This is a genomic window from Spirosoma sp. KUDC1026 (genome assembly GCF_013375035.1).
Taxonomy (GTDB): Bacteria; Bacteroidota; Bacteroidia; order Cytophagales; family Spirosomataceae; genus Spirosoma.
Genome location: NZ_CP056032.1, coordinates 3,770,343 through 3,828,013, shown reverse-complemented (window position 1 = coordinate 3,828,013; position 57,671 = coordinate 3,770,343). Strand labels below are relative to the sequence as shown.

Annotated in this window: 50 protein-coding genes (1 of these 50 only partly in view); 21 read left to right on the top strand and 29 right to left on the bottom strand. The window is 53.2% G+C overall.

Going from position 1 to position 57,671, the window contains the following annotated elements; genetic code table 11:
- From HU175_RS16055 to HU175_RS16035, 5 genes are all read left to right on the top strand, one after another.
- Positions 1-263 carry the 3' end of a TonB-dependent receptor gene (locus HU175_RS16055; RefSeq protein WP_176567558.1) on the top strand. The gene continues 1,972 nt to the left of window position 1, outside the view, so only the last 263 of its 2,235 coding nucleotides appear in the window; the start codon falls outside the window, past its left edge; the stop codon is at positions 261-263.
- On the top strand, positions 263-829 hold the full coding sequence (locus HU175_RS16050) for an AraC family transcriptional regulator (protein ID WP_176567557.1): 567 nt from the start codon (positions 263-265) through the stop codon (positions 827-829). Before HU175_RS16055 ends, HU175_RS16050 begins: the two co-directional genes overlap by 1 nt.
- A gap of 92 nt (positions 830-921) precedes the next feature.
- Complete coding sequence (locus HU175_RS16045) at positions 922-1,269, top strand: four-helix bundle copper-binding protein (protein WP_176567556.1); 348 nt, start codon at positions 922-924, stop codon at positions 1,267-1,269.
- A 67-nt stretch (positions 1,270-1,336) separates the two neighbouring features.
- Positions 1,337-2,824, top strand: a complete 1,488-nt coding sequence (locus HU175_RS16040) for a hypothetical protein (protein ID WP_176567555.1) — start codon at positions 1,337-1,339, stop codon at positions 2,822-2,824.
- Positions 2,825-2,866: 42 nt separating this feature from the next.
- Positions 2,867-3,229, top strand: coding sequence for a heavy-metal-associated domain-containing protein (locus HU175_RS16035; RefSeq protein WP_176567554.1), 363 nt, complete (start codon positions 2,867-2,869; stop codon positions 3,227-3,229).
- Between the two features lie 124 nt (positions 3,230-3,353).
- On the opposite strand, the gene HU175_RS16030 is transcribed toward HU175_RS16035, so the two are convergent.
- The 3 genes from HU175_RS16030 to HU175_RS16020 form a co-directional block, all read right to left on the bottom strand.
- Complete coding sequence (locus tag HU175_RS16030; protein WP_176567553.1) at positions 3,354-3,920, bottom strand: hypothetical protein; 567 nt, start codon at positions 3,918-3,920, stop codon at positions 3,354-3,356.
- Positions 3,920-4,135 carry a hypothetical protein gene (locus HU175_RS16025; RefSeq protein WP_176567552.1) on the bottom strand — a complete coding sequence of 72 codons (216 nt, stop codon included), beginning with the start codon at positions 4,133-4,135 and terminating at the stop codon, positions 3,920-3,922. Before HU175_RS16025 ends, HU175_RS16030 begins: the two co-directional genes overlap by 1 nt.
- Before the next feature lie 277 nt (positions 4,136-4,412).
- The gene (locus HU175_RS16020; RefSeq protein ID WP_176567551.1) at positions 4,413-5,666 is read right to left on the bottom strand and encodes a dipeptidase; all 1,254 of its coding nucleotides are present in this window, start codon (positions 5,664-5,666) and stop codon (positions 4,413-4,415) included.
- A gap of 279 nt (positions 5,667-5,945) precedes the next feature.
- Between HU175_RS16020 and HU175_RS16015 the strand changes: the two genes are divergently transcribed.
- The gene (locus HU175_RS16015; protein WP_176567550.1) at positions 5,946-6,242 is read left to right on the top strand and encodes an antibiotic biosynthesis monooxygenase family protein; all 297 of its coding nucleotides are present in this window, start codon (positions 5,946-5,948) and stop codon (positions 6,240-6,242) included.
- A 122-nt stretch (positions 6,243-6,364) separates the two neighbouring features.
- Positions 6,365-7,636 carry a kynureninase gene (gene kynU / locus HU175_RS16010; RefSeq protein WP_176567549.1) on the top strand — a complete coding sequence of 424 codons (1,272 nt, stop codon included), beginning with the start codon at positions 6,365-6,367 and terminating at the stop codon, positions 7,634-7,636.
- A gap of 8 nt (positions 7,637-7,644) precedes the next feature.
- Here kynU and HU175_RS16005 read toward each other — a convergent pair whose 3' ends face one another.
- Both HU175_RS16005 and queG read right to left on the bottom strand, forming a co-directional pair.
- Positions 7,645-8,271, bottom strand: coding sequence for a TetR/AcrR family transcriptional regulator (locus tag HU175_RS16005; protein WP_176567548.1), 627 nt, complete (start codon positions 8,269-8,271; stop codon positions 7,645-7,647).
- Positions 8,272-8,387: 116 nt separating this feature from the next.
- Complete coding sequence (queG, locus tag HU175_RS16000) at positions 8,388-9,332, bottom strand: tRNA epoxyqueuosine(34) reductase QueG (protein ID WP_176567547.1); 945 nt, start codon at positions 9,330-9,332, stop codon at positions 8,388-8,390.
- Positions 9,333-9,516: 184 nt separating this feature from the next.
- On the opposite strand from queG, the gene HU175_RS15995 reads away from it, so the two are divergent.
- The 3 genes from HU175_RS15995 to HU175_RS15985 all read left to right on the top strand — a co-directional run bounded on the left by HU175_RS15995 (position 9,517) and on the right by HU175_RS15985 (position 12,529).
- Positions 9,517-10,101 carry a nucleotide exchange factor GrpE gene (locus tag HU175_RS15995; RefSeq protein ID WP_176567546.1) on the top strand — a complete coding sequence of 195 codons (585 nt, stop codon included), beginning with the start codon at positions 9,517-9,519 and terminating at the stop codon, positions 10,099-10,101.
- A gap of 97 nt (positions 10,102-10,198) precedes the next feature.
- Positions 10,199-11,365 (top strand): molecular chaperone DnaJ, encoded by a 1,167-nt coding sequence (gene dnaJ, locus HU175_RS15990; protein WP_176567545.1) that lies wholly within the window; start codon positions 10,199-10,201, stop codon positions 11,363-11,365.
- 147 nt (positions 11,366-11,512) lie between these two features.
- Positions 11,513-12,529 (top strand): zinc-binding alcohol dehydrogenase family protein, encoded by a 1,017-nt coding sequence (locus HU175_RS15985; protein WP_176567544.1) that lies wholly within the window; start codon positions 11,513-11,515, stop codon positions 12,527-12,529.
- A 108-nt stretch (positions 12,530-12,637) separates the two neighbouring features.
- Here HU175_RS15985 and HU175_RS15980 read toward each other — a convergent pair whose 3' ends face one another.
- The 3 genes from HU175_RS15980 to HU175_RS15970 all read right to left on the bottom strand — a co-directional run bounded on the left by HU175_RS15980 (position 12,638) and on the right by HU175_RS15970 (position 17,462).
- A complete protein-coding gene (locus tag HU175_RS15980; protein ID WP_176567543.1) occupies positions 12,638-15,604 on the bottom strand; it encodes a DUF2723 domain-containing protein in 2,967 nt (988 codons plus the stop codon).
- Between the two features lie 239 nt (positions 15,605-15,843).
- On the bottom strand, positions 15,844-16,728 hold the full coding sequence (locus tag HU175_RS15975; protein ID WP_176567542.1) for a bifunctional 5,10-methylenetetrahydrofolate dehydrogenase/5,10-methenyltetrahydrofolate cyclohydrolase: 885 nt from the start codon (positions 16,726-16,728) through the stop codon (positions 15,844-15,846).
- Between the two features lie 242 nt (positions 16,729-16,970).
- Positions 16,971-17,462, bottom strand: coding sequence for a DUF4385 domain-containing protein (locus HU175_RS15970; RefSeq protein ID WP_176567541.1), 492 nt, complete (start codon positions 17,460-17,462; stop codon positions 16,971-16,973).
- Positions 17,463-17,586: 124 nt separating this feature from the next.
- Here HU175_RS15970 and HU175_RS15965 point away from each other — a divergent pair, with 124 nt between their 5' ends.
- Positions 17,587-18,297 (top strand): hypothetical protein, encoded by a 711-nt coding sequence (locus HU175_RS15965; protein WP_176567540.1) that lies wholly within the window; start codon positions 17,587-17,589, stop codon positions 18,295-18,297.
- Between the two features lie 24 nt (positions 18,298-18,321).
- Here HU175_RS15965 and HU175_RS15960 read toward each other — a convergent pair whose 3' ends face one another.
- A complete protein-coding gene (locus tag HU175_RS15960) occupies positions 18,322-18,951 on the bottom strand; it encodes a pyridoxamine 5'-phosphate oxidase family protein (RefSeq protein WP_176567539.1) in 630 nt (209 codons plus the stop codon).
- A 16-nt stretch (positions 18,952-18,967) separates the two neighbouring features.
- On the opposite strand from HU175_RS15960, the gene HU175_RS15955 reads away from it, so the two are divergent.
- On the top strand, positions 18,968-19,795 hold the full coding sequence (locus HU175_RS15955) for an SOS response-associated peptidase (protein ID WP_317167749.1): 828 nt from the start codon (positions 18,968-18,970) through the stop codon (positions 19,793-19,795).
- Positions 19,796-19,881: 86 nt separating this feature from the next.
- On the opposite strand, the gene HU175_RS15950 is transcribed toward HU175_RS15955, so the two are convergent.
- Complete coding sequence (locus tag HU175_RS15950; RefSeq protein WP_176567538.1) at positions 19,882-20,817, bottom strand: ROK family protein; 936 nt, start codon at positions 20,815-20,817, stop codon at positions 19,882-19,884.
- Between the two features lie 130 nt (positions 20,818-20,947).
- Here HU175_RS15950 and HU175_RS15945 point away from each other — a divergent pair, with 130 nt between their 5' ends.
- The 3 genes from HU175_RS15945 (at position 20,948) to HU175_RS15935 (ending at position 23,103) form a co-directional block, all read left to right on the top strand.
- Positions 20,948-21,415: a redoxin domain-containing protein gene (locus HU175_RS15945; protein WP_176567537.1), complete on the top strand. Its 468-nt coding sequence runs from the start codon at positions 20,948-20,950 to the stop codon at positions 21,413-21,415.
- 138 nt (positions 21,416-21,553) lie between these two features.
- The gene (locus HU175_RS15940; protein WP_176567536.1) at positions 21,554-22,321 is read left to right on the top strand and encodes an SAM-dependent methyltransferase; all 768 of its coding nucleotides are present in this window, start codon (positions 21,554-21,556) and stop codon (positions 22,319-22,321) included.
- A 188-nt stretch (positions 22,322-22,509) separates the two neighbouring features.
- Positions 22,510-23,103 (top strand): TetR/AcrR family transcriptional regulator, encoded by a 594-nt coding sequence (locus HU175_RS15935; RefSeq protein ID WP_176567535.1) that lies wholly within the window; start codon positions 22,510-22,512, stop codon positions 23,101-23,103.
- Between the two features lie 58 nt (positions 23,104-23,161).
- Here the strand turns inward: HU175_RS15935 and cysK are convergent, their stop codons facing one another.
- Together cysK and HU175_RS15925 are read right to left on the bottom strand one after the other, a co-directional pair.
- Entirely contained in the window at positions 23,162-24,070 is a 909-nt protein-coding gene (gene cysK / locus HU175_RS15930; RefSeq protein WP_176567534.1) for a cysteine synthase A, read from the bottom strand.
- Positions 24,070-24,915, bottom strand: a complete 846-nt coding sequence (locus HU175_RS15925; protein ID WP_176567533.1) for a serine O-acetyltransferase — start codon at positions 24,913-24,915, stop codon at positions 24,070-24,072. The genes cysK and HU175_RS15925 overlap by 1 nt, the downstream gene beginning before the upstream one ends.
- 237 nt (positions 24,916-25,152) lie before the next feature.
- Between HU175_RS15925 and HU175_RS15920 the strand changes: the two genes are divergently transcribed.
- Entirely contained in the window at positions 25,153-26,409 is a 1,257-nt protein-coding gene (locus tag HU175_RS15920) for a PQQ-dependent sugar dehydrogenase (RefSeq protein WP_176567532.1), read from the top strand.
- Positions 26,410-26,472: 63 nt separating this feature from the next.
- On the opposite strand, the gene HU175_RS15915 is transcribed toward HU175_RS15920, so the two are convergent.
- Positions 26,473-26,943 (bottom strand): hypothetical protein, encoded by a 471-nt coding sequence (locus HU175_RS15915; protein ID WP_176567531.1) that lies wholly within the window; start codon positions 26,941-26,943, stop codon positions 26,473-26,475.
- A gap of 144 nt (positions 26,944-27,087) precedes the next feature.
- Between HU175_RS15915 and HU175_RS15910 the strand changes: the two genes are divergently transcribed.
- On the top strand, positions 27,088-28,158 hold the full coding sequence (locus tag HU175_RS15910; protein WP_176567530.1) for a DUF3500 domain-containing protein: 1,071 nt from the start codon (positions 27,088-27,090) through the stop codon (positions 28,156-28,158).
- 15 nt (positions 28,159-28,173) lie between these two features.
- On the opposite strand, the gene HU175_RS15905 is transcribed toward HU175_RS15910, so the two are convergent.
- A complete protein-coding gene (locus tag HU175_RS15905) occupies positions 28,174-29,091 on the bottom strand; it encodes a serine hydrolase (RefSeq protein WP_176567529.1) in 918 nt (305 codons plus the stop codon).
- 420 nt (positions 29,092-29,511) lie between these two features.
- Here HU175_RS15905 and HU175_RS15900 point away from each other — a divergent pair, with 420 nt between their 5' ends.
- Both HU175_RS15900 and HU175_RS15895 read left to right on the top strand, forming a co-directional pair.
- Positions 29,512-29,898 (top strand): YtxH domain-containing protein, encoded by a 387-nt coding sequence (locus HU175_RS15900; RefSeq protein WP_176567528.1) that lies wholly within the window; start codon positions 29,512-29,514, stop codon positions 29,896-29,898.
- Positions 29,899-30,057: 159 nt separating this feature from the next.
- Positions 30,058-31,095: a YrzE family protein gene (locus tag HU175_RS15895; protein ID WP_176567527.1), complete on the top strand. Its 1,038-nt coding sequence runs from the start codon at positions 30,058-30,060 to the stop codon at positions 31,093-31,095.
- A gap of 54 nt (positions 31,096-31,149) precedes the next feature.
- On the opposite strand, the gene HU175_RS15890 is transcribed toward HU175_RS15895, so the two are convergent.
- Positions 31,150-32,562 (bottom strand): tetratricopeptide repeat protein, encoded by a 1,413-nt coding sequence (locus HU175_RS15890; protein WP_176567526.1) that lies wholly within the window; start codon positions 32,560-32,562, stop codon positions 31,150-31,152.
- Positions 32,563-32,766: 204 nt separating this feature from the next.
- Here HU175_RS15890 and HU175_RS15885 point away from each other — a divergent pair, with 204 nt between their 5' ends.
- The gene (locus tag HU175_RS15885) at positions 32,767-33,669 is read left to right on the top strand and encodes a cyanophycinase (protein WP_176567525.1); all 903 of its coding nucleotides are present in this window, start codon (positions 32,767-32,769) and stop codon (positions 33,667-33,669) included.
- Positions 33,670-33,697: 28 nt separating this feature from the next.
- Here HU175_RS15885 and HU175_RS15880 read toward each other — a convergent pair whose 3' ends face one another.
- The 14 genes from HU175_RS15880 to HU175_RS15815 form a co-directional block, all read right to left on the bottom strand.
- Entirely contained in the window at positions 33,698-35,032 is a 1,335-nt protein-coding gene (locus HU175_RS15880; protein ID WP_176567524.1) for an MFS transporter, read from the bottom strand.
- Between the two features lie 49 nt (positions 35,033-35,081).
- Positions 35,082-35,729: a bifunctional 4-hydroxy-2-oxoglutarate aldolase/2-dehydro-3-deoxy-phosphogluconate aldolase gene (locus HU175_RS15875; protein WP_176567523.1), complete on the bottom strand. Its 648-nt coding sequence runs from the start codon at positions 35,727-35,729 to the stop codon at positions 35,082-35,084.
- Positions 35,730-35,731: 2 nt separating this feature from the next.
- Positions 35,732-36,742, bottom strand: a complete 1,011-nt coding sequence (locus HU175_RS15870) for a 2-dehydro-3-deoxygalactonokinase (protein ID WP_176567522.1) — start codon at positions 36,740-36,742, stop codon at positions 35,732-35,734.
- 21 nt (positions 36,743-36,763) lie between these two features.
- Positions 36,764-38,992 (bottom strand): PQQ-binding-like beta-propeller repeat protein, encoded by a 2,229-nt coding sequence (locus tag HU175_RS15865; protein ID WP_176567521.1) that lies wholly within the window; start codon positions 38,990-38,992, stop codon positions 36,764-36,766.
- Between the two features lie 332 nt (positions 38,993-39,324).
- Positions 39,325-40,299 carry a hypothetical protein gene (locus HU175_RS15860; RefSeq protein WP_228724179.1) on the bottom strand — a complete coding sequence of 325 codons (975 nt, stop codon included), beginning with the start codon at positions 40,297-40,299 and terminating at the stop codon, positions 39,325-39,327.
- 72 nt (positions 40,300-40,371) lie between these two features.
- Positions 40,372-41,850, bottom strand: a complete 1,479-nt coding sequence (locus HU175_RS15855) for a RagB/SusD family nutrient uptake outer membrane protein (RefSeq protein WP_176567520.1) — start codon at positions 41,848-41,850, stop codon at positions 40,372-40,374.
- A 20-nt stretch (positions 41,851-41,870) separates the two neighbouring features.
- Positions 41,871-44,861, bottom strand: coding sequence for a SusC/RagA family TonB-linked outer membrane protein (locus HU175_RS15850; RefSeq protein WP_176567519.1), 2,991 nt, complete (start codon positions 44,859-44,861; stop codon positions 41,871-41,873).
- Positions 44,862-44,929: 68 nt separating this feature from the next.
- The gene (gene dgoD / locus HU175_RS15845; RefSeq protein ID WP_176567518.1) at positions 44,930-46,177 is read right to left on the bottom strand and encodes a galactonate dehydratase; all 1,248 of its coding nucleotides are present in this window, start codon (positions 46,175-46,177) and stop codon (positions 44,930-44,932) included.
- A 461-nt stretch (positions 46,178-46,638) separates the two neighbouring features.
- Positions 46,639-47,994 (bottom strand): enolase C-terminal domain-like protein, encoded by a 1,356-nt coding sequence (locus HU175_RS15840; RefSeq protein WP_176567517.1) that lies wholly within the window; start codon positions 47,992-47,994, stop codon positions 46,639-46,641.
- A gap of 109 nt (positions 47,995-48,103) precedes the next feature.
- On the bottom strand, positions 48,104-49,639 hold the full coding sequence (locus HU175_RS15835; RefSeq protein WP_176567516.1) for a SusD/RagB family nutrient-binding outer membrane lipoprotein: 1,536 nt from the start codon (positions 49,637-49,639) through the stop codon (positions 48,104-48,106).
- A 70-nt stretch (positions 49,640-49,709) separates the two neighbouring features.
- Positions 49,710-52,844, bottom strand: a complete 3,135-nt coding sequence (locus tag HU175_RS15830) for a SusC/RagA family TonB-linked outer membrane protein (RefSeq protein ID WP_176567515.1) — start codon at positions 52,842-52,844, stop codon at positions 49,710-49,712.
- A gap of 114 nt (positions 52,845-52,958) precedes the next feature.
- Positions 52,959-54,200 (bottom strand): mandelate racemase/muconate lactonizing enzyme family protein, encoded by a 1,242-nt coding sequence (locus tag HU175_RS15825; protein ID WP_176567514.1) that lies wholly within the window; start codon positions 54,198-54,200, stop codon positions 52,959-52,961.
- Between the two features lie 72 nt (positions 54,201-54,272).
- Positions 54,273-55,298, bottom strand: coding sequence for a LacI family DNA-binding transcriptional regulator (locus HU175_RS15820; protein ID WP_176567513.1), 1,026 nt, complete (start codon positions 55,296-55,298; stop codon positions 54,273-54,275).
- A 164-nt stretch (positions 55,299-55,462) separates the two neighbouring features.
- A complete protein-coding gene (locus HU175_RS15815; protein WP_176567512.1) occupies positions 55,463-56,419 on the bottom strand; it encodes a DUF6438 domain-containing protein in 957 nt (318 codons plus the stop codon).
- Between the two features lie 121 nt (positions 56,420-56,540).
- Here HU175_RS15815 and HU175_RS15810 point away from each other — a divergent pair, with 121 nt between their 5' ends.
- A complete protein-coding gene (locus HU175_RS15810; RefSeq protein ID WP_176567511.1) occupies positions 56,541-56,996 on the top strand; it encodes a GNAT family N-acetyltransferase in 456 nt (151 codons plus the stop codon).
- Positions 56,997-57,671 lie beyond the last annotated feature (675 nt).

Below are 57,671 nucleotides of genomic sequence, written 5' to 3'. Positions count from 1 at the left end.
ACTACGTGCATACGAGCTATGGCAACATGCCTACCGACTACTCGCCTGGATTTTATAACCTGAACGCGCAGGTGAGCCGGGCCTTTCGGAGCGGCTGGGAAATTTACCTGGGTGGCGAAAACCTGACGGGATTCCGGCAACTGAACCCTATCGTGGCCGCCAACGATCCCTTCGGGGTCAACTTTGACGCCGGTAGCCGGGCGTGGGGACCCGTTACGGGCCGTATGGTGTATCTGGGATTTCGCTTTAAACCTGTTTTATAATGAAGCTGATCGTAAAAAATATGGTGTGCGATCGCTGCAAGCGGGTTGTGCGCGAGGAACTGATAAAAGTCGGGCTGATACCTAGTCGGGTTGAGCTGGGAGAAGTCGAAGTTGATGAGCTGCCCGCTACGGTTACGCTCGATGATGTGCGCCAGTTGTTGCAGGAAAACGGCTTCGACCTGGTTGATGACCGGCGGCAGTCGCTGGTGGAGCACATGAAAGTGCTGCTCATTAACGAAGTGCAGCACCTGAAAGGCGAGCGGCAGGCCAATGAAAATTACTCAACTTTTCTGGAGCGAAAGCTGGGTTACGAATACTCGTATCTCAGCGGTCTGTTTTCGGCCAGTGAGGGGCAAACTGTAGAAAAATATAGTATCGCCCTGAAGATCGAAAAGGTAAAGGAATGGCTCCGGTACGACGAGCTGACGCTGAGTGAGATCGCCTGGCGGTTGAACTACAGCAGCGTGCAGCATTTATCCAATCAGTTCCGGCAAGTGACGGGGCAAACACCGGGTCAGTTTCGCAAAGCCGCTCAGGCCGAACGCCGACCGTTGGATATGCTTTAAAGCAGACCGGAATTATGTAAAAACTGAATAGGCTGCAGCGAGTTATTTTGTTGATCAATGGTGGTCGAAGAACCAATAACTCAACAAGACTCATGGAAAACATGACCTCAACCCAACACGTCGATACCTGTTTTAGCTGCGCCGAAGCCTGTGAAGCCTGCGCTACCGCCTGCCTGGAGATGGGCGATGAAGACAGCAAAGGCCACGACATGACGGCCTGCATCAAACTGTGCCGCGACTGCGCCGACCTATGCACCCTCTGCGGCCGGCTGACGGCCCGGGGCTCGCAGTTTATGGCCTCGTTCATGAAAGTCTGCGCGGAAGCCTGCGAAGCCTGTGCGGCCGAGTGCGAAAAACACGCCGATCACAATGCTCACTGCAAAGCCTGCGCTGAAGCCTGCCGGAAATGCGCTGAAGAATGCCGGAGCATGGCCGCCTAATTCAACAGAATAACTGGTGGTACTGCCCACGGGTGGTACCACCAGTTTTATTTTACTCGACAGCCTAATGAACAAAGCATATACACTCATTTTACTGCTTCTGAGTTTTGGCGCAATGGCACAGCACCAGCATCACGAAGGCATGCCGATGCCCGGCCAGGAGGGGCCCGGCCAGGAAAGGTCCAGCAAGACTAAGCCAGCACAAGGCGACTCTGCCAGATTGAGTTCTTCGTCGATGAACGGTATGGGCATGATGCAGAATGACGGGATGACGATGGACACAATGGGCATGACCCATTCGCTGTCACGCCACCTGCCCATGAACCGCAACGGCTCTGGTACGTCCTGGCACCCGGATAACACGCCCATGTATGCTTACATGAGCCAGCCGTCGAGCAGTCCGTGGAGCTATATGCTGCACTACGCGGTTTATCTGCGGTATACCAGCCAGAACAGTAATAACCCCGGGGGGCGGGGACGCGCGCAGCAACTGGGAGCCCCAAACTGGTTTATGGGGATGGCTCAGCGTAAAGTTGGGCAGAAAGGCTTGTTTCAGGTGCGGGCAATGGTTTCGCTCGACCCGCTGACGGTTAGTAACGGCGGTTATCCATTGCTGTTTCAGACGGGCGAAACGTACAAAGATCAGCCACTTATCGACAAACAGCACCCGCACGATCTCGTTTCGGAACTGTCGGTGAGCTACAGCCATTCGTTCAATAAAGACATAGATCTATATGGTTACGTAGGCTACCCCGGTGAGCCCGCCCTGGGCCCTCCGGCCTTTATGCACCGTATTTCCTCGTTCAACAATCCGGATGCGCCCCTGAGCCACCACTGGCAGGATGCGACGCATATTCTGTTTGGCGTGGCCACGGTCGGGTTCCGCTACAAGTGGGCTAAATTGGAAGCCTCGTCGTTTACGGGGCGTGAACCCAACGAGAATCGGTATGATTTTGATCGGCCGCGCTTCGATAGTTACTCATACCGTTTGTCGGTTAATCCCTCACCATCGCTGGCCTTTCAGTTCTCGCAGGGATACCTGCACAGCCCGGAAGTGGCCCATCCTGAACAAAACATTACTCGAACAACGGCGTCGGTGCTGCACAGCAAAGGGTTAGGCGCCCCCGGTCGCTACGTAACGTCGGCCCTCACCTGGGGTATGAACAGCCACGGCGGGGAAAACGAAAATGCGTTCCTGGCCGAAAGCAGTCTGCAGATCGATAAAGTTGCGGTTTACGGACGTTACGAAAACGTGGGCAAATCGGCCGAGGAACTGTCGTTAGTCGCTCAGGCGGAGCGAATGGGTTACGACGACCACGCCGTCTTTACAATCAATAATCTGACGTTGGGCATGAATTACCGACTGGCGCAGCAGTGGAACACAGACCTGGTTTTAGGCGCGCAGGTGACGGGCGGTTTAACGGATCAGTTTTTGCGAACCGTTTACGGAAAAACACCCGTGTCCGGCCAAATCTACCTGCGTCTGTCGCCCAGTCTGATGACTATGGGCAGCATGAAACGCATGCATAAAGGAATGAATGGAATGCACCATTAGGGTATAATTTACGTTATCAATTCACATAAACACCTGTAAACCATGTTACGTAACCTTCTTTTAACAGCGCTGACGGCGTTGACACTAACGAGCTATGCCGCTACTGCCAGATCGGTTGGCGATGATAAGGAAAAGGAAGTCAAGATAAAAACATCGGCCGTTTGCGGTATGTGCAAAGCCCGGATCGAACGGAATCTGGCGTTCGAGAAAGGCGTGAAAGAAGCCAACCTAGACGTGAAGTCGAAGGTAGTAACGATCAAATATAATCCGGGTAAAACGGACGTAACGAAATTGAAATCCAATATCAGCAAAACCGGCTATGATGCTGAAGAAGTAATGGCCGATGCGGCTGGTTACGAAAAACTGCCAAGCTGCTGCAAAAAAGGCGGCATGGACAATCAGTAAGCTAACCATAAAATACAACAAAAACGGCCTCCAGAATTCTGGAGGCCGTTTTTGCTGATGCTGATCAGTTTCTAAAAGCGATACCCAACGGTTAGACCAGCCACTGAGCTGATGCCAGCCATGTCTAAATTGGCCACCATGAATCGACCGCTGGCCGTAATTCGATTGGTAAAAGGTATTCGTACTCGGCGGTTGCGTGCCAGCCGACGTTCAGGGCTGTAACGTTTTCCCGTTGAACCGATGCCGATATAAGCACGTCAGTGGCTTCGCTGTTGGAAAAGGACGACCGACTGCGGGCTATAATGATATCGTCCTGGCGTGCCCATCCTGACAGGCCACCCCCAGCGCGTAAAGCATGCCGGCTGCTTTTGAGAAAATCAAACAGAATGGTCAGGTCGCCGGTCAGACGCTGCCGTTTGTTGCCAGCTGCCGTAATGTCGTCAGGACTGGTGCTGCGGTTATCGGTCAGGAGGTACCCAGCCGTGGCCGCCAGAACAAGGCGATCATTGGCCAGATGCCGGGCGTAGCGAAGGGCATAGCGATACCCCAGATCGTCAGGAAAATCAAGGCTCATGTAATCGACACCGGCCTGAATCGAATTTTTGGGAGCTGGCGGTTGGGCCAGTGCCAGCGTATTGAACAGGAAACCGAGCACGGTGATGATATAGAGTTTTTTTATGGTGGTATGCATTAGTATAACTCCCAGAAGATGGTCAGGTTGCCCGTCGTGCTTTTAGAGGGCGTAACAGTCAGGCTTAAATCCTCGGACTGATAGTGATCGAACTGGAAGCCGCGCCCTGCATACGTACCCGTCTCCAAATCAATGCTCTGCAACGGAATGGGTTTGCCCGACGCATCAAATCGGAAGATGGTCAGGTTGACGTCCGTCCTCGCTGATAGTACCATCGATACGTATCGACAATCTACTGGTGAATGACGGCCGGCCAGGGGACAGCATGAACGTGGCTGGTCGGGCGAAGTCGTTTATGACGATTTCCTGCGTGGTAGACCGGCTAATTTCACGTTCCTGGCAGGCCGTCAGAACGATCAGGCAAAACAGGAAAGCAATTACTGGGCTGGAGATTTTCATACGTATCAGTAAAGAGATGCGCGCAAAAATAATCCCGGTTCATCTATCAACGAACTGGGATTATAAACTTATCAAAAAAGAATAAGGACGGAATTACTTCTGCGCGAGTACTTTGGTCTTCCCTTTATCAACGGTGCGCATAACCCGGAAGAAGTTGCCGCTCCAAATCTTCTCGATGTCTTTCTTCGAATAACCCCGCTTTACCAGCTCAACCGTCAGGTTTTCGTATTGGCTCACGTCCATCAGGTTGGCCAGGGCACCACCCCCATCAAAATCAGCGCCGATGCCCACGTAATCAATACCAATCAGCTTGACAATGTGATCAATATGGTCAACGGCATCTTTTACGTTAGCTAGCTGAACAGGGTATTTCTGGTTGATCTCCATGAAATCGGCCCGGGCTTTCTGCTGATCTTCGGATTTCAGCGTGCTCATCGCCCGGCGATTTTCAAGTCCATATTTCTTCAGGAAATCGGCTAGTGCCTGTTCGCGCTCCGCCGAGGGTTTGATCGTTTTTACGTAATCACTCAGCAGGTTCAGTTGGATGACGCCCCCATTTCTGGCCAGCGTCTTCAGCATATCGTCGGTCAGGTTGCGGGGATGATCGCAGATGGCTTTGGCTCCCGAATGCGACGCGATGACCGGCACTTTTGAAAGCCGGACAACATCATAAAAAGTTGAATCCGATACGTGCGATACGTCGATCATCATCCCTAGTCGGTTCATTTCAGTTACCACCTGTTCACCCAGGGGACTTAGCCCCTGGTATTCAGCTCCTTTTGGGTCGGTCGATGAGTCGCAGATGTCGTTGTTCGCCGAGTGGCAAAGGGTCATGTAACGAGCGCCCCTGTCGTAAAATTTCTGCAGATTGGTCAGGTCGTGCCCAATGGTATAGCCATTTTCGACGCCAATAAAAACGACCCGTTTGCCCGTCTTTCCGATACGGAGTGCATCGTCGGGCGTAGTTGCCAGTTCAGCCTGTTCTGGACTCTTCGTCAGCACCTGGGCGATGTTGTCGAAAATGCTATACGCTTTCTTTACCGCCTGCTCGTGTCCTTCGTCAGTACGGGGACCCTGCCCCAGATAAACAGCCCAGAAGATGCCGTCCAGACCACCTCTGCGCATCCGCGGGAAGTCAACTTTGCTGGTTTTAGGATCATTCTCTTTTGTTATGTCAAAGCCGTTCCGCGTGAGCAGCATGGGTGTATCGGCGTGAGTGTCGACCGTAAAGGCGCGTTCGTGAATTTTCTTTGCTTTCTGAACCAGCGCCGGGTCTTCAGATGTCTGGGCAAAGCTGGCAGCAGAAACCAGGCTGGCCAAGACAGTTAGTTGAAGCGAATTGATCATGCGAAAAGAGGAAATAGCTGGAAGTTACACTTGTACTAGATTGTAATATTAAATTATTATTCTAAGTAAATAAAAAAATAGCAAATAAGTATTGGTAAATGGTGTTATTTAGGTATATATTCAATTAATGGTGGGAAATGGCTCAAGCATTACGTTGTTTCTGGTGGCGAACGTGAATAAGTACCTTTCGCTAAACTTGTACGTAACAGCAGGATTTTCGAGGGTAAAAGAATGGTCGTCAACTGCTTATTTAGCTTTACTAACTATACTCTTACCCATATGTACGCACGTATCATTCAAGTTCCGCTGCAGGGCGACGCTATTGCAGAAGCAACCGACTACTTCCGGGATTCGGTTGGCCCCGCCCTTAAATCCCAGACTGGGTTTTTAAACAGCCGCTTTCTGGTAAGTGCCGAAACAAACAAATGCCTGATGGTGACGCTCTGGGAATCGCCGGATGCCCGGACGGAAGCCGAAAGCAACGGCTTTTTGCAGGACGTTTTATCAAATATGAAGCAGTATTTCGCCGGGCCACCCGTCATCGATTATTACGACGTGTCTGTTCAGGTAGCCTAACCGAACTAACTACGGTCCGGCGGGTAGCTCGCCGGACCGTAGCAAAAGAATATGGTCGGTTTACGAGCCCGGCTAGCAGTAGATTAAGCAGGAAAAGGGGAGATCCGCTAGTTTTGTATTGTATGATGTACGAAAACTCGCTCGCCTTTGCGCGGCAACTCGACCAGCAGGATCCGCTCCGCCACACCCGCAATTCTTTCCACATTCCACAGCGGGACGGGGTCGACCTGACGTATCTGTGCGGAAACTCGCTGGGACTGCAACCCAAGATGGCCCGGCAGGCGCTGGAAAAGGAACTGTCGGTCTGGCAGAACCTGGGGGTTGAGGGTTGGTTCGAGCCGGGTGATGCGTCCGGGCAGGTCTGGCTGAACTACCACGAGCGGTGCAAACCAGCGCTGGCGCAGATTGTAGGAGCCGCTTCCGAAACTGAAGTTTGCCCGATGAATGCGCTGACGGTAAATATTCACCTATTGCTGACGTCATTCTTTCAACCCGCGGCCCGGAAGCGGAAAATTCTGACCATTAAAGGCGATTTCCCGTCCGATCAGTACGCGCTGGAAACGCACGTCCGCCAGCGGGGGCTCGATCCTGCCGACGTACTAATTGAAGTGGCGCCCCGCCCAGACGATCTTCTGATTCATACCACCGACATTCAGCGCGCCATTGCTGAAAACGCCGATGAACTGGCGGTCATCTGGATGAGCGGGTTGAATTATTATACCGGTCAGGTCTATAACATGGCGGTTATTGCCGAAACAGCCGCGCGTCACTGCATCCCGGTCGGGTTCGATCTGGCCCACGCCATCGGAAATATTCCGCTCCGCCTACACGAATGGGGCGTTGATTTTGCAACCTGGTGTTCCTACAAATACCTGAATGGTGGACCGGGTGCTGTTTCAGGAATTTTCGTGCACGAGAAACATCATAACCAGAACCTGCCCCGACTGGCGGGCTGGTGGGGGTACCGGGAAGATCGGCGGTTTGCCATGACCCCCGGTTTTTTACCGGCTGTAGGAGCCGATGGCTGGCAACTGAGTACGCCAAACATTCCGGCACTGGCGCTGCACCAGGCTTCGTTGGCTATCACGGCTGAGGTTGGCATGAGCGCCCTGCGGCAAAAAAGTGAGCAGCTGACGGGCTATCTGGAATACCTTCTGGCCCCTTATGACGAGGTCATGCTGCTGACGCCCGACGACCCAAACCAACGCGGCAGTCAGCTGTCATTACTGGTCCGCAAGCGGGGAAAGGAATTGTTCAGGCACCTGACCGAAGCTGGCATCATTGGCGACTGGCGCGAACCTGACTGCATTCGGCTGGCCCCCGCTCCGTTGTACAATACGTTCGAGGACGTTTGGCAGGTTGGCGAAGTGCTGCGCCAGTTCTATACGACGTGACAGGAGTGCTAGGACCGTTCCTGGCTGTCAAGCTTGTTTTGCGTATAGAGATACATTCCCCGGTAAATAAGCCGAAATGCCGCTTCGATCTGCTTTACCCCCTCGTCGGTGTGCAGATCGATACCCAGTACCGGTTGTGATTGCTGTTCTCTAATCGTCAATACGGCCAGGGCGCTGGAGAGTATAGCGACAATAGCGCGTCCGTTTTCAATCTGCACTATAGCGGATAGCTCATCCAGAACCTGGCGCAGCTGCTGTTCGCGCTCGCTGGGTATCGGATTGGTATCAGTGGCCGACAGAAGTCCGGCTTTCAGAAACTCCTGTGCTTCCACATCATGCCGAAATCGCCGGTACATATCGATCAGGTAATCACAGCTTTTTTCGAAAAACTGCTCCAGCGAAAGGTGCCGAAAATCGTCGAGATTAATGGGTGGAATAATCGTGGAGCGGGTCTGCTGATAATAGGCCTGCAAAAGCCCATCCAGCCCGCCGAAATAACGATAAATCAGAATTTTATTAATCCCGGATCGACTGGCAATCCGATTGATACCAATTTTATCAAAGCCACTTTCGGTAATGATTTGCCAAACTGCCTCAATCAGTCGCTTCTCCGTTTGCGCCCGGTCGCGTTGCATAATGGATGGTGGAGGGGTGGTTAGTGAAAAATGTAACCATTTCGTTACAAAGTAACGAATTAAAGGAGGTATTTAATAAGTCGGTAGCAGTAAGATGAATAGAGGAGGGGGGCTATTTAGGCAGCGGGAAAAGGTTGACTGAACGCAATATTTCGCTTAAGTCCTTCTAATTTAGTACGTTTTACGGCCGATCGGCGGAAAATCTCCCGAAATACGTCGTCGGTAATTTCTTCCCAATCGGACTTTGAAAACGTCGTCAGTGCGGGGTGAGGCTGAAAAGCAGCAGTCTGATTCGGGCGCGCGAAGCGGTTCCAGGGGCAGACGTCCTGGCAAATGTCACAGCCGAAAATCCAGTTGTCGAATTGCCCACGAACGTCGTCAGGAATGGCTTCTTTCAGTTCGATCGTGAAATACGAAATGCACTTGCTGCCATCAACAACGTAAGGGCCGACAATAGCGTCGGTGGGGCAGGCGTCTATGCAGCGGGTACACGTACCGCAGTAGTCGGTTATAGGCCCGTCGGGTTCGAGTTCGAGGTCAAGAATGAGTTCACCGATGAAGAAAAAGGAACCCATGGTCCGGTTGATGAGGTTGGTATGTTTTCCGACCCAGCCCAGACCGCCCCGCTTCGCCCACGCCTTGTCCATTACCGGCGCCGAGTCCACAAAGGCGCGCCCGCCCACCTCGCCAATTTCCTCGTGGATATAAGCCAGCAATGATTTCAGCTTGTCTTTGATAACAAAGTGATAGTCTTCGCCGTACGCGTACTTCGAGAGTTTGTAATCGTCGTCCTCCTGAGGCAGCGTTTGGTCAGGATAGTAGTTTAGCAGAACGGTCAACACCGACTTGGCATCATCGACCAGTAGCCTCGGGTCGAGCCGTTTATCAAAGTGATTGGCCATGTAGTTCATCTGGCCATGCATTCCATTTTTGAGCCAGGTCTCCAGCCGGGGCGCTTCGTCGTCCAGAAAATCAGCTTTGGCCACCCCGCAGAAGTCGAACCCCAGCGACTGAGCTTTGGCTTTGATTAACTGCGTGTATCGGCTGGCGGCTGCGTGCATTAAACGGAATAAAACGGATGTATCGCCATAACATATTTCAAACGGAATAATTCGCTAAAAATGAAGAGATTTTGCGCCCTGTCAGTCAACGTTTTTCGTGTCAACTTGGCAGAAAAACGGGAATTGGCCGGCCTTTTGCCCATCTTTGCCTATGTATTTCTGGAAGAGAAATAAAGACTCAGTAATGGAAAATAAAGAAAACCTGGACGAAAATCCGGCTTCTGCCGCACAACAACCTGACAACCTGGCAACTGACGAACTGACAACCGACGAAGCTGTGGTTGTGGGTGAAGCAGACGAAACGGCGGCAGGGGAAACGAAAACTTCCGACGCAACCAGCCGTGAGCTTGCTGAATTGAAAGATAAATACCTGCGTTTGTATGCCGACTTCGAGAACTTCCGTCGGCGTACGGCGAAAGAAAAGCTGGAGCTGATCAGCAACGCCAACGAAGGCTTGTTGCAGGCGCTGATTCCGGTTGTTGACGATTTTGAGCGGGCTATGCAGTCGATCGACAAAACCGACGACGTTACCGCTGTGAAAGAAGGCGTATCTCTGATTTACAACAAATTATTCAAAACGCTGGAAACCAAAGGGCTCAAGCCAATGGTCTCGAAGGGCGAACCGTTCAACGCTGATCTGCATGAATCTGTAACGCAGTTCCCGGCACCCAGCGAGGATATGAAAGGCAAAGTGATCGACGAAGTCGAAAAAGGCTACTACCTCAACGACAAAGTGATCCGGTTTGCAAAAGTTATTGTAGGAAGTTAATCAATGGTGAATGAGTGAATGAGCGAATGAGTGAATAAAAAAGCCTGCGGCAGCCTATTCGCTCATTCGCTCATTCACTCATTCACTCATTCAAGATATGGCAACAAAGCGCGACTATTACGAAATACTGGGGGTAGATAAGAACGTATCGCCGGATGATCTGAAGAAGGCTTATCGGAAGATGGCGATCAAATATCACCCGGATAAAAACCCCGATGATCCAACCGCCGAAGAGAAATTTAAGGAAGCGGCCGAGGCTTACGATGTTCTGAACGATCCCCAGAAGAAAGCGCGTTACGACCAGTTTGGTCATGCGGGTGTTGGGGGAGCTGCCAGTGGCGGTTACGGAGCCGGTGGCCCATCGATGGAAGATATTTTCAGTCAGTTTGGCGACGTCTTTGGCGATGATTCGCCGTTTGGCAGTTTCTTCCGGGGCGCTCAGGGGGGCGGTGGTCAGCGGCAGCGCGTTCGTCGCGGTTCCGACCTGCGGATCAAACTGAAGCTGAATCTGCAGGAAGTGGCCAACGGGGTCGAGAAAAAGATCAAAGTAAAACGCCACGTTACGTGCAACACCTGTGGCGGGAACGGCTCCAAGAACGGTACGGCCGTGCAAACCTGTTCGACCTGTAACGGTACCGGCCAGACCCGCAAAGTAGTCAATACGATGCTGGGCCAGATGGTATCGACCAGCACTTGCCCAACCTGTAACGGCGAAGGAAAACTCGTGACCGATCGCTGCGACGTTTGCTTTGGGGAGGGACGCGTGCTGCAGGAAGACGTTATCCCACTCAAAATTCCGGCTGGTGTTGCCGAAGGTATCCAGCTGTCGGTTGGCGGGAAAGGAAACGTACCCCCGCGCGGTGGCGTAGCGGGCGATCTGCTGATCGTTATCGAAGAGGAGGAAGATGCTGATCTGAAGCGTGACGGTAACAACGTCGTGTTCGATCTGTACGTCAATTTCGTTGATGCCGCTATTGGTACCAGCGTTGAAGTGCCTACCATCGACGGGAAAGCGCGTATTACGCTTGATCCGGGCACGCAGAGCGGAAAAATCCTGCGCCTGAAAAATAAAGGCATCAAAGAACTGAACGGCTACGGCCGGGGTGATCAGCTCGTGCACGTTAACGTCTGGACGCCAAAAATCCTGTCGGCAGAAGAACGGTCATTGCTGGAAAAACTGCGCAACTCACCCAACTTTCAGCCTCGCCCGAATAAAAATGAGAAAGGCTTCTTCGACAAAATGAAGGATTTTTTTCACGGTTGATTGACCCGGAAATCGATAGCTATAGAGTACAGAAACCCCGCCAATGGTGGGGTTTTTATGTTTACATGCGCCAAACGCAATGGGTAAGTTTGACGGGAAATAAAAAAGCAAAACTGGGAATAGCTCCTGGTTACGTAGTATTGCAGAATGAAAAGCTTAGTTTGTACCACTCCCGGCCAGTTCGATTATCAAACTGGTGAGCAGCCAACCTTACAACCTGGTCACGCTATTATCCGAATCCGACGCGTTGGTATCTGTGGTACCGACCTGCATGCCTTTGAAGGGACGCAGCCGTATTTTAACTATCCGCGGATACTGGGGCATGAACTGGCTGGCGAATTGGTTGCCATTGACGGCGATACCGATTTTGAGGTAGGAGAGACTGTCACAATCATTCCGTATTTCCACTGCGGTCACTGCATTGCCTGTCGATCAGGGAAAACTAACTGCTGTGAACGGTTACAGGTTGGTGGAGTGCACATCGACGGCGGCATGACCGAGTTTCTGTCGGTGCCAGCCTATTCGCTGGTGCACAGCAACGGACTGGGCTTCGATGAACTGGCACTGGTAGAACCACTGGCGATTGGGGCACATGGTGTCCGACGGGCGGCTGTGCAAGCGGGCGAGCATGTACTGGTAATGGGAGCTGGCCCTATTGGCCTGGGCGTAATGGCATTTGCTAAACTAGCCGGGGCTACTGTCACGGCGCTCGACCTGAACGATAATCGACTGCAATTCTGCCGGGAGCAACTCGGCATTGACCATACCGTTAATGCCAGACAGGAGGATGCGCTGGTACAGATCCGACGTATCACTAAGGGGGATATGCCAACCGTAATTATCGACGCAACTGGCAGTCTGAAGGCTATCGAACAGGGATTTTCGTACCTGGCTCATGGCGGACGTTACGTGCTGGTGGGTCTGCAGAAAGGCAACATCAGCTTCAGTCATCCAGAGTTTCACAAGCGGGAAGCCACGTTGATGAGCAGTCGGAACGCGACCCGGGCCGATTTTGATCAGGTGATGAACGCGCTGAAAAATAAAGACATTGATCCGACCACTTACATCACTCACCGTGTTGCGTTTGATCAGGTAGCCACCGAGTTCGCATCCTGGCTCAACCCAGAATTGAGTGTTATCAAAGCGATGGTTAGTATTCCCTGAACGTACTGAAATCGATACCTGCCCATAATATCAGCCATTTCGTAAATAAAAAAGCGGTGCCAGATTGATCTGGTACCGCTTTTTTATTTACGAAATCACCGTTCTGGATCAACCAAAGGCGTTGATATGCTTCTGGAAGATGGCTTCGTATTTGGTAGCCGCTCCCGTTTGTTTAGCTTCCCGACAGGCATCGACGATGGTTTGCAGGATGTACAGATCAGCGTCGGGATTACCGAAACGATTGCCGGTTTTGTCATACGTCAGGTTCTGATCGGCACGGCTGGCCATCGTATCGGCAATTTCGAGCGCCTTTTTGTTGTCACCCACCGCAAACAGGAAGCGGACGTAGTTCGACGAAATCTGGTCGTATGGAATGCTCTTGTCCGGAATCACCTTCAGTGAGTAATTCAGCACCTCGCGGGCTTTGTCTTCCTTACCTTCCCGCAGAAGCTGATCGGCCAGACGGAAGAACGCAATCCGGGCTGAGATAACCGGTGGTCCTTTGTACGTATCATCGTAGTAAACATTTGGGTTGTCGAACTCGCGCCAGAAAGTTTTCTTAGTCATGTTGTTATACATGATGTCGGTGTTGACGTAGCCATCCGATGCGCCCGGTACCGCTACCGGCATCAGGCGGTAGGCATATCCTTCCAGTTGCAGGTAGTTTTTCAGGTTCAGGTAGCTATCCCCGCCCAGCGTGCTGGAGAAATAGATAGGCCGCTGCCAGTTGTTGGTCGCGATCATGTCGAGCATGATCAGGTCCGGCTTATACAGATCTTTCTTGCCAATAGTCCACTGCAGCGTGTCCTTCATAAACGGTTTCAGCGAAGTCGGTACGAAGTTGGCCTTATCAACAGCGGCTTTATCAATCGGCAGGAACAGCACCGACGAAGGTAGTACGCTCGTCATGTCGCCGTTCGTGAGTGGCACCTGAATGGCAGGGTTGCTGGTCCGGATCAGGTTGATGTACTGCTTCAGATCAATGCCGTTCTTTACACCCGGTACCTCGTAGAACGGTACGATGTCGTTCTTTCCTTTGTTGAACTGATCGAACTCCAGCGAGATCGGCAGGGCTTCTGATTCGTAGGTTTTCCGCTTCATCTGCTGGATGTACCATTCCGTACCCAGCAGACTCAGGTTACAGACCCGCACGTCGCGCCGGAATCCTTCGACCTCCTGGACGTACCAGAGCGGGAACGTATCGTTGTCACCACCGGTGAACAGAATCGCATTTGGCGCGCAGGAGTTCAGTAAGTTTTTAGCAAAGTCAACCGACTGGTAGCGGTTGTCGCGGTTGTGGTTGTCCCAGCTCTTGGCCCCCATCATGACCGGTATCAGTAGACACAGACCCGCTACGAGGCCGTTCCGCATAACATCCGATTTCAGGACGGTACGCAGACCTTCAGCAATGGACATAACGCCCAGACCCAGCCAGATAGCGAAGAAATAGAACGATCCGACGTAGATATAATCCCGTTCCCGGGGTTCAGACGGCGGGGAGTTCAGAAAGACCTGGAGGGCAATACCCGTGAACAAAAACAGCAGCCCAACGATCAGGAAATCCCGCCGACGACGGAAGTACTGGAACGCGATACCGAACAGGCCGAGCATGAACGGCAGCATGTAGAAGTTGTCGCGGGCTTTGTTTTCTTTCAATAAGTCCGGAGCATTCTGATCCGATGACCAGGGCAACAGATAGCCGGCACCTTCTTCATCGCTTTCCCGACCGGCGAAGTTCCACATCAGGTAGCGCCACCACATATGGCCTAGCTGGTAGCTGAACAAAAACTTGATGTTGTCGCCCATCGTGGGTTTCTGCCCTTCGGCAAGACCCAGCATCTGGCGGTACAGTTGCGGATGATTCTGCTGCGAACTGTACACCCGTGGGAACAGCATCTCGTCGCCGGGCGCATAAACGTACTCGGGCTGGTGATCGAAAATGACGTACTTGCTGCCTTCTTTTTTCCAGACCGGAGCACCCTGTTTCTGGTCAATTGGGCGTGACGTAAAGACCGGACCGTAGAGCAGCGACCGGCTACCGTACTGCTCCCGTTTCAGATACGACAGAAAGTTCAGCGCATCGTCGGGGTTGTTTTCGTTGATGGGTGGGTTAAAGTCAGCCCGGACCAGCACCTGCATATACGACGCGTAGCCGATCAGAACAAAAGCCAGCGCCAGCAGCGACGTGTTCAGGATGACGCGCTTCTGCCGCGCCGACCAGATGATTCCATACACAATGGCACCCAGGAAAACGACGACAAAGAAGATCGTGCCGGAGTTAAACGGCAGCCCGAATGTATTCACGAATAACCGCTCAACGGCAAATGCCATGGAAGGCAGCCCTGGAATAATACCTGAGTTGATGACGCCCAAGACGACCAGACCAATGCCGAAGGCGATGGCTCCGCCCCAGAACGTTGGTTTTGGTTGTTTCTTGAAGTAATAGATCAAGGCCAGCGCGGGCAGGGTAACCAGGTTCAGCAAGTGGACACCGATGGATAGCCCCGTCAGGTAGGCAATGAAAATCAGCCAGCGGTTGGCGGCAGCTTCATCATCGATCCGCTCCCATTTGAAGGCCGCCCAAACGACGATAGCCGTAAAGAACGACGACATGCCGTACACCTCGGCTTCAACGGCCGAGAACCAGAACGTATCGGAGAAGGTGTAGGCCAGCGCGCCAACGGCACTGCTTCCCAGCACCAGCAACGTATCGCCAGTGGTGTATTCGGCTTCGGACGTTGCGTCGCTTCGGCGGTCGAGGAGTTTCTGCGCCAGCATCGTAATGGTCCAGAACAGAAACAGGATGGTAAAGGCACTGGCCAGTACCGAGGCCATGTTGATCCAGTAGGCAACGCTGGTGAGGTTGCCAAAGGACATCATGGAAAAAAGGCGACCTAAGAGAAGAAAGAACGGAGCGCCGGGTGGGTGGGGAACCTGTAGTTTAAACGAACAGGCAATGAATTCGCCACAGTCCCAGAAACTGGCGGTTCGTTCGACGGTCATTGCGTACGTAACGAGCGCAACGGCGAAAACGAGCCAGCCTGTCAGGGTGTTCAGGCGTTTGAATGACTGCATACTAGTGAAATTAACGGACCTTTTGTGTAAGTGAGTCTGTCCAGACCGGAATCCTTCCAGACCAGACCGGGTCAAAAATACGTAAAAAGAAGCCCGTCCGTGGTAGGGCGGGCTGTTAAAGTTTGTTAAGCCAGGGATTGACAGGCCTAGGCAGCATGACTCCAGTCGTATACGTTGACCTGGATAGTGCGGGTTGGCTCTTATAAGCGAGAGTTTACGCTATATAGTCTACCGTAATTCTACCGAGCGTAGACTTCCCCCCGCGCGGCTTTCAGCGTGTTTTGCATCAGCGAGCAGATGGTCATCAGGCCGACGCCACCGGGAACGGGGGTGATGAAACTGGTTTTGGGGGCTACTTCGTCGAACTTCACATCGCCTTTCAGCGCAAAGCCGCTTTTTTTGCTGGCATCGGGAACGCGTTCCAGGCCCACGTCAATCACCACGGCTCCCTCTTTCACCATATCGGCCGTAACGAACTCTGGCTTACCCAGTGCAGCAACCAGAATGTCGGCCGTCCGGCAGATTTCGGCCAGATTCTGCGTCCGGCTGTGGGTTAACGTAACAGTGCAGTTGCCAGGATAGGTGTTACGCTGCATCAGAATCGACATCGGCAGCCCAACAATCTGGCTGCGACCAACGACGACGCAGTGTTTCCCCGACGTTTCGATGTTATACCGTTTCAGCATTTCCAGCACGCCCTGGGGGGTAGCCGATACGTAGGCAGGAAGGCCTTTTGCCATCCGGCCAATGTTGATCGGGTGGAAGCCGTCTACATCCTTGGCCGGGCTGATGGTTTCCATCACGCGGTCGGGGTTGATATGATCGGGGAGGGGGAGCTGTACGATCAGACCGTCCATATCGGGGTTGTCGTTCACTTCCCGAACAGCGTCTAGTAATTCGTCTTCTGTAACCGACGGTTCGAACCGAATGAGGGTGGATTTCATGCCGATCTCCTCGCAGTTTTTCATTTTTGAGGCTACGTATGTTTCCGAAGCGCCATTCGTACCAACGAGTATGGCGACGAGGTGAGGGATCTTACCGCCCTCTTCGCGAATCTGCGCGACTTCGGCCGCTATTTCCTGTTTGATTTGTGCCGAAAGCACTTTGCCGTCTAGAAGTTGCATAAAGGACTTTACTGATTTGGACATTGCCGAACTGGCTGGCAGGTCACTTTACCGATACGTTTAGGGCTGTGTCCGATGAAGCCGCAAATCTACGCAAGTTTCTTCGTTCTGTCTGTTCAGATAAACACCTGCAACTACTTCAGAGGGAAGGGGCAGAAAAATGAAGCACCCCAGCAAGTTGCCGGGGTGCGGGTGATTTATAGTACGTAGATAACCTCAGTAAATGGAAGTACGGGGCTACCTCAGCCGTACTTTTCCTGCCAGGATTTTTTCTGCTGTTTGTAGTCCGGGTCTTCGCGTGCTTCCAGATACTTACCGTAGAAGATCCGGGCCGATTCAGCTTTGACAGGATCTTCGTCGCGGGGAAGCTGGTCGCGTCCGTGGGCACCAGAGCGACCTTTCTGATCGTCAGGAACGGGCCCGTCGTATTTCTGTCCTGTCCGGTGATTGGCGTAGCGTCGGGAACGGGTGTAGCCCATTTGGAGAAACTTGCGTGCCATATCCATACCGATGAAATCACCTTTAGTTTTATAATCTAGAAAAAGCTGATAGATCTTCTCCGACGATTCTTTGGCAATCTCGGGCGTCCGAAAACGCCAGTACGGTACAATTTCGGACTTGTAGGGTTGCACCAGCAAAACGCCCTGTTCGCCTTTCCCAACCCGGTACAATTCCGGATGCTGGCGAAAGTCGATTGTCTGGAAATCGAGGGTATAGTCAAATGGTTTGCCCATTGGTATGTCCTGATAAGAGCTTCGGATAGTGGTTGCCTGACCGGATGAATAATGAACTGTTATAACACTCAACGAGCGTCAGAGGTTATTCTACGTATCGTTCATTTAGCAGTACCAGTCCCGCATGCCCAACTATTTACCTATTCTGCTTTTGTGGTTAATTGGTAGTGCCGCTGCCGGACAGGTGATCAAGAAGGATAGCTCGGCGGCTGACAAAAACGAACGACCCAGCAAACCGCGCTTTATTGCTGAACTGGACCAGCGTTTCTTCTATTTCAAAGACCGGCGGCAGCCCCTGTTTTCCAACTCTACCAACGTGTGGGGTGCCCGGGCGGGGCTGTTGTGGCCGAGTAACATAAAAACGGGCATTGGTTTCTACTACGCCAGCCACGCTGTTGATGGAATCTGGGGGGGCTATCAGGCCATTGGTCGACGGCTTACTTATGCAACTGTCTATGTTGAACCATACTTTTACCGACGCCGGTATTGGGAATTAAGTGCGCCCATCGAAGTGGGAGCGGGGCGTGTACAGTATAGTTTCACCCACGCGGACCAGGCTCAGTCACGTTCCAGTCGGAGTCTTATCGTGCCGTTGACGGTAGGTTTATCCGTGTCGCTCAAATTTCCTATGCTCTGGGGATTTAAACCGCTACGGTGGTTTGGCGTCAACCTGATTACAGGCTATCGATACACGCTGCGCGATGAGGTTGTGTCCCCACAGATTACCCTGAATGGCCTGTATTATTCGATCAGTCCCGCCATCTTCCTGGACCGGATTTACGCCGATTATGAAATCTGGCGAAAAAAGCACCGGCAGCGTAAAGGGAAAAGGTAAGCGAGTAACACAAGAAGACGAGCCCTAGGGTGCCAGCCAGCTAAGCTTAACGACGGGTTCGTACTGAAACATGGCCCGGGTTTGTCCCTGGCGGCTCAGGTGCAGGTACTCCATGTTCAGCACCCGGCACTCGATCACGGCAAAATTGTTACGTCCGGCTTCGCTGGCTGATTCCGAAGGTAATTCATTCGTAAACTGTTCGGGGAAGCCGGGGTAGGGAGCCGGAAGTTCTATACCGGGTTTTTTCTCTGACAGGTACAGCTTGCGGCTACTGGGTGATAATTCCGCCCATTGATCGTCGGCGACAAAATCGTCGGTATGCAGTCGGGTTTCAACAGTCAGACGAAGCTGAACCTGTTTTTCGGCGTCCCAGAACAGCAGTCCCGCGTTCGGGAATGTTTCAAGCTGAATAACTTTTTCGGCGCGGGCGTCGGTGTGAAACCAGACGTATTTTCGTTTCGGATCAACCTTGCGCAGGACGGTGATACGGGCATCGGCACCGTTGTGAGTACAGGTCGCAACGGTCATCGTTTTAAAACTGTTTTTCTCAGCTTCCGGCGCTTCAGCCAGTTGCTGCCAGCAGGATTGATCTAATTCGGTAAGCGTATAGGTTTTGCCGTCCAGCGTAACAGTTGAGTCGGTGAGTTGCTCCATTCGGGTTTATGCAATTATGGCTGTTCAGTGTAACCGGGCGGCACTTTACTTTGTTTATAGACTAGTCGGGTTTTACCAGCCCCGGCTAGTCTATGCCATGTGTTACCACAAATCGCTGAATGCCACCGAGGCCGAGCTGGAAAAGCGTTACAAAGCGCCCCTGCCCCCCGACGCATCGTATCAACCGGTTTATCACGCAAACGCGTATCAGTTTCCTAAGTGGCCGATTCTGGCGCGCTGGGATCAGGATTCGGACGAGAAACAGTTTCGGATGATTCAGTGGGGGCTGATTCCGCACTGGACAAAATCAGCAGACGATATCCGGACGAAGACCCTGAATGCCCGCGCCGAAACGATTTACGATAAGCCCTCATTCCGGGCGTCGGCCCAGTCGGGGAAACGTTGTTTGATCCCGGTAACGGGTTTCTACGAATGGTATACGCAGGGAAGCAAGAAATTTCCGTTTTATATCAACACCAGTGATCAGAAAATTGCGTCTATTGCTGGTTTGTGGGATGAGTGGGCCGACCCGGAAACGGGTGAACTGGTATCTACCTACACCCTCCTGACTACGGACGCTAACTCACTACTAGCAGCTATTCACAACGCCAAAAAACGGATGCCCTGCGTACTGACACCTGCTGCCGAAGAAGCCTGGCTGCAGGAAAGTTTATCAAAGGAAGACGCCCTGGCGTTGCTGGAACACACCTACCCGGTGAAGAACATGCACAGCTACAGCATCAGCAAACGCATTACGTCCCGCAGCGAACCCAGCGACGTACCCGAAGTTCTGGAACCGTCCAGCTACCCTGAGCTAACGACCCATAAGGAGTTGTTTAGTTGAAAACTGGAACAAGGATAGAATGGAGAAAGGAACAAGGATTTATGTAATCATTTCCTTGTTCCTTTCTCCATTCTATCCTTGTTCCTCTACAACAGTGCTGCCCCGAAAACGCCGGCGCTGTCGCCAAGCTTGGGTTTAAGGAAGCGGGTGTTCAGCTCGCCGGAATTGAAGATATATTTCCGGGCCCGGTCAACGCCTTCCGTATAGAGGAGATCGACATTGCCGACGCCACCACCCAGCACGATGGCCTGGGGATCAAGGATGTTAATAATGACGGAGATGGCCAGGCCGAAGTTCTCCAGCATCCGGTTGACGGTCTGACTGGCCACCAGGTCGTTGCCCAGGTTGTAGCGCTCCATGATCTCCTTCATGTTCCGCTCTTCGCCACTTACCTCGTGGTAATACCGTTGCAGGGCCGGGCCTGAAATAACCTGTTCCACACAGCCCCGTTTACCGCAGAAGCAGAGATGGCCGTTTTCTTCGAGCAGGTTGTGGCCCCATTCACCACCAATGCCCTGCAGGCCATTTACGACAAACGGCACCCCATCGCGGCCCCGGAAGACAACACCCCCACCAACGCCAGTGCCCATGATGACGCCAAATACCGTCTGAAAATCAGGAACAACGTCCGGAACAATACCCATCGTCGCTTCGGCCAGGGCAAAGCAATTGGCATCGTTGGCTACTTCGACCGGTACGCCCAGCAGCCGGGACAAGTCCTGCTTCATGGGTTTGCCATTCATGGCGGTCGTGTTGCAGTTCTTCATGATCAGCCGGGTCGGGTCGAACGAACCCGGCGTACCGAAGCCAATACGCTCGGGTGTGAGGTTCGTTTCGGCTTTGATCTGATCGATCAGCTTGACAACCTGACCCATGATGTGATCATAGCCCAGATGGGCCTCGGTATCGATCCGTTTACGAATAATAACGTTGTCTAACGAAGGAAGCTGGCCCTTTTCGGCTGAGAGAACAACCCCTTCGATTTTTGTGCCGCCTAAATCGACGCCCCAGTAGGTTTGCATTTATCTAGAGAAGGATTACTGAGTTAAACCAGATTCGGCTTGTATTGACTGACCTTTTTCAGAATTTTGTCCTCGCAAAGCCGATTCGGGTTCAAAGCAACATCCATAATTCCAAAATCAAAAATTTACCATGCCGACAGTTGGTCAAAAAGCACCAGAATTTACGCTGTTTAACAGCGAGCGTCAGGAAATAGCGTTGTCCGATTTTGCGGGAAAGAATGTCGTTATTCTGTTCTTTCCGATGGCGTTCACCAGCGTCTGCACAACCGAACTCTGCGAGATGCGCGACAACATCGCGACCTATACAAACCTGAATGCGGAGGTACTGGCTATCTCGGTAGATTCGCCGTTTACGCTGGCCAAATTCAAGGAAGACCAGCAACTGCCGTTCAATTTGCTGTCTGATTTTAACAAGGAAGTGTCGCAGGCTTACGATACGTATTACGAAACGTTTGTCATGAACCTGAAGGGCGTCAGTAAGCGGTCGGCTTTCGTGATTGACGGCAATGGTATCGTGCAGTATGCCGAGTTACTGGAAAGCGCGGGCGACGTACCCAGCTTCTCCGCCATCCAGCAAACCCTCGCCACCCTTCAGTAGGACTGGTTTTTTGGACAGGATTACAGGATTAATAAGATTTTTATCTAATCAGGACTTTCACCTGTTAATCCTGTAATCCTGTCAATGATCTTCCGGCTGTGTAGAATTCGCTCATTCACTCTTTCACTCTTTCGCCCATTGGCCTGGTATCATAATTTTTTTCATGGGCTGCCTCAAACGGCCTGGAAAGCGGCTCAGACTGCCGAACAGACCCAACTGGATCTGGAATTACTCGTCGAAACTCTGGAGTTTGGTCCCGGCGACCGGATTCTGGATATCTTCTGTGGGTATGGTCGGCATGCGCTGTCCCTGGCACGCATGGGCGCCCACGTAACGGGCGTCGATATTTCGGAGGAATACATTGCGGAGCTACAGGCTGCGGCTAAAGCAGACAAGCTGGTGCTGAACGCCCTGGCGGGTGATTTCCTGACGCTGAACCCGGATGAGATCGGAGCAGGGCGTCCGTTTGCTGCGGCCTACTGTCTGGGTAATAGTTTCAGCTTCTTTCCTCGGGCGGAAATGTTGACGTTCCTGGCCCGTATCGCCGATTTGCTGGTGCCCGGTGGCCGCTTTCTTGCCCATACCGAAATGATTGCCGAATCGGTGCTGCCTGACTACCAGGCCCGGAACTGGCAGCCAATTGAGGGGGCCGACGGGGACCCGATTCTATTCATGGTAGAGAATGAATACGACCCGCTCGAAAGCCGGATCGACTCGCACCTGACCTACGTCTACCAGGGGAAAACGCAAACCCGACTGGCGCAGCATTACGTCTATACACTGGCCGAATTGACCTATCTATTCGCCGAAGCGGGCATGTCGGTAGTGGCCTGTTACGGAACGATTGAGGGGGACACATTCAGTCTTGGCGACGAGGCCGTCTGGGTGCTGGCTGAGCGGACTTGAGCCTGATGATCAGAAGATTATGTTTGACTTGTCGGATAAAACGGCGATGAGGACGAATTTATTAGTATTTGTAAAGATAAATGTTGACTATTTTGTGAAATTATAACTTATCTGTGGCCTAAATGCTTATAAAGCTGTAGTTTTCAGGGTATTTAACACCGTTAACTAACTAAAGACAGCTGGGGAAAATGGAAACAATCGAACGCAAACCACGAAGCCACGAACAGACCCGTTCGGGCATCGTACTAACGGCAAAAACTATTGCCCGACGGGAAGGCTGGCAGGCTGTTTCAATCCGGAAAATTGCTGACGCGATCAACTACAGTGCACCGATCATTTACGAATATTTCGATAGCAAGGACGTCCTCCTGAGCGAAATACGAAACGAAGGATTTCGGTTTCTCAAGCAGGAATACGAGCGTATCCAGAACCTGTACCGCGATCCCGAAAAGCAACTGTTTGAGGTTTCCGTGATTCAGTGGAGCTTCGCGATGCAGCACCCGGAAATCTACCAGGTTATGTACAACCTGAATGGGGCCAACTGCACAACATCGGTGTGTCAGTCCAACGCCATGCAGGACGTGAGCGACATTGTGCGGAAAATCATTTTCTCGTTTATTCCAAAGTCGAAGGAAAGTATTCAGCGACTATACTTTGAGTGGTGGTCGGCGTCGCACGGCATGATCGTGCTGGCCATGATGCTGCAGAATGAGCAGTCGCTTGAGCAGTCCGAAACCGTTTACCGCGAAACCATACGTCGATTCGTGCGGAATCTTCGCTAAGCAGATACGAGTAGGAAATACCGCGCTGATACGTTGGTGTCAGCGCGGTACCTGTTGGTCAATATAAACCGTCAACCGAAAGATAGCGCTCGCCGGTGTCGTAGCAGAACGTTACTATCCGGCTGCCGGCTGGAATCTGGGGCAATTGCTGGTTAATAGCGGCCAGCGAAGCACCGGACGAAATTCCGACAAAAATACCTTCCTCGCGGGCTGCCCGACCCGCCATGGCATAGGCGTCTTCTTTGCTGATCGGGATGACACCGTCCAGCACAGCCGTGTGCAGATTCTGGGGGACGAAGCCCGCGCCAATACCCTGAATAGGATGTGGACCCGCCGGACCTCCGCTGATAACCGGTGATGCCGCTGGTTCAACGGCATATACTTTTAAGTCAGGAAACTTCTCTTTTAGCACTTCGGCTACGCCCGTAATGTGTCCACCGGTACCCACGCCGGTAATCAGTACGTCGATTCCGTCAGGGAAATCAGTCAGAATTTCCTGGGCCGTTGTGCGCTTATGAATGGCAATATTGGCCGGGTTGTCGAACTGCTGAGGCATCCAGGCATTGGGCGTTTCGGCAACCAGCTGAGCCGCCCGTTCGATAGCTCCCCGCATTCCTTTATCACGGGGGGTGAGATCAAATTCCGCGCCGTAGGCAGCCATGATCTTGCGTCGTTCAACGCTCATGGATTCGGGCATGACCAGAATGATCCGGTATCCCTTAACGGCGGCTACCATCGCCAGACCGATACCTGTATTCCCCGAGGTAGGTTCGATAATCGTACTGCCCGACCGGAGTAGACCGTTTGCTTCGGCGTCTTCGATCATGGCCAGGGCGATTCGGTCTTTGATACTCGCGCCGGGATTGGCTTTTTCGAGTTTCATCCAGACCTCGTAGCCTGGAAATAATCGATTCAGCCGGACGTGGGGCGTCTGGCCGATGGTGTCTAAAATAGAATCAGCACGCATTAAATTACAAAGTTGATGGGTTCGTTCGAGTCGATGGACTTCAGCCGAACGTCGGTCTGGTGCTGGTGGAACACCAGCGAATACGGTTCGACGCTGGTTGTCAGCCAGACGTTACCGCCAATAACTGAATCATGACCCACGACTGTATGTCCACCCAGTATGGTGGCATTGGCGTAGATTACTACGTTCTTCTCAATGGTTGGGTGCCGCTTTTTCTGCGCCATCGACTTGGCAACATGGGTGGCGCCTAACGTAACGCCCTGGTAAATCTTGACGTTATCGCCGATGACGGTTGTCTCGCCGATGACGACGCCTGTACCGTGATCGATGAAAAAAGCCCGGCCAATCTGCGCACCGGGATGAATGTCGATACCCGTATGGCCGTGGGCATACTCGGTCAGCATCCGGGGCAGCATGGGCACATTGAGCCGTAGTAACTCATGCGCAATCCGGTAAACCGAAATGGCATAAAAGCCGGGGTAAACGGCAATAACTTCTTCGATACCAATGGCTGCCGGATCATTGTCCAGAATGGCATGGGCGTCCAGCAGCAGACTATCATAGATAGCAGGTAGCTGGTCGAAAAATTGTTCTGCCAGAACCTCGGGCGTATCGGCCAGGTTCGTTTGCAGCGGCTGAAGCAGACAGGCCAGCTGATGCTGTAGCTGCTGGTACGTTTCGCCCAGGTCCTGCGAAGCCGACTGACAATCTTTCGTGACCGGAAACAGAAACCGCATCAGGTGATCGATGAACCGACCGGCATCGGGGCGGGAGGGTAGCTTATAACGGTACTGGTTCCGCTGGCTGAGCAGGTGGTCGATAAACGGGTTACTGGCAGTGGTCATGAGTAGCCGAAGAACAAAAAGGGTCAATACAAGCCAAAATTGGGTAAAAACGTAGTAGAGTCGTTGCCCCGATGTGTAGAATAACCCCACCAACGGGCAAACCAATTAAGGTTTCGTTTAGCGTTGGATGCGGAGTGAATCATCGAATTTGAAACAAAAAACAGGCCGCAAAGTTCGGTATCGATCCCTGGCGCTGTATTTGTACGTACGTAATGAACGAATACAGTCTACCTACTCATGTTGAACAAAGCTTTTCTTTCGCTATTAATCTCGCTGGTGGCCACTTCGGTTGTTGCTTGGCTGATTGCGGAAGCCTGCAGCCAGGACTCGGAAACTACGTCATCTGGAACGATAATGGCTACCGCCAGCGTATTGCCCACTAATCTGGCCTCACTCAAAGCGGACGAACCCGCCCCGATGGCCATTCAGGTGGTGAATGCTTATCCAAAACTCAGTTTCGATTCGCCCGTCGACTACACCTACGCCAATGACGGCACGAACCGCGTCTTCGTGGTTGAGCAGGCTGGTCAGATCAAGGTATTTGAGAATAACCCGGCTGCCGCTTCGGCGGCTACGTACCTGGACATCCAGAACAAAGTAGCCTACGGGGGGGAAATGGGTTTGCTGGGGCTGGCCTTCCACCCGAAGTTCAACGAGAATGGATATTTCTACGTCAACTACACGAAGAACAATCCACGCGAAACCATCGTGAGCCGCTTCAAAGCGTCATCGCCAAAGGCTACGTCTGTTGAGCCGGGAAGTGAGGTAATTCTTTTTCGGTTTGAACAGCCGTACGCCAACCACAATGGTGGTAAGGTTCTATTCGGCCCGGACGGCTATCTGTACGTATCAACCGGCGATGGCGGGAGCGGAGGTGATCCCAAAAACAACGCGCAGAATAAAAGCAGCTGGCTGGGCAAAATTCTTCGGGTCGATGTGAACAGCACGGAAAAAGGTCACTATGGCATTCCGGCTGACAATCCCTACAAAGGAAACAAAGACGGTTACCGGGAAGAAATTTATGCCTACGGGCTCCGTAACCCCTGGCGCATCAGCTTCGACGCGAAAGGACAGCTGTGGGCGGGTGACGTCGGACAGAATGAGATTGAAGAGGTCGATATCGTAGAGAAAGGCGGCAACTACGGCTGGCGTGTCAAGGAAGGGAAGGCCGATTACAAAGCCAGTGATCCCAAACCCGATGCTACGTTGATTTCGCCCGTCTGGCAATATAGCCACGCCAACGGCGATATATCGATTACGGGCGGCTATGTGTACCGGGGAGCGCAGAACGGAGCCCTGAAAGGCAAATACATTTATGCCGATTACGCCAGCGGTCGCGTCTGGGCGCTAACGGCCGATGGTAAGAAAGCAACTAACAATCAACTGCTGACCGAGCGGGCCGGGTCGATTTCAGCCTTCGGCGAAGACCAGAAACACGAACTATACCTCTGCGACCTTAGTGGCGGAAAGATCCTACGAATAGCGGCAAAATAGATCACCCAATTAACGCAGAAGGGCAGACCAGCAATGGCCTGCCCTTCTGCGTTGTAAGCAAGGTTACGATTTGTTTTTAACGCCCCGGAGAGATACTTCGGTCGTGTAATAGGTGCTTCCGTACTTGGTCGTAATCGTTCGGGAAACGCTGATTTCTTTGTCATTGATCAAGTAAATACTTCCCTTTATATCAGCATTGGACGCGCTGCTGCTGGCCGTGTAAAGCGGAACCATTTGCTGCGTAGCGGGCGATGCCTGATAGCGTTTGTTTACCTCCGTAGTGCCCGACGTTTCGATAATCTGTATGGCCGTTCCGCTGCCGAAAGTAGTGACCAGCAGCTCGCCTGAAACGTTGCCCGATCGAGTTATTCTGGGCGAAGATAGGTATCCTTCCGTGGCCTCGCTGTACGTGATCGAACCACTGAACTGATAAGCCCCAACAAAATTGGTGGGTTTGATGGCAGGCTCAGGAGCTTCTTCCTGTTTGCAGGACAGTAACCCGATGAGCAGACAAATCGTAATGATTGATTTCATAAAGCTGGGACAGGAGACGATGGTGGACTAATAAGCTCTGCCGCAAATAACGGATTTTGATGGATTATGTCTATATACATACATGTAGACTGGCAGTAAACAAACAGCCCGGCGGGCTTTTGTCTGTGCAACAGGCCATGGCTTATGAAAACTTTATTTTTTAGTTGGTTGCTCGCGCTGGTGGCGTTCGTGCCGGGCGCCTGGGCGCAAACGACTACCATTCGGCAGCAGCGTCTGAAAGACGATATGCAGGAATCCGTACAGGCCTTTCTGCAGTCGCTGACACCTGAGCAGCGAAAACTGGCGACGTATCCCTTTGCCGATGATGAGCGTTACAACTGGCACTTTGTACCGCGCGACCGGAAAGGGCTGGCTTTAAAGCAAATGACCCCCGACCAGCGAAAACTGGCCCTGGCGTTGATCAAAACGGGCATGAGCCAGACGGGCTACGACAAAGCCACCGAGATTATGAACATGGAGAACGTACTGCGGGTCATTGAAAAACGCTCCAGTACCGACACCTATCGCGACCCGGACAATTACGCATTTACCGTCTTCGGCGATCCGTCGACGGAAGCCGACCCCTGGGGCTGGCGGGTGGAAGGCCACCATCTGTCCCTAAATTTTTCGTCGCTGACGGGTCAGGTGCTGAGCGTATCGCCCCTGTTTCTGGGCAGCAATCCGGGTGAGGTTCGCGCTGACGTACCGCAGAAAGGGAAACAAATCTTAAAGCAGGAAACCCAGCTGGCGTTTGCGCTGCTGTCAACGCTGACGGCTGAACAGCGACAGAAAGCCGTGCTGGCACCCGTTGCCTACCGCGAAATTATTACCGGTAACAGCCGCAAGGCGTCGATGGAGCGGATGGACGGCCTGCCCATGGCCGAGATGACGCCGGAGCAGCAGACGCTGTTTCTGAATCTGCTCCAGGTCTATCTGAGCAATTACCGCGTTACGCTGGCCAATCAGCAGATGGGACGTATCAAAAAAGCGGGGCTCGATCAGCTTCGTTTTGGCTGGGCCGGTGACCTGACCCCTGAGGTGGGCGAAGGGAAAGGCTGGTACTACCGCATCCACGGACCGATGCTGCTCATCGAATACGACAACTCGCAGACAAACGCCAACCACATTCACACCATCGTCCGGGATCTGACCAACGACTTCGGTGAAGACCTGCTACGGGAGCACTACACGAATCAGCACAGTAAAACCAAATAGAAAACCTGCCGACCGTCAGGGCTGCGTTACGTACTGATAAATCCGCTCAGAGAGACCAGCCATCATGGCCACGGCCGCTTTGTCGTCCTTGATACCCTGCGACAGCAGCACCAGTACGTAATAGCGACCGTCGGGCAGGTAAACAATTCCCGAATCGTGGTGAACGCCTGCGATTGAGCCCGTTTTGTGAGCAACCTTGACACCGCTGGGTAGTTTAGCCGGAATAACAGACTTGAATTTCTGATCCAATAGTACCTTCACCATCTCCGCCGAAGCTTCAGGACTGACAGCCTGGCCCTGGGCAAGCTGGCTGAAAATTAGCATCAGGTCGTAGGCCGTTGTGGTGTTATTAAGCCCTTTCTGAAAGGCTTTCGTGTCTTCTACCCCGCGTAATACCTGAATGTCTTTTGCGCCCATATCCCGCATCGTCTGCAAGACGTTGGGAGCGCCGACCCGCTCGATGATAAGATTCGTGGCCAGGTTACTGCTGACAGTAATCATATCGTACAGTAGCGAGGCCATGGTCCGCTGTCTACCTAGCTCCTTATACGTACTCGTGTCGCTATCCTGATTAATGGACAACTGGTAGGGGCTACCATCGACAATGCTGATAAATTCCGTTTTGACGGGAATGGAATCCGACAACGAGAGCTTACCCTGCGTCTGCTGTTTATACACCTCGATCATCACCGGGGTTTTCATGGTACTGGCTGCGTGAAACGACTGGTGCTCGTTGATGAGCAGTTCCCGCCCAGTAGCCCCGTCTTTAAACGCAACGGCATACACGCCCGGCTGCTTGCTAATTTCCTGCTCGATATTTTGGCGTAACTGCTCGATGGACTGGCGTTTCTGCCCGACTGCGGGAAGACAGAGAGTCAGCGAACTAATGCAGCTTAGAATAAGACAGATACGTTGGGGGTTAAGCCGAGTCATGTGCGTTGTAGTAGTTGGTAGCGTAGTGGTGCCGCAACGAAGGTAATTAATTCGTCCTTGTACGGGGAAATCGTCTGATAAACTCAATCTAAACCGCGCCCATCAGACCTCGTTTAGCGGGACGGTAATTGGAGCCAGGTATAAAAAGATTTTGTGCTTTGTTAGCGCTGCCAGAATGATTGCCTAGAGCGAGCGCGGCTGTTGAACAACGCAAATTATTGTGTACAAATACTTACTGTATTATGGGTAATAATAGCCACATATACGAGTAAAATTACCTACGTATGTATGGGTGCGTACATGCGTGATGAAAAAAATTAAAGCGTTGATCTATAATAGATTAGCTTGAGAGTTACTCTTTTGGTACGGTTATTTCGCTATTGTTCGGCAATAACCAACCAAAATACTACTATGTCACGCGTGTCTTTTGATACACTTTTTGAAAGCAGAAAGCAACCTCTGAATTATCTAGGCAACCAGACCTTTCTGTCTGGTTTAGTAACCGGGTTAGTTGCGGGTGTAGCCGTTGGTCTGCTTATCGCTCCCCGGTCAGGAAAAAAAATGCGCAAGCAAATACTTGATACGGTCAATGGTCAGACAAAAGAAGCCCAGCACCAATGGGACAAAGTTAAATCTCAGGCCAAGGAAACAATTGACAACGTCAAAACCAACGCAAGCCTTGTCGCCAACAAAGCAATGGACGAATTTGACGTGTACGCTGATAAAGCCGAGACGAAATCGGAAGAATTAGCGAAACAAGTTCAGTCAGGCATCAATCGCCTGGGTGACGCAGCAAAGATTAGCTAAAAGAAAAACGGCTTATTCTGATTTACTCAACAATTAATAAAGGATTCTCATTTCGGGAATTCGCTTCTGGCAACCTAAATCGATAGAACGTCTTTTCTGAGGGATGAATCGATCGAAGGGCCTTATCACACAATTCTTTACTACTCAACAATGAACGATATGGAGCGTCAACTTTCTTACCCATCTGAAGCGGCCTACGACCGCAGCCATTTTATCAAACGCATCTCCTGGAGCGCAGTCTTTGCCGGAGTCTTGGTGGCAATTGTCAGTCAGATGTTATTAACCCTACTAGGGCTTGGCATTGGGTTAAGTACCATCGATCCGGTAACCGAGAAGAACCCAGCGGCTGGTCTTGGCGCTGGAAGTGCTATATGGTACATCATCAGTAGTCTGCTTTCTTTGTTCATTGGTGGCTGGATTGCCGGACGGTTAGCAAGTGCTCCCCGGCTGTTCGATGGCATTATTCATGGTGTGCTGACCTGGTGTTTGGCTACTCTGCTAACCATTTACTTCTTAACAACGACCCTTGGCAGTATCATTGGCGGGGCAAGTCGGTTGCTTGGCCGTCTGGTCAGCACCGCCGGATCGGCGGTAGCTGCCGCTGCCCCTGCTGTTGGCGACGCAGTACAGGGAGAACTGAAGGAGAATGGCATCGACCTGAAAACCCTGGATATAAAAGATCTGAGAGAGGAAGCCAATCGGCTGTTGCGGCAAACCGGCGATGCCAATCTGAACCCGAACGCGCTGGAACGTAAGGCTAATCAGGCTGAGCAACAGGCGAAAACCGCGGCAGAACAGGCGTCAACAAGCCCACAAGCCGCGGACGATATTGCGGGTGGTTTGTTTGATCGACTCTTTAAACAGGGACAAGCGACAGTTAATAGCGTGGATCGGGAAGATGCTGTCAACGTAGTAATGAAACGAACCGGAAAAAGCCGGGCCGAGTCAGAGCAGATCGTTGATAACTGGATCAACACCTATAAACAGGCAGTCGTTAAATTTGAACAAACGAAAAAGGATGCTGCAATACAAGCACGGCATGCCGCAGATGCGACGGCAGCGGCCGCATCCAAGGCCGCAATCTTCGGTTTCTTCGGACTCTTGATTGGTGTAATAGCTGCTGGTTTTGGTGCAAAAATGGGGACTGAGTCAAAAGACAATGCGAATCCGGCCGACCGTGCCATCCGGACAGTATAATCAATAATCAGGCAGCGTGGAACAAAGAAAACGGAGAACTACCACTTAGCCAGATCAGCGCGTATAGAGCGCTCCTTTGGCAATAGTCGATTCATATTCGCCGTTGATGGTTTCCAGAAACTTACCGGCCACCCAGCCAATATCGGCGTTCTTGATGAACACGAAACGGGTGCGGGTGGCCAGTTTATTGTACGCTTTCATAACCGCTTCCAGCCAGAGCGCACCGGCAATAATCTGTTTTTCGTTAAGCTGGCTCTGCACGCTGCCTAAGGCTTCTTCAGCCTCACTACGTTGGGTTGGATCCGTAATTAAACCCAAATCCGGACGGGTCAGGCGCTGGTAATGATTCAGAGCCAGTTGCTTAAACTGCTCGGCATCCTCCATCGTAATTGGGACCGCTTTGATACCGGCTCGGTCCGGGTGCAGGTAGGTCGTCAGGGCCAAGGCGATGTCGCCACTCAGGCCAATGGTGTTCCGTTTGCCCAGCCCCGCCTTGTTCGCAGTTAGCTGCGGACTCATTGCCGAGTCGACCAGCGTCTGAACGAGTTGCTCCGCTTCGCGTTTAAAGGCGTCGGTACGTAGTGTACCCCTGGGATCGATTCGGTTTACCAGCGTTTGTAGACCAATGGGGACGTTAATTCCATGAAATGACTGTTTGTCATCGAAATAGCCGCCAATGGTACTGGTATTGCCCAGCGATAGGGATGACGTACTTGGCCACACTTTGCGAGGAATGGCACCGATGGTGAACAGCTCGGCTTCCCGTTTGTCCGTCAGGGTCGTGTCGATGGTAAGTGCTTTGTTGGGTAGCGATTGCACCAGTTCATTGTAAAGCCGTTTTTTCTCCGCCGGGGTCAGACTTTTGTCAACGTCGCTGGTAAATGCAATGAAAATACGCTCGGTGGGGATACTGTACTGCAGCAGAGAATCCAGGCTGGTCCGGAGCGCGGTTTGCCCGGTTTTAAACGAGGACGACGCGTCGGCTACCAGCAATGAGTTGGGGATCACAAACGTCTTCTGCACGTCTTTCTCATAGAAATCAGTTTCATAGTCTGTTTTCAGAATCGCTACCCTGATGTCAGTTGACCCAATCTGAACACCGGCGTAAAGGTTTTTGCCCGACAGGTCCCGGATGATCTCGTTCACGGCCCAGGCACTGGCTACGTACTTGAGCTGGGCGTACTGACTGCGGGCCTGCCGGAGGTAGTTCAGGGCCTGGGCGCTGTCTGTCTGATCTTTGTAGCACAAACCCAGCAACTCGTTGGCAATGGCGGTCCAGTATAGGTTTTTAGACTGAACGGCGGGGAGCGCGCGTTCGAGCAGATCAATGGCGGCCGGTGATTTGTCCAGTTCGCGTAGCGTGTTGGCCAGTTTGACGTATTGAATGGCCTGGGTGAGATTGCGCGCTTCCTGGGCAAACAAGCCTGTCGTAAACAGGCAGAATAGAAAGGAAAAGACAATTTTCATGAGTTGGGTCTTGTTAGGTTTCACAGACTAGACAGGAGATTAATAACCAATAGAGTCTGTTCTATATACGCAATCGAGTAGAAAGGCGATTGTTTAATTTAGCTTTCGGAAATTTTGAGATTTATTGGTTGTAGCCAGCTGATTGTCAATCTTATTACCACTACTGCTCTATCTTGCGTTTTCTTTGTCCATCTCCCCGTATTTATGCGTCGTCGATTACTCTTCCTAACGCTGTCTGCCTTATTCCTGACACTGGCTACCACACTGGCCCAGACGTCAGGTTCCCAATCCAAATACATTGGTCCCGAAAAGGGGGCACTGATAATCGTGGGCGGGGGCGCCGTTACGCCCGATATCTGGAACCGCTTCATCGAACTGGCCGGTGGCAAAGAAGCCGCCCATGTCGTTGTCATTCCAACGGCGGGTGATGATTCGTCGGCGGTACGGCCCCCGCGTGAGTTTGAAACGCTGAAAAAATTAGGCGTAACGAAGTTGACCGTGCTGCACACCCGCGACCCGAAAGAAGCCAATACCGAAGCGTTTGTTGCCCCGCTGAAGAACGCAACGGCGGTCTGGTTTGTGGGCGGACGTCACTGGCGACTGGCTGATTCGTACCTGAATACGCTGGCTCACAAAGAGTTTAATGCCCTGCTGAGCCGGGGCGGGGTAATCGGTGGTACGTCGGCGGGAGCCACTATCCAGGGCTCGTTTATGGTGCGGGGCGACACAAAAGGTAACGCCATCCTGATCGGCGACCACACGCAGGGGTTCGATTTCATCCACAACGTAACGATCGATCAGCACGTCATGCGCCGGAACCGACAGTTCGACCTGATCGGCGTCATCCGTGACCGGCCGGAGCTGCTGGGGCTGGGCATCGACGAGAGTACGGCGGTGGTAGTGCAGCAGAACACTTTTGAAGTGCTGGGCAACTCCTACGTGGGTATTTACGACGCTAAGCAGATTGCCAGCAATGCCCAGTATCCCTCCGGACAGAACAGCGCGGGCGGGCCGTTCTACTACCTGGGCAAAGGCCAGAAGTTCGACCTGCAAACCCGGACCGTTATCAGCCGGACAGCGCAGGCTGGTGGTGAGGTCACCCGCTGATCTGCCCATTATATGGTAAATTGCTACGTTACGACAACGGTTTGGGTAACTCAGAAAGCCCCGTGCTGTAACTCATGTCGGGTTCGACTTTTCTATCCGTTCGGGTGAGCAGATGAATGATGAACCAGGCCGTCAGGTACGTAAAGCCGCAGATGGTGAATAGTAGATTGTATCCTCCCGTCAGGTTGCCAGCGGCCTTATATTTGTCCAGCAGGCTACCCACTAAAATAGGGAAGAAGATACCGCCCACGGCCCCGGCCGTTCCAGCAATGCCGACTACCGAGCTGACCGCCTGCCGGGGAAAGAGGTCGGACGCCAGCGTGAATACGTTGGTCGCCCACGCCTGGTGAACTCCCACCGCTACACTCAACAACCCTACCGCCACCCAGACATCCGTGACGAACTGGGCCAAAATAATTGATATTTCGATAAGGGCGAAAAGCAACAAGGCACTTTTTCGGGCTTTCAAGGTCGGCCAGCCACGTTTGATCAGCGTGGATGACAGATACCCACCCCCAATGCTTCCCGCGGTTGTTGCTAGATAAATCAGCATCAGCTCTACACTGGGCTTTTTCAGGTCTAAGTTGAAGGTCGACGAGAAATAGGAGGGGAGCCAGAACAGAAAAAACCAGTAAATAGGGTCGATCATGCCCTTACCAACAATCATGGCCCAGGTCTGCGGCAAGGCAAACAACTGAAACCACTTAACCGAGTTTTGATCGGCAGACGCATCGGCCGTGGCATCGTCCTGCCCGGCGGTAATATACTGGTATTCGGTCGCCGACAGTCGATGCTGCCGGGTGGGAACCTCGTAAAACCGCAGCCAGGCGATAAGCCAGACAAAACCCAGCGCGCCTGTAATCCAGAAAACAGCCTGCCAGCCATAGTTGTTGAGAATCCAGGGGACGAACAGCACTGCAAACACGACACCAATGCTCGTACCGGCATTGAAGAGACCGGTGGCCAGTCCCCGCTCTTTTTTCGGGAACCACTCGGCCACCGTTTTTACGGCTGCGGGATAGTTACCCGCTTCGCCAATACCCAGCGCCAGCCGGGCCAAACTAAACCCCGACACACTGCGGGCCACGGCATGGAACATCCCGGCCAGGCTCCAGATAATGATCGTGATGGAGTAGCCTGCTTTAGTGCCAATCTGGTCGATGATCCAGCCGAACAACAGCAGTCCCACGGCATATGCTGCCGTAAAGGCCATCACGATGTGGGCGAAGTCCGTTTCTGTCCAGGTGAATTCTTTTTCTAAAATGGGCTTAAGTAAACCGATGATTTGCCGGTCGAGGTAATTGATCGTAGTCGCTGTAAATAGCAGAAAGACTACAAACCAGCGATATTTATTAGTGAACATAATCGAACGGGCTAAGGAGAAGAATAGATTTCTGGGTCGATGAAGCGCTTTAGGCAAACGGGGGCCGGCTCTTTTGTCCAAAGTGCTGAAAATGCGCTTTTAACTGTGCCCAGTTTTTTTGTCGGATCAGCGTCGTGTCTAGTAGATGACTGCCGATGCCTACCCCGTCAGCTCCAGCCTTAAAAAAGGACGCTATGTTATCCTGGCTAATCCCGCCGGTGGGCAGCACCTTCAGGTGATTCAGTGGGGCTTTCAGGTCTTTGATGTAGCTGGAGCCGAGCGAGGTAGCCGGATAAATCTTCACCATCGACGCCCCCAGTTGCCACGCTTTGTAAATTTCGGTAGGCGTAAACGCACCGGGGAAGATAGGAACGTTCCGCGCTACGCAGGCTTTAATTACCTTCTTGCTGATAATGGGCGTAACGATGAACTGCGCCCCGGCTGCCAGCGCGTTGTCGAGGTCCGCTAAGGTACATACCGTTCCGGCGCCGATGTTCAGCCCATTGCCGTGGGCAGCGAGGCTGTGCTGAATAATGCGGGTGGCATCGGGCGTATTCATCGTGATTTCAATGGTTGTCAATCCCGCATCTTTGTAGACGGGGAGGAGTTCGTCGACCTCTTCGAACGATATTCCCCTGCAAATCCCTACAATGGGGGCCTGCTTGAACAAGGGCCAGGAAAATGGTTTTGGGTTCATTGTCACTTCTCTGTTAGGGTTACTAGTTGATTTCGGAAAATAGTGACCTGCCCGGCGAAGGCCGCTTTATCGACGGTATCGGCTGGAATGGTAATGGTACGTGCTGACAGCCCCAGCCCATCGAGAGCCGCTTTATACAGAGTATACAGGTTATTGCCGCTGCACAGCATCAACTGCCAATGTTCCTGATGGAGCAATGTTTTCAGTTCGTTGCCAATCAGCAGACCACTTAGGTAAAGGCCATTCTGACGTTTACCAAGCCGGTTGAATAACTGATTCGTTCGGACCTTGAACAGCCCATTCAGAATGGATGCGTCGGCGTCGTGGACGCCGAGTATGAAGGCCGCCAGATCATCGGGCGAGAGCGCTGTCAGCTCGGCCGACTCGATAGAATCGGCCAGAATGCTGTGTTGTGACATGAGCTCGAAAACTTCGCCTGTCATAAATGTCTGAAAGTCAACGATGGTCTGGTTTTTAATGAAAATATGTTTCGAATGGGTCCCCGGAAAGATCAGAATGGTATCGGCAACGGGACGATGTAGCGCGTTTAGCAGCGCAATCAGGCCAACAAGCTGCGTTTCCTCCCCCCGCATGACGTCGTGGGTGGTCCGGACTCCGGAAATCAGGAGAATATCGTGCGGGAAACCCGCTGTCATTCCGAGCCGTTTTGTACAAGCCTGACTGCCATCCACCGGAAACGGCAGGGTGGCATACGGTACTTCATCCATCCCAATCGTCGACGACGCCATCCCGGAAATGACAACCGGTATCCTGTCCAGTTTCAGGGACAACTGACGGGCTAACAGATCGATCTGAGCTTGCAGCTGTTTCCGGAAAAAATCGCTTTTGGTCGTGCCTACGTTCTCAATCTGGCTTTTCCAGATTGAGAACGTAGCCGCAACGCCCTCCGTTTGGGAGGTAATTTCGCCAAGCAACTGCATGTCTGTGGTATTAATCAGACGCAGCCGAAACGAGGAGGTCCCCCAGTCGCAACCCAGCAAATAGGTTTTCATGGTACGAAGAATTAAAGCGGGTTACGGTAACGCAAACGCAACATAGGAGCCGCCCGGCTTCAGGCCGTAGCGGGAGCCTCCGGCGGCAATGGCGACGTACTGTTTGCCATTGACCATGTAAGTAATAGGGGTAGCAAAGCCACCTGCCGGGAGTTTGTATTCCCACACGACTTTCCCGGTTTTCTGGTCGAACGCGCGGATTTTTTCGTCGTAGGTAGCGGCAATGAACAGGAGTCCACCCGCCGTTACGATGGGCCCGCCGTGGTTTTCGGTGCCGGTAGGCGGAACGCCTTTCTTCATCAATTCGGGGTATTCGCCTAGCGGCACCTGCCAGAGGTAGTCACCCGTATTTAGGTTGATAGCGTTGAGCGTTCCCCAGGGAGGTTTGATGGCCGGGTAGTTCTCCTGATCCCGAAACTGTGTGTTGCCGTTGTTCAGATAAGGGGGCATGTAGGGGAAAGCCGCTCCCTCGGCAACCGGCGTCGTTACGGCCGAATTATGGATGTCGTTGCTAGCCGACGCTACCGCCGTGGGCTTGGCTTCCAAGTTCAATAAATAGTTGACAAGGGCGTCGCGGTCTTCCTGGGAAATGTGCTGAAACGACGGCATTCGCCCCCGTCCCGTAGCGAGAATGCTGTGGATATGCTCCTTACTCAGTCGTTTACCCACGTTCGTCAGATCGGGGTACGCCTGAGCGGCTACGTTTTCGGCACTGCCCTTGCCGCCAATGCCGTGGCAAACCGAGCAGTTCATATTGAATAGGGCCGTGCCCCGTGTCATGGCGACACCCTGCCCCCGCATTCGACTGTCGCGCATCTTCAGCCACCAGAGCATGTTGTTACTATTCACGTAAAAGATACCGTTGGGATCTGCCGCCGTGCCGCCCCACTCGGCTCCCCCGCCGAAACCGAAATACAGGGTTCCTTCTTCGCTGGGGGGCATGTATTTGCTGCCGTGTCGGCTGTTTCGGAACCGCGTCAATACATATTCCCGCGCTTCGGGTGTACGGCTGGTAATGTTCGCTTCGGTTAGTTCCTGCCAGGCAAACGGCGCCGGTTTGGTCGGTACGGGCTGGGTTGGCCAGGGCTGCTCACCGGGCAAGGCGGGCGAGGTTGGTACGGGTACTTCCTGCACCGGAAACAGGGGTTTGCCTGTATCCCGATTAAAGACAAAGACGTAGCCGTCTTTCGTGGCCTGCGCCACGGCCTCTACCTGTTTGCCATTGTGCCGAACCGTAATAAGATTGGGCGGGCAGGGGAGGTCACGGTCCCATAGGTCGTGGTGGACGGTCTGGAAATGCCAAATACGCTTGCCCGTTTTGGCGTCGAGCGCGATTACGCAGTTGGCAAATAGGTTCTGACCCGCGCGGGCACCGCCGTAAAAATCGACCGAAGGCGAACCCGTTCCGGCGTAGACAACACCCCGCTTTTCGTCTACCACAAGCCCGGCCCAGCAGTTGGCCCCGCCTATTTTTTTGTACGCATCTGTCGACCAAGTATCATAGCCATATTCGCCGGGCAACGGAATCGTGCGGAACACCCAAGCCAGTTTGCCGGTCCGGACATTAAATGCCCGGATGTATCCCGGTGGTGCATCGCCCCCTTCAGAGACACTGGATCCCGTAATGAGCAGGTCGTTATAGATAACCCCCGGTGTCGTAACCCGGATGGAGAGGTTTGCTACGTCGTGCCCGAGGGTTTCGAGGTCGCCTAGGCCCTCGTGCAGATCGACTTCGCCGTTTTTGCCGAAGCCGTCGATGGGTTTGCCGGTCTCGGCATTGATGGCGTAGAGTGAAGCGCCAACCGAATACAGCACGCGCTTGTCGGCACCATCCTCCCAGTACATCACCCCGCGAACGGGATGAAAGCGCGGGCGCTTGCCCGGATCGGCGAATGGGTCAAATTGCCAGCGCTGTTTCCCCGTAGCGGCATCGACCGCAAAGAGTTTCAGCCGGGGAGACGTGCCGTAGAGGATACCCCGAATCACGATCGGCTGGCACTGGATATCCATTCCCCGCTGGTTCGGATTGCTGTTGTCGCCCGTCTCGTAGCTCCAGGCCAGTTTCAGGTTTTTGACGTTACTGGTATTAATCTGATTCAGGGGCGAATACCGATTGCCAGCCCCGTTACCGCCATAGGTGGGCCAGTCGTCGCCAGGTTGCCGAAGCGGCCTGGAATCGATGGTCCGGTTGGCGGATAAGCAGCTTCCCAGCAGCAGTACGCCCAAACAGATTTTTAGGACAAAATTCATACAGCTAAACGGTTAAGTGCATTAGTTGATTAAGTCATTTCCTGGTTGGCTCCCTCACGGCAGCGACTAATCTTGTAGGGGACACGAGGTAGCGAATCGGATCTATTTTGACGTTAGCTACTACCCCCCGGCCCCCTCCTAATTTTCTAGGAGGGGGTGATTAAAAGTCACCTCTGCTTGTTCCCCTCCTGTTTTAGGTGGGGCTAGGCGGGGCGGCCCCCTCGGTGGTGAGAGCTACCTACAAGATTAGGTTTTGGGCGATCCGCAGTCGCGGAAGAGGTCTTGGACGGTCGGCCGCTACCGTGAGGAAAACACTGTGCAACCTGTCAAGATTATCGAGCTTCCCCGGAGAATTCGTACTGGACGGTCCATGTCTTTTCCGCGCCCGGCGCTACCTCGATAAGGACGTAAGGCTCCGGACAGGACGTAGTGGCGCAGGCCCAGTAGACAAGTTTTTGCAGGGGCTGATCGCCGGTAATGTGCACACCTGCGCCTGTTTTCTGATTCGTAATGCGGATGTCGTAGTCACTAGTCATTGCCGAAAAGCCCTGCAAGCCAGCGCTGTACACCGTTTCTTTTGGCGCGAACGGACGGGTGTAAACGAGCCGATTACCCTGGGTTTGGAGCAGGCCACCGAAGCCTTTACCTTGGCCTTGTACGGCGAAGGGAAAACTGACGTCGATGCCCGGCCCGGTTGGCTCCTGATCAAGCACCCAGAAGTTGTGGTTGTACACGCTCGTTTGGATAGGTTTCTGACCCGTATTTTTCAAACGATGCTCCAGCACCAGTACGGGTTTGCCGGGGAGTAGCCGTACCGTTTTCTGATACTGGTAGCCATAACCTGACGGGTGCCGCAGCTCGTGCAAAAAATCAATTCGGTCCTTACGGAATTGCAGGGTTCGGCTGCCGCCATCCATAATGTCGTAATACCGGCCAAAAGCATATGGCTTCTCATCAGCACGTCGGAGCACACCCACGCCGATCTTGACGAACGTATCGCCGATAGCCGCTTCGTCGTAGCCCAGGGGCGTAAACTCCTCGGCGGGACCGTTGATGGCGTCGTGCAGGCGTGGGTCGTACTGATCAAACCACTGATCGACAAAGCGGTGGCCGTTGTAGGTCAGGCTTTTAAATGCCCCTGACCAGTCGAAGCGGGTTCCCCGGTAGTAGCCCTGCTCTGCATTCGGCAGGTAGAGTGTCGTTTGCAGAACACCGTTCGACAGGCTCAGTTGGGGCCATACTGGATCGGGCACAGCCGTGGCGTTCAAAGCCCACACCAGACAGAGAGATATAATTGCTTTTTTCAAGATCGTAGCCCGTTAATGCCTGTGGTAGGCCGTCCTGCCAGAACCAATCGACCCTGGCAGGACGGCTGCCTATTACTGATTCAGATTCGGATTGATGGAGGTGTCCGAATAAGGGAGCGGAAACCAATAGTTGGCTTTGGTAAGGGCCTTGATGGGTTGCAGATCGTCCGGACTTTTTTTGGCGTTGGCCGCTTCGACGCGTTCCAGCCGGACCAGGTCGAACCAGCGGGTGCGTTCGCAGGCAAACTCCCAGGCGCGTTCCTGGACTACTTCGTCGGCAAACTGAGTCGCCGTCAGCCCGTCGGCCGTCGACAGCGCTTTGGTACCCGTAGCCCGGCCCCGTAGTCGAACCTGATTCAGCGCGTCGTAAGCCGCTTGGTCAGGGCCACCCGTGCCCCGTGCTTTGGCTTCGGCGTAGATGGTTAGCACGTGTGGGTAGCGCATCATCACCGACGGCAGCGAAATACTGGACGTAACGATGTTGCCTTTGATGTACCACTTTTTGTAGTAGGGGTGGCGGGTCAGGCTCTGCTGCCAGGGGATGGTCGTTGCCCCCAGCCCAAACTCGGTCCGGAACGTAGCCTCTTTGCGGGGACCGGCAGGGAAATCGCGGAAGAAATTCAGTTCGGCGAACATATCGTCCCAGCCACCTTCTTCACCCGGCATCGTGGTGTTGCCGTAGGTCGCATTGGCCGTGCCACTCCCGCCAATGAAACCGCTGATTTGAAAGACTGATTCGGGAATGATGGCTACGGACGGATCATTGTCGAAAACGGCCGCAAACGTTGGCAGGAGTTGAAAACCGTACGTGGCCCGGTTGTCGATCACTTCTTTCGCTTTAGCGGCCGCCAGATCGTATTTGTCGGTCTGTTTCAGCGGCCAGCCGGCCATGGTCAGGTAAACATCCGCCAGGAAGGCTTTAGCCGAACCCGCGTTGGGCCGACCCGGATCACGCCGGGTGGTCGGAAGCATGGTTTCAGCCTTCTTCAAGTCCTCGACAATAAGACTATAGACCTGCGCGGGCGTCGACTTCTTGATCGTCAGCAGACTGTCCGAGTATTCGCCGGCCGTTACCAGCGGAATGTTGCCGTAAAAGCGAGTGAGCCAGTAGTACGAAAACCCTCGGATGAAATAAGCTTCGCCCGCAATGATGTCAATCGTAGCCTTTGTACCGACCGTCTCCGTGTAATTATTGATGACATTATTGGCCCCCTGTATGGCTTTATAACAACCATTGTACACGGCCCCCGAGCGCTGGTTGGTGGTCGATACGTTGAACTGGTCGAACTCTCGCCAATCGGCTTTATTGCTGGCGGGGTGAGTCGTTACGTCGTCGCTGCCAAGGGTAGCCGCGTTGGCCGAGGGGTGCAGAAATCCGTAGGTCCATTGAGCGCCCAGACCACGGTACGCACCCGTCAGCGCCGATTCCAGGCCGGCCTGGGTGCTTAGTACGTTCGGACCGTAGAGCAGCCCGGTGGTATCTTCTTCCAGATAGCTTTTGCAGCCAGCCAGCGACAGGACAGCGGCAACTAGTATGATGAACGTTTTCATGATGTCAGAAAAGAATGGGGTTAAAAACCGAGGTTAAGGCCGATGGTGTAAGCTTTCGAGTTGGGGTAGGAGCCGTAGTCAATGCCGATGGCCGTGTCCGTGCCGGAGCCGACATTGCTCGATTCCGGATCAGGGCCTTTGTACTTTGTGAACGTCAGCAGGTTGGTGGCGCTGGCAAAGACCCGAATGGTAGCTTTGTCGCGGAGGAAACCCGTTGGTACGTTGTACGACAGCGTCACGTTTTTCAGCCGGACGAAGCTGCCGTCTTCCAGGAACCGGCTCGACTGGGTAAAGGGCTGATACGTCCGGCTGAAGGCCGGTACGTCCGATGTTTCGTTGCCGGGGCGGTAGTAATCCCGGACTTCAGTCAGGATAAACTGCCGGGCATCCCCCGACCCCGATAGGGCTGCCGCCCGGGTGTAGTTGAGCTTATCGACGCCAAAGACGGCGTTAAAGAATACGTTCAGCGTTAGCCCTTTGTAGGTAAAGGTGTTGTTCCAGCCCCCCGTTGCTTTGGGAAAGGCCCGACCGATAATTTGAAAATCGTCGGTCGTGATGGAGTTATCGTTGTTCAGGTCCTGGTAGTGGGGGTCCCCCGGAACGCGTCCGAAGCGCGAGGCCAGGTCAGCTTCGCCGGGTTTGAATGTACCCAGGTATTGAAGGCCCCAGTAAGATCCCAGCGGCTCGCCCGGCATCAACATGAACTCGTTGGTAGTGGACATGCCCCCGCCAACTCCCGTACCCGTACCCAGCCGGGGCAAGCCACCTAGGCTGATAACCTGATTTTTCAGCGTCGACAGGTTCAGGCTGGTTTCCCAGCGGAAGCCACCTTTGTCAACGGGTGTGCCGCCCAGCGAAAACTCAAAACCCCGGTTTTCGATCTCACCTACGTTACGGGTTTGCGTACCACCTCCCGCGTAACTCGGGATCGCTACGTTCAGCAGCAGATCGGTCGTGTTCTTTTTGAAGTAATCCGCTTCGAACCGCAGCCGCCCGTTCCAGAACTCCATCTCCAGACCCACGTCAACCTGGCGCGTGGTTTCCCATTTCAGGTTCGTGTTGCCAGGATTGCCCAAGATAACCCCCGCCGTAGCTGCCGAGTTGTTGAAAGCTGCGAAGGTGGTGCCGTAGGTCGACAGCGTAGCGTACGGATTGATGGCTTGGCTACCTGTTACGCCCCAGCTGCCCCGCAGTTTCAGGTTGCTGAAGACGTTGAGTTTTTTGATGAATTCCTCTTCCGATAACCGCCAGCCCAGCGCCAGTGAAGGGAACACGCTGTTCCGGTTCTGTGGACTGAACTTGGACGAGCCATCCTGCCGAACGGCTGCGGTGACCAGGTATCGGTCTTTGAATCCGTAATTGATCCGGCCCAGCAGCGAGAGTAACGTCCACTTCTGGTAGGCCGAAGCCACTGAGGCTGCCGCATTGCCCCCGATGTTGTCATAACCGAGTTGCGGGAACCGAAGCCCCGTCGCGCTGGCGGTGAAATTCCGGTCGGTAAACTGCTGCGTTTCCAGCACGGCAACGGCGTTGATTGAGTGATCGCCAGCCGTTACGTTATAGTTCAGCGTATTCGTGTTTTGCAGGGTAAGTTGTTGTGACGAATACCGGCTGGCCGAGGGATTGTTGTTCGACAGGCGCTGGCCGGTGAAGTTCAGGTTCTGCGCGTTCAGGTAGTTGATGGCATACTGCAAATCCAGCGTCAGTCCTTTGATGGGTAGCTTATAATTCAATCCACCGTTGATGTTCAGCGAAGCCCGCTCGGCATCAATTGACTGATCGTACAGATAATCGAGCGGGTTGCGATAAACGGAGCCGATGGGATCGATAAATGTCGGTTGCCCGTCCGTACCGTAGGCGGGTGTAGTCGGTGCCCAGGCCAGCGCCTGAACTAAAGCACCCCCGCCGTTGGTATTATGGTTTCTTGACTGCGTACCCCACAGATTCAGCCGGAAGGACAGATCCTTATTGATCTGCGTATTCAGGTTCGTCCGCAGGATGTACCGTCGGAAGCCGCTGTTGTTGACGATCCCGTTCTGGTTGACGTAGTTGCCGGACACGAGGAAAGTCGTTTTCTCATTGCCACCCGACACCGTGATTTGATGCTGCTGGTTATTGCCCGTGCGATACACCAGGTTCTGCCAGTCGGTGCCGCCGTTCTGTTTGAACTGAGCAATCTGATCGGCGGTAAAGGGCAGGTTCGAACCCGTTGCCGTGGCCCGGGCATTGACGATTTCAGCAAACTCACCAGCGGGCAGGACATCATACCGTTTAATGACGGTCGCTAAACCACCCTGGCCTTCGTAATTGACCCGGATACCCCGGGTGCCTTTTTTGGTTGTGATAATGACTACCCCGTTAGCTCCGCGACTACCGTAAATAGAGGTTGACGCGGCATCTTTCAGGATTTGCAGCGTTTCAATATCGGCGGGGTTCACGAAGTTGAAATCGGCGCCCACGAAACCGTCGACGACGTAGAGTGGGTTGTTATTACCCAGCACCGAATTGGCCCCCCGAATTCGAATGCGGGAGTCACCGCCGGGAGCGCCGTTGGCCTGTGTGACCTGCACCCCGGCCGCGCGACCCTGTAGCACCTGATCGAGTCGGGTGACGGGCTGCTGGGCAAACTCTTTGGTCGTGATGGCCGTCAGGGCGCCCGTTACATCGGTTTTGCGCTGGGTACCGTAACCCACCACCACGACTTCGTTCAGCGTTTTCTGGTCTTCCTGCAACTGAACGTTGATTGTCGTGCGGCCATCGACCGGAATCGTCTGGCTGGCATAACCGATGTTGGAAAAAACCAGCGTAGCATTGGGCGCGGCATTGAGCGAGAAATTTCCCGTTGCGTCGGTGGAGGTGCCAATGGTCGTGCCGTTAACCTGCACGTTCACTCCGGGTAGCCCCTGGTTGTTAGAATCGGTCACTTTACCGGATAGTCGGCTGGTCTGGGCAGTGGCGTAACTGCTCCAGAGGAAGACCAGCAAAACGAAAAGTTTTACACTATGTCTCATGGTTTACAGGGTATTTATGGAATAGTCAAAGGTGTATTGATTGCAAGAGTAAGGGAGTAAGTTGAGCCCTACCAGTCGACGACGGAGCCGTCGAGGGCGTTGTAAGTTTCCGGGTTTCGCCAGTCGTGGCCAATCTTGTCTTTGAGTTTCGCTTCGTCGAGCTCAATGCCCAGACCCGGCCCTTTAGGAATCAGGACGGTGCCGTCCGGCTGAAGTTTGAACGGGTTTTTCAGATAGCCCTCGCCGAGTGAGACTTGCTCCTGTACCAGAAAATTGGGTACACTGGCGGCCAGGTGAAGCCCAACGGCCAGCGAGATCGGTCCCATCGGGTTGTGGGGGGCAATTGGTACGTAGTAAGCTTCGGCCATACCCGCAATCAGTCGCCCTTCCGTAATGCCACCGGCGTGGCAGAGGTCTGGCTGAACAATGCTGACGGCCCGTTTTTCCAGCAGTTCGCGGAAGCCCCACTTCGTAAAAATTCGTTCGCCAGCGGCAATGGGCAGGTGCGTCCCCCGAGCGATGTCGGCCAGAATATCGGCGTTCTGCGCCTGCACCGGTTCCTCCACAAACATGGGCTTGTAGGGCTCCAGTTCTTTGATGAGCAGCTTCGACGTCTGGGGCGGTATGCTGCCGTGAAAGTCGATGGCAATATCCATGTCGTTTCCACCGGCTTCGCGCAAGGACGCAAAACTGTCGATGGCATACTGAATGAATTGTAGGTTCTCGACAATGTTGGCCGGGTTCTTTTTAGCCACGCCGGTTTTAATGACAGTGTACCCTTCCTGCTTCCGCTGCTTGATCTCCGCAGCCGTTGACGCCCGACCGTACACGCGTACCCGGTCGCGGGTGGGACCGCCCAGCAGTTCGTAAACCGGCACGTTCAGCAGCTTGCCTTTGATGTCCCAGAGGGCGTGGTCGATGCCGCTCAGCGCACTCGTCAGAATAGGGCCGCCCCGGTAGAACGCATGCCGGTAAATAGCCTGCCAATGGTGAACTACGTGCCGGGGATCTTTGCCAATCAGGTACGGCTCGATCTCCTTGATAGCGGTCTGGATGGTCAGGGCGCGGCCCTTCAGCAGCGGTTCGCCCAGGCCAACGACCCCCACATCGGTATGGATTTTCAGGAAAATCCAGCGTGGTTTGATCAGAAAGGTCTCCAGCTTCGTGATTTTGACATTGCTGTAGTCGACAAAGCGACCGGGATGCGCGGCATAGGACGACTCGGGAAGCACCAGACTCGTGCCCGCAGCCCCCAGAACAGCCTGGATCGCTCCGCGCCGGGACAAGAAGCCCGGTTGTTTAGTTAAAAGATTCATTTATGTGTTGATTGAAAAGAGTAGTATTTAATCTGTATTGATTGAGTTGTACACTGTTTCTCTCCCGGCAGCGGTTCCTCACCAGTTTTGGGTGGTCCATGCTACGGTGGCCGCCGTCCCTGGTTCATTTCGCAGAGGTTTCCCGAGGTGGCGAATCGGGTTCTGTTTTCCGCTACTTACCACCCCCTGCCCACTCCCGCTACGGCGGCCACCGTGGCGCGGACCGTTAGAAAATTAGGAGGGGGTGGTTGAAAGGCAACTTATGCTTATTCCCCTGCTGTTTTAGGAGGGGCTAGGCGGGGCGGCCTGTGCCGGTGGTCAGAGCACACCTCTACAAGACTAAGTTTTGGGCGGTCCCCCGTCGCGGGAGGGTCAGGGGTGACAATTAAGAAATTAGTTAATCCCTATTTGATCGATTAAGCAATTGACACGATTGAGCCAAAGCTCAAATCAGCCGACCCTTACGGTCGGATTACTGTACCGTCTGCTTTACGAACCAGCCAGTTGGATTTTGTGCCAATGGGGTATTTTGCGGCTTCTTTTTCGTTGATGTCAACGCCCAGCCCAGGCACCTCGTTGACCGACATGTAACCCTGATTCATTGTCGGGCAGCCGCTGAAAACGGCCTGCGTTTTCTCCGAGAACTGCACCGCTTCCTGGATGCCGAAGTTCCAGACAGCTAGATCGATATGGGCGTGAGCCGCGTGCCCAACGGGCGATACGTCGCCGGGGCCGTGCCAGGCCGTGCGGACGTTGAACCACTCGCCCAGCCGGGCTACTTTCATGGCCGGGGTGATACCACCAATCTGTGATACGTGTATCCGGATGTAGTCGAACCACTGGTTCACCATCGGCTCCTTGAACTCATTGATATTGTTGAACAGCTCACCCATGGCAATTGGCACCGTCGTGGTCTGGCGGAGCTGGGCGAACCATTTCATGTTCTCGGGCGAGAACGGATCTTCAATGAAGAACGGCCGGAAATCTTCCACCTGCTTGATCAGGTTGATGGCTTCCATAGGCTGCACCCGCTCGTGGACGTCGTGCAGCAGTTCAATTTCGTCGCCACACTGCTTGCGGACCAGTTCAAACATCTTGGGCACCGATTTCAGGTAGCCCGTTACGTTCATGTAGGAGTCGCTGTCGTTGGCGAAACCGCTGCCTTTGAAGTCGGGTTTATCGAGGTTGCTGCCAACACCGCCGTAGCCGCCCTGCTGGATGCGGATGTATTTGTAGCCCTGCTCCATAAATTTTTTCACGCTGTCGGCCGTCGCTTCGGCAGTGTTGCCACCCGCATGGGTGTAGCAGGGAATGGCAAACCGGACTTTACCGCCCAGCAACTGATAGACCGGCATATTGGCCCGCTTACCCTTGATGTCCCACAGGGCCTGATCGAGTCCGCTGAGGGCGTTGTTGAGTACCGGGCCGTTGCGCCAGTACGAACTGACGTAGGCCGACTGCCACATATCTTCGATGTTGTCAACGTCTTTGCCGACGCAGAACTCGTTGAGATACGTGTTGATGGCCACGACAACCGCAGCCGCCCGCTGGGTAAAGGTCGCACAGCCCAGGCCATACAGTCCTGGCTCCGTCGTTTCTACTTTCACCACAATCAGGTTGGAGCCCTGGGGCGCGGTGGCAATAGCCCGTACGCTTTTGATTTTTACCGCGGGCATCCCAACTGCGTAGGCCGGTTTGCCCGCCTGTTCGTGTGCTTCGGCCGTGGATGTACTGCCCAGCATGCCTAACAAACCGACCGACGAGCCAAAACCAAGCATTTTCAACGTATCACGGCGACTTTGATCCAATTGATTCATGAGTAAAAAAGGAGCGTTTAGATGAGTTACTGGTATTGAATTAGTTGTATGAATCTTTCCCCCACAGCCCGTCTCCATAGCTCAAAGAGCCAGGCCGTGGGAGAAAAGATCATTTCTTATCCCACCACACGCGGGTGTCGAGGGTGTTAGGACCCTGCCGGGCGACGGCTTCGTTCAGTTGCGCCGAGTTGACAACAATCTCGCTGTCGGGGTAGGGCATCCGCCGGATGAAGTCGCCTTTGACCTCCGAGCCGGGATAGGGATTTTTCTTCAGAGCGGGATAACCGCTCCGCCGGAAGTTGGCGAAAGCTTCCGTACCGTCGAGGAAGCTGGCTACCCAGTACTGCGTATTGATCTGCTCCAGCGCCTTGCTGGCGTCCAGCGGATGCGCGTCCAGATACGTTTTGATGGCCGTTTCCGACAGGGTCGCTCCGTACGATGCCATCTGATCGAGATGCGCCCGGACGCCCCGCGCGAAATACTCGGCCGCAGTACCCGACACCCAACCCCGAACGGTGGCTTCGGCCAGCAGCAGCTGCGTCTGGGCGTAGGTGATGTGGAACTCGGGGGCGTCAAGCTTCAGGACTGTGTTCAGGTTGACCTGCGAGAAATCCCAGAGGCTGGCTACATTGTTCTGGGCCAGCACCGTCGTAATCGTTACGTCGTTGTAACCCATCGGCATACCAATCTGCTGCTGCGGATCGGAGGTGGCCCGCGCGGCCACCTGTTCCTGCCCCCCTTTGGCACCGACGTAACGCACGGCAAAGACCCGGAGCCTGGGGTCGTTGTTTTCTTTCAGGTAGTTCACGAAGGGAGCCGCTAGGTAAAAGTTGGTCTTTTCGCGGGCAGCCAGGTGATTGGCAATGAAGTTGTTGTAGGTAGACGTATGTCTGAGAATCGAGTTGTCGGCGTTCGACTGGAAGACCCCACCGGCCACCGCTTTTTTAACGTATGATTCGGCCGTGGCTGGTTCTACTTTCGTCAGCCGCATGGCCGCCCGGAGCATAAACGAATAACCCAGCTTTTTCCACTGCGCTACGTTCCCGCCGTACAGGATATCGGTCACAACTGGAGCCTGCACCGTCGTAAGAGCCGCCGATGCTTCGTCGAGCTCCTTCAGAATGTCCTTGTAGATCGTTTGCTGCGGATCGTACTTTGGTGTAATGATCTCCGTCGTGTAGCCCTGTCCGGCTTCAAAATAAGGCACATCGCCGTACGTATCGGTCAGAATCATAAACATATACGCCTTCCAGATCCGGGCAGTCTGGTAGGTATTGACCTGTAGCGGATCGTTCTTGGTCTGCTCAATCACCGCCACTAGTTGCTTCAATACGTTGCGGTAAAAGTTGGTCCAGACCAGAACCGTATTGCCGTTGTTGATCTGATCGTAGTTGGCCCCGGAGAGCGAACTGCCGTAGGGCGTAATGATCTGCTGGACAATGCCGAAATTGTAGGTCAGCATGCCCAGCGTACCAAAACCGTCAAGGTAGTTCGTGTTGATGATCCCTTTGTTGAGCACCATTGAGGGAGCCAGCGACGTAGGGTCCACCTGGTTGGTATTGAGCTCCGTAAAGCCCTGGTCGCAGCCCGATAACAGGCTGAGCGAGAGCAGAAGGGCGAGTGTGTGTTTGGAATAAATTTTCATGATGATCGAGTTTTAGACTGCTGTCTATCAGTGCGCTATGACGTCACTGACAGACGCACGGGACAGAAAATCAGAACCGGACGTTGAGGTTAAAGCCAATGCTGCGGGTAGGGGGCAGGCCCGGCCAGAAATCCAGACCAACGGCATTGTCCGACGATACCAGTGCTTCCTCCGGGTCCATGTTTTCGGTCCATTTCTTGATAATCAGCACGTTGTTGGCAACGGCATTCAGGCGCAGGCCTTTGATAAATAGACTCTCGGGCAGCAGCGGGGTGAAATCATAGCCCAGTGTCAACTGACGTAGTTTCCAGAAGCCCGCGTTGAAGACAAAATCCTCATTGATACCCAGCGGGTTGATTGACTCGTAATAGGGTTGTATGGCGGCCCGCGTCTGGTTAATCTCACCGTTCGGATTGACCCCGTTACCGATGACGAAGCCCACATCCCGGCCCGGCAGCGTGCGTTTCGACAGGCCGTGGCGCATGTAATTGATATTCCGGCCGGCAATCATTTTGTGCCCCAGCTTGAAGTCGATCAGCACCGACAATGTCAACCCTTTGTAGGTAAACGTATTCGTGATCCCACCGAAGTAGCGCGGCAGAGCAGTTCCCACGTTTACCAGCGTATTGTTGCGCAGGGGCATCCCGCTGTTGAGATCGAAGACCTGCCGTCCCTGCGCATCGCGTAGGTACGTAAAGGTGTACAGCTGGCCTATGGGTTTATCGACGACCTGGTTCAATGTGCGGCCCCCACCGCTGCTGACGGTAATGACCGTATCATTGGGCGACAAGCCCAGACGCAGCACTTTCGAGGTGTTGTAGGATACGTTGGCACTCACGTCCCAGCGGAAGGCCTTTGTGTTGACGGGCGAAAACGTCAGCAGCATTTCCAGCCCCTGGTTCATGCTCCGGCCCACGTTGATCAACTTACTAGTGAACGAGGACGCATCAGAAATCTGAGCCGCCAGAATCTGGTCGTCGGTCGTTTTGTGGTAGTACGTAAAATCGAAGCCAACCTTGTTCTCGAACAGTTTCAGTTCCATACCAACCTCGGCCTCCTGAATCCGGAGTGGGCGCAGATTTTTGTTTGGTACCACGGTCGCGTTGATGCCGCCCACGGGCACGAGTTGCCCCGACGGATTTGGAAATGAGTTGTTATCGACGCCGTAGTAAAGTGCGTTGGAGTAGGGGTCGACGTTATCGGAGCCCACCTGTGCGTAGGCCGCTCGCAACTTTCCGAAGGAAATCCAGGTTGGCAGGTTCTCAAAGGCCTGCGAGAACACGAAACTGGCGGTTGCCGATGGGTACAGAATGCTTCGGTTCGAGGGGGCCAGCGTGGAGAACCAGTCGTTGCGGGCGGTCAGGTTCAGGTACAAAAACTCGCGGTACGAGATCGTGGCAGCCCCGAACAAGGAATTGATTTTCTTCTCGGCCAGGCTATAAACGGGATTCTTGATGCGTCCGTTGGCGACGGTGTATAGGCCAGGCTGCACAAAATCCTGCACCGTAACGCTGTTATAGTCGTTGCGGGCGTAACGGGCGTTACCACCCAGCGTCAGGTCGACGCCAATTTTGCCGAAGGTCCGGTTGGCACCCAGAATGAAATCGATGTTCCGTTCGGTATTCTGGCGTACATCCTGCGTGTACGAGCCATTGACGTAGCCAACGGGGGCTCGGGCAATGGGCGCGTAGCCATTGGGAATGTTATAGTCCTGGTTGCGGATATAAAAATCCTGCGCGATACGTCCCTGCAGGTAAAGCCAGTCGGTGAACTGATACTTGAGCGCAATGTTGCCGAAAATCCGGTCGCGTTTGATGTGCTCAAAGTGGCGATTCATGGAATAGTATGGGTTGTTCCGCACCAGAAAGCGCGAGAACACAAACTCGTCGCCGTTGGCCTCGGTCTGGTTGTCGCGCAGGGCCTGAAACGGCATAGAGTTGGCCAGCGTGAATACCACCGTCGAGACTGAGAAGTCCTGGGTGTTGATCTGCGGTGGGTTGACGTTATTTTCTTTCGAGTAGTTGATGTTTCCCGATGCGATGAGTTTGCTGCTGATGTTCTGGCTGAAACCCAGGTTGATCACCTTCCGGTTAAAGGTGTTATTCTCCATGATTCCCCGGTTGTCGGTATTGCCGAACGAGAGACTGAAGCCGCCCTGGGGGCCGTTATTCGCCACCGTAACGGTATTAGTAAAGTTGGTGCCGATGCGGTAGAACTGTTTCACCCGGTTGTAGACAGGTTCGTAGGGATAGGTTTCGTTGTCGAACAGCACCTGCGTCATGCCCGGCTGGAATTTCTCGCCGAAGCTCCACACACCTGATGTTGGTCTGGTTGAGGTGGGGCGTTTGCCGCCCTCGCCCTGCCCGTATTCGTACTGGAAATCGGTGAAATCCAGGGGTGTATCGGTCGTGAAGTTGGCGTTGTACGTAACGCCGAATCCTTTGCCCGAACCCCGGCTCTTGGTTGTAATCATCACCACGCCGTCTTTGGCACGCGAGCCGTACAACGCGGCTGCCGTTGCGCCTTTCAGCACGGTCATGGTTTCAATATCGTCGGGGTTGATACTGCTCAGTCCGTCGCCCCCGTCGGAACTGTTCGCAGCCCTAGAACCGTAGTCGCCCCCCAGCGAGTAGTTTGAGTTGTCAATGGGTACGCCGTTGACCACAATCAGCGGGTTGTTCTGCCCACTGAACGACGACTGGCCCCGAATACGGATTTTGGCGGTACCGGCGGGCCCTGACCCCATTGTTGAGATGTTTACTCCCGCCAGTTTGCCCTGTAGGCCACTCACAAAATTGGACGTCCGGTTGACGGAAATCTGCTCGGCGGTGGCCGTCACGGTGGCATAACCCAGCGTTTTGGCTTCTTTCTTGATACCTAGTGCTGTCACGACCACTTCGTCGATTGATTTAGCGTCTTCGGCCAGCTGTACGTTGATAATCGACCGGTTGTTGACCGGTATCGTCTGGCTAACGTAGCTTATATATGAAAAGACTAATGTAGCGGTGGTGGCAGCATTGATTGAATACTCGCCATTGGCGTCGGTTGTCGTTCCTGTAGAACTGCCGCTGACCAAGACGTTCACACCGGGTAGCCCCTGTTTGTCGGTGCCTGTCACCCGACCGGTGATTCGATTAATCTGGGCGTAGGCAGCGTAACCGCCTGACAGGTAGCAAAGCCAGACAACAGTTAAAAATGTTTTCATGGATACGTAAGGGTAAGGGGGTAGGAAAAATGAGTGTATTCATTTGCGTTCAGGAAGAAAAAGTTGGAATGCGTAATAAGGTAAATGACAGTAGGAATAAGCGGGTAGCGCTGTTTACCAGTTGTGAATAGCACCATCCGGACTTTTCAGGATCGGGTGGGGGAACTTCGTTTTTTCAGTGACTTCCATCACGAACGTGGCCTTCTTCGGATCGAAGGTGACGCCCAGCCCCGGATTCGGGTTCAGGTACAGCTTGCCATTTTTGAAGTTGATGTAGTCCTCGTTGAAGTAGGGCGGGCGTTCGGGTTCGCCACCAGCCAACTCCATCAGGCAGCGGGTAGGGCTGCTGGAACCCAGTACGTGAACCAGCGACGCCGTGGAGAGCGGACCGGTAAAGTGCGGAATCATACCGATGTAGTGGGTCTCGCACAAAGCCGCAATCTTCTTGAGCTCTAAAAGTCCGCCCGTATTGGGCAGCGTTACGCGGGTGTAATCAATAAGTTGGTCTTCTAGTAATTCGTTGATGTCCCAGCGGTCGCCGAACTGCTCACCCACGGCCAGGGGGACTGTTGTCATCTGGCGCACTGTTTTGTAGACGCCCGGATTTTCGGAGCGAATGACATCCTCGACGAAGTAGGGCTCCAGACTTTCGATTGCTTTACAGATTTTGATGCCTTCGGTCGTATCAAAACGGGTGTGCAGGTCGATGGCCCAGTGTCCTCCGCCCCCAACGGCCGCATCGATACGCTTGCAGAAGTCGATGGTTTTCTTCGCATTATCATAAAAATCGAAGGACTGATCGCCGTTGCCGCCAGTCGGACCGATCCGGTACGCCCGCAACCCGGCTTCGATGCAGTCCCGGGCGCGTTCCTCTTCTGTTTTGGCTTTGGAAGCCCGAAAGCCGGTAGCGTAGCACTCGACGTAGTCACGCGTGGCACCGCCCAGCAGTTCATACACGGGCACACCCAGCGCTTTGCCTTTAAGATCCCACAGCGCCATTTCCAGCGCGCCGAGGGCGTGCAACTTCTCCCGGCCGGGGGGATAAAACATACCCCGGTACACATTCTGCCAGATGTGCTCGACCTGGAACGGATTTTCGCCGATCATCATCTGGGCGCATTGCTCGACTACGTCCTTAAATCCGCCTTCGCCAATGCCAATAATCCCGCCATCGGTCTGAATTTCGACGATCCCGCGAGCCTGGTTGAAGAGTGGTTTATTGTACCCCGGCGCGCTATAATAGCGGATTTTAGTGATCTTCAGCTTGGGCGCAGCCTGGGCCAGTGTTGGCAACCCGCCCGCCCAGAGAGCCGCTGAGCCGACGAGCGTCGACTGTAAGAAGTTTCTTCGTTGCATAATCAGGTTTAGGAGTTGTATTATAAAAGCTTAAACGTTTAAGCAAAAGACCAAAAAGAAAGCAGCGCCTGATTATTTAGCTTTTGACGATGCCCGGACGACTAACTCGGCTTCCATAAGTAATTGACTTATGGGAGACTGCCGGTGCTTGAACTCACGCATTAATAGTTCTACCGCTTTCTGACCCAGCAGGCCAATGGGTTGCCTAACATAGGTAATAGGGCAGTAATACAGCTCAAAGACTTCGGCCTGACCAAAACTAACGATCGCCAGGTCTTCCGGTACGTTTATCTGGAGTTCATTGATGTATTTCAGCGCGTTCAGTGCCAGACTGTAGGTTGCGAAAATAACCGCGTCGACGGCTATCTCGGGGGAGCGAAGGTCGTCAATAGCACTCCGAACTTCCTGCTCGATCTGGCTTAGGTTCACTGGCTTTAGCCAAGCTGATTTGAAGGAAATGCCATGATCCCGAAGCGCATCCCAATAACCCCGTATCCGCTCCTGCATATGGAACATCTGCGAATTGTAGGCCAGCATGCCAATACGGTGGTAGTTGTTGTTGATTAAGTGAACACCTGCTTCATAAGACGCTCTGTAGTGATCGGTTGACACATAGTTGGTTTCCAGTTCCGGAAAATACCGGTCCAGGAGCACAAATGGAATGCCTCGCTCTTTCAGGTACTGACTCTGTCCTTCGGAACCCTCCGACGAGACGATGATAAAGCCATCGACCTGCCGGTTTATCAAAACGTTCAGTAAGTCCTCAGACTTGTCGGCCCGTTCGTCCGAACTCCCGATGATGACTGTATAGCCGTTTCGCTTGGCTTCGTCTTCAACAACCCGGGCGATGTTGGCAAAAAACGGGTTCGATATATCGGCAATAATTAATCCAATCGTGTGTGTCTTTCCACTGCGCAGGCTTTTGGCCAGGTGGTTGGGCTGGTAGTTCAGCTCGGCCGCAATATCTTTAATCTTGCGGGCAATCTCCTGACCAACGCGGCTTTCTTTTTCCTTACCGTTCAGTACGTATGATACCAGTGCTGACGAAACCCCAGCCCGCTGGGCAATGTCCTTCAGGGACGTTTTCTTGGTACTCATCAAGCTATACGGATGAAGCAGGTCAAGTCCCGAATTTACTCGAGTCGAAGCTGAATAACTTCGACGGGTAAATTTATGCTTAATCCTTTAAATGAAAAATATATTTCAATTTTTTATTTGTGAAATACTATAAAATTATAGGTTGGAGTTATAACTGCACCATCTTATTGGTCTACAACGTTACCCAGATCGGTGGAAGGTTTGCCATTCCAGCCTTCGAGAACGAATGGTGTACTGGTGCGCGTTCCCGCTTGCTCTCTGGCAATCTGATATAGAACATTGACCAGATTCTGGACGACGATCGGAGGAAACATGGATCGGAACGATGTACGCTGGCCGTTAGCGTAAAGAATGATCGTGCCAATGGGCGCGTCGCAACACAGCATGTCGTCGGAGTCGGAGGTAAGCTGGCGCAGGTGGCTCGTTCTGATGGCCGTCATGAGCTTTTGGTACGTATTATTTGGCATAGTACCCGTAAAGTATCCTTCCCGGGTGGAGTAGCAGTTGGCTTGTCTGTACCGAACTTCGGTATGCTGCCTGAACCGGCTGGCGCTGTCGATCTCCAGATGAAAAACCGAACAGGTACCGAAACATTCAGTCGTGTGGAAAATGATTTTTTCGAAACGGATCTCACTATCGATAACCAACGACTGCTTTCGAAAAACTAACCTGTGCTTATTGCCAAAAAAGGCGCAGGCTTCGTCTGAGACGGGAATAAGCGTCAGCGAACGGTCGGTCTGTTGACTAATTGCCAGCGTGTACTGCTTAAACGAACCCGCCGGAGCATGTTTTTTTAGCACCGAGACGGGCGTTCGAAACTCCAGTAAAGTACTGTCAGTACGTAGCGAAACAGATAATGTCATGCCCTGCGCGTTGGAAAGCTGGTGTTGCCGGGCGCTGGTGTCGGCCACATCGCCTATCCACATGGCTTCAAGACTATCACCGATCCAGGTTGCTGATAAATAGGAGGAGTTATGGTGGTTCGAGCAGCCTGTAATGAGCAGTGCTAACAATAATGTTTTGATCAAAGAGACGTAATGGGTAGCAGGGTTGTTCATAAAAGACGTAGATACCCCATTGATGAACAGCACGGCCGGATTCCACAGCAAATGGATAGCCATTTACCAAAGGCTTTTTGACTAACACTGGATTGACTAATGTTGCGGGATAGAGACGACCTGATCGTTGTTTATCAATCTTTGAGCAAACACAACGTTAGCTGTCTGATCAAAGATTGACCTTATGAACGTATCGTTACAACCGACAACAAAGGCTGACCTGAACCGCCTGATGCCGCTGATGGCAGAGTTTTATTACTACTTCGATTACCCATTCGACGAACCGAAACATCGAGTTATGGTCGCTGATTTTCTGGCTAATCCACACCTGGGATCAATCTGGCTGATTCGTCTCGATGATCAGGATGCGGGCTACCTAGCACTGACCAACAGCTTCATTTTTGAGTTTGGTGGACGGGAAGCGCGGGTTGATGAATTGTACGTTCGGGAAGCTTATCGACGTTCAGGCTTGGGCCGGTTTGCGCTGGAACAGATTCAGCAAAAAGCCCCTCAACTGGGACTAGTATCCGTAACCATGCAGGTTGAGAAATACAATGACCGGGCCCGAAAGCTCTACGAATCACTGGGCTTCGTTGATCTGGAGCGGGCAACGCTCAGCTGGTTTCCGACGAAGTCATAAGTCTCACAACCGATTAAGCCGTACTCTGGCGAATTGGATGAGTCGGTTCAATAGGTTGCAAACAACCAGGCCCAGTAGTACACCGGCGAATAAACCGCAAAAAAGGCCACCGATAAGAGCTTTATCGGATGTCAGCCAGTTAGTTTGCGAGTTTATCAGCCAAAGTCCCGGCCCTCCCATAGCCAGACCGCATAATACTGCGAATATCATGATAAACAGATTGATTCCCGTTGTCAGGGATCGTTTGTGTAAACCAACTAATAGCGAGCTTGATAAAAGACCAAAGACGACCAACACCATTATACATAACAAGCCAGCCAGAACAAAAATGACCCCGGCACCAACAAAACTTATGAGCAAACAGAGCAAACCAAACTCGAGAACGTAGTAGATAGGAGAGTAGCTTCCTCCATTACTATTGCCTATTGGAGCAGAGGAGGCTAAAGCACTTGACGTAGCTGGTGCCCCAGCGGTCGCTAGCGTGTCGCGGGTCTGACCGAAAGAGACAGTTGGTGCACTGATCAGACGCCAACAGGTCAGGAAACAAAAAAAAAGCTTCATTAGGCGTTGGGATGAATTGAACGGATAGGATGAAGTGCTAATAAAAGGCTTATTAACCAGAAAACAACTCATCGCGTACGGAGCGTGACGGCGGGAAAAGCAACTAGATTGGGC

Coding starts and splice junctions, on each gene's coding strand:
- HU175_RS15880 (WP_176567524.1), bottom strand. CDS start 35,032: ATGTTCACTAATAAATATCGCTGGTTTGTAGTCTTTCTGCTATTTACA.
- HU175_RS15840 (WP_176567517.1), bottom strand. CDS start 47,994: ATGAATCAATTGGATCAAAGTCGCCGTGATACGTTGAAAATGCTTGGT.
- HU175_RS15925 (WP_176567533.1), bottom strand. CDS start 24,915: ATGACCACTGCCAGTAACCCGTTTATCGACCACCTGCTCAGCCAGCGG.
- HU175_RS16045 (WP_176567556.1), top strand. CDS start 922: ATGGAAAACATGACCTCAACCCAACACGTCGATACCTGTTTTAGCTGC.
- HU175_RS15915 (WP_176567531.1), bottom strand. CDS start 26,943: ATGAAATCAATCATTACGATTTGTCTGCTCATCGGGTTACTGTCCTGC.
- HU175_RS15830 (WP_176567515.1), bottom strand. CDS start 52,844: ATGAAAACATTTTTAACTGTTGTCTGGCTTTGCTACCTGTCAGGCGGT.
- HU175_RS16030 (WP_176567553.1), bottom strand. CDS start 3,920: ATGCATACCACCATAAAAAAACTCTATATCATCACCGTGCTCGGTTTC.
- HU175_RS15885 (WP_176567525.1), top strand. CDS start 32,767: ATGCGTCGTCGATTACTCTTCCTAACGCTGTCTGCCTTATTCCTGACA.
- kynU (WP_176567549.1), top strand. CDS start 6,365: ATGATGTACGAAAACTCGCTCGCCTTTGCGCGGCAACTCGACCAGCAG.
- HU175_RS15965 (WP_176567540.1), top strand. CDS start 17,587: ATGCCCAACTATTTACCTATTCTGCTTTTGTGGTTAATTGGTAGTGCC.
- HU175_RS15935 (WP_176567535.1), top strand. CDS start 22,510: ATGGAAACAATCGAACGCAAACCACGAAGCCACGAACAGACCCGTTCG.
- HU175_RS15950 (WP_176567538.1), bottom strand. CDS start 20,817: ATGCAAACCTACTGGGGCGTCGATTTAGGCGGCACAAAAATCGAAGGG.
- HU175_RS15820 (WP_176567513.1), bottom strand. CDS start 55,298: ATGAGTACCAAGAAAACGTCCCTGAAGGACATTGCCCAGCGGGCTGGG.
- HU175_RS15920 (WP_176567532.1), top strand. CDS start 25,153: ATGTTGAACAAAGCTTTTCTTTCGCTATTAATCTCGCTGGTGGCCACT.
- HU175_RS15960 (WP_176567539.1), bottom strand. CDS start 18,951: ATGGAGCAACTCACCGACTCAACTGTTACGCTGGACGGCAAAACCTAT.
- HU175_RS15995 (WP_176567546.1), top strand. CDS start 9,517: ATGGAAAATAAAGAAAACCTGGACGAAAATCCGGCTTCTGCCGCACAA.
- HU175_RS15850 (WP_176567519.1), bottom strand. CDS start 44,861: ATGAGACATAGTGTAAAACTTTTCGTTTTGCTGGTCTTCCTCTGGAGC.
- HU175_RS16025 (WP_176567552.1), bottom strand. CDS start 4,135: ATGGTACTATCAGCGAGGACGGACGTCAACCTGACCATCTTCCGATTT.
- HU175_RS15865 (WP_176567521.1), bottom strand. CDS start 38,992: ATGAATTTTGTCCTAAAAATCTGTTTGGGCGTACTGCTGCTGGGAAGC.
- dnaJ (WP_176567545.1), top strand. CDS start 10,199: ATGGCAACAAAGCGCGACTATTACGAAATACTGGGGGTAGATAAGAAC.
- HU175_RS16050 (WP_176567557.1), top strand. CDS start 263: ATGAAGCTGATCGTAAAAAATATGGTGTGCGATCGCTGCAAGCGGGTT.
- queG (WP_176567547.1), bottom strand. CDS start 9,332: ATGCACGCAGCCGCCAGCCGATACACGCAGTTAATCAAAGCCAAAGCT.
- HU175_RS15905 (WP_176567529.1), bottom strand. CDS start 29,091: ATGACTCGGCTTAACCCCCAACGTATCTGTCTTATTCTAAGCTGCATT.
- HU175_RS15945 (WP_176567537.1), top strand. CDS start 20,948: ATGCCGACAGTTGGTCAAAAAGCACCAGAATTTACGCTGTTTAACAGC.
- HU175_RS15955 (WP_317167749.1), top strand. CDS start 18,968: ATGGCTGTTCAGTGTAACCGGGCGGCACTTTACTTTGTTTATAGACTA.
- cysK (WP_176567534.1), bottom strand. CDS start 24,070: ATGCGTGCTGATTCTATTTTAGACACCATCGGCCAGACGCCCCACGTC.
- HU175_RS15985 (WP_176567544.1), top strand. CDS start 11,513: ATGAAAAGCTTAGTTTGTACCACTCCCGGCCAGTTCGATTATCAAACT.
- HU175_RS15970 (WP_176567541.1), bottom strand. CDS start 17,462: ATGGGCAAACCATTTGACTATACCCTCGATTTCCAGACAATCGACTTT.
- HU175_RS15890 (WP_176567526.1), bottom strand. CDS start 32,562: ATGAAAATTGTCTTTTCCTTTCTATTCTGCCTGTTTACGACAGGCTTG.
- HU175_RS15870 (WP_176567522.1), bottom strand. CDS start 36,742: ATGAAAACCTATTTGCTGGGTTGCGACTGGGGGACCTCCTCGTTTCGG.
- HU175_RS15810 (WP_176567511.1), top strand. CDS start 56,541: ATGAACGTATCGTTACAACCGACAACAAAGGCTGACCTGAACCGCCTG.
- HU175_RS16015 (WP_176567550.1), top strand. CDS start 5,946: ATGTACGCACGTATCATTCAAGTTCCGCTGCAGGGCGACGCTATTGCA.
- HU175_RS15895 (WP_176567527.1), top strand. CDS start 30,058: ATGGAGCGTCAACTTTCTTACCCATCTGAAGCGGCCTACGACCGCAGC.
- HU175_RS15855 (WP_176567520.1), bottom strand. CDS start 41,850: ATGAAAACGTTCATCATACTAGTTGCCGCTGTCCTGTCGCTGGCTGGC.
- HU175_RS16035 (WP_176567554.1), top strand. CDS start 2,867: ATGTTACGTAACCTTCTTTTAACAGCGCTGACGGCGTTGACACTAACG.
- HU175_RS15980 (WP_176567543.1), bottom strand. CDS start 15,604: ATGCAGTCATTCAAACGCCTGAACACCCTGACAGGCTGGCTCGTTTTC.
- HU175_RS15835 (WP_176567516.1), bottom strand. CDS start 49,639: ATGAAAATTTATTCCAAACACACACTCGCCCTTCTGCTCTCGCTCAGC.
- HU175_RS15825 (WP_176567514.1), bottom strand. CDS start 54,200: ATGCAACGAAGAAACTTCTTACAGTCGACGCTCGTCGGCTCAGCGGCT.
- HU175_RS15875 (WP_176567523.1), bottom strand. CDS start 35,729: ATGAACCCAAAACCATTTTCCTGGCCCTTGTTCAAGCAGGCCCCCATT.
- dgoD (WP_176567518.1), bottom strand. CDS start 46,177: ATGAATCTTTTAACTAAACAACCGGGCTTCTTGTCCCGGCGCGGAGCG.
- HU175_RS16020 (WP_176567551.1), bottom strand. CDS start 5,666: ATGATCAATTCGCTTCAACTAACTGTCTTGGCCAGCCTGGTTTCTGCT.
- HU175_RS16040 (WP_176567555.1), top strand. CDS start 1,337: ATGAACAAAGCATATACACTCATTTTACTGCTTCTGAGTTTTGGCGCA.
- HU175_RS15910 (WP_176567530.1), top strand. CDS start 27,088: ATGAAAACTTTATTTTTTAGTTGGTTGCTCGCGCTGGTGGCGTTCGTG.
- HU175_RS15975 (WP_176567542.1), bottom strand. CDS start 16,728: ATGCAACTTCTAGACGGCAAAGTGCTTTCGGCACAAATCAAACAGGAA.
- HU175_RS15815 (WP_176567512.1), bottom strand. CDS start 56,419: ATGGCTATCCATTTGCTGTGGAATCCGGCCGTGCTGTTCATCAATGGG.
- HU175_RS16005 (WP_176567548.1), bottom strand. CDS start 8,271: ATGCAACGCGACCGGGCGCAAACGGAGAAGCGACTGATTGAGGCAGTT.